The organism is Microvirga sp. BSC39 (genome assembly GCF_000739015.1).
Lineage (GTDB): Bacteria > Pseudomonadota > Alphaproteobacteria > Rhizobiales > Beijerinckiaceae > Microvirga.
This window is the reverse complement of record NZ_JPUG01000067.1, coordinates 1-57,671: the sequence shown is the minus strand read 5'-3', so window position 1 is coordinate 57,671 and position 57,671 is coordinate 1. Positions and strand designations below refer to the sequence as shown.

46 protein-coding genes (1 of these 46 running past the window's edge) are annotated in these 57,671 nt (G+C 61.8%); 20 read left to right on the top strand and 26 right to left on the bottom strand.

Annotated features, from left to right (window positions below):
- From MA07_RS15920 to MA07_RS15910, 3 genes are all read left to right on the top strand, one after another.
- The coding region annotated (locus tag MA07_RS15920; protein WP_036352912.1) for an AMP-binding protein crosses the window boundary (this coding region is incomplete at its 5' end): on the top strand, nt 1-161 show 161 of its 1,431 nt. Its footprint begins 1,270 nt before the window's first position.
- Nucleotides 162-214: 53 nt separating this feature from the next.
- Nucleotides 215-1,303, top strand: coding sequence for a polysaccharide deacetylase family protein (locus MA07_RS15915; RefSeq protein WP_036352909.1), 1,089 nt, complete (start codon nt 215-217; stop codon nt 1,301-1,303).
- A gap of 218 nt (nt 1,304-1,521) precedes the next feature.
- Nucleotides 1,522-2,790 (top strand): hypothetical protein, encoded by a 1,269-nt coding sequence (locus MA07_RS15910; protein WP_036352906.1) that lies wholly within the window; start codon nt 1,522-1,524, stop codon nt 2,788-2,790.
- A 336-nt stretch (nt 2,791-3,126) separates the two neighbouring features.
- On the opposite strand, the gene MA07_RS27890 is transcribed toward MA07_RS15910, so the two are convergent.
- From MA07_RS27890 to MA07_RS15895, 3 genes are all read right to left on the bottom strand, one after another.
- Complete coding sequence (locus tag MA07_RS27890) at nt 3,127-4,341, bottom strand: calcium-binding protein (RefSeq protein WP_052003222.1); 1,215 nt, start codon at nt 4,339-4,341, stop codon at nt 3,127-3,129.
- 318 nt (nt 4,342-4,659) lie between these two features.
- On the bottom strand, nt 4,660-5,889 hold the full coding sequence (locus MA07_RS15900; protein ID WP_052003221.1) for an acyltransferase family protein: 1,230 nt from the start codon (nt 5,887-5,889) through the stop codon (nt 4,660-4,662).
- 207 nt (nt 5,890-6,096) lie between these two features.
- Complete coding sequence (locus MA07_RS15895; protein ID WP_036352903.1) at nt 6,097-7,146, bottom strand: glycosyltransferase family 4 protein; 1,050 nt, start codon at nt 7,144-7,146, stop codon at nt 6,097-6,099.
- A gap of 204 nt (nt 7,147-7,350) precedes the next feature.
- Here MA07_RS15895 and wecB point away from each other — a divergent pair, with 204 nt between their 5' ends.
- Nucleotides 7,351-8,505: a UDP-N-acetylglucosamine 2-epimerase (non-hydrolyzing) gene (gene wecB / locus MA07_RS15890; protein WP_052003220.1), complete on the top strand. Its 1,155-nt coding sequence runs from the start codon at nt 7,351-7,353 to the stop codon at nt 8,503-8,505.
- The gene (locus MA07_RS15885) at nt 8,502-9,821 is read left to right on the top strand and encodes a glycosyltransferase family 4 protein (protein WP_348270407.1); all 1,320 of its coding nucleotides are present in this window, start codon (nt 8,502-8,504) and stop codon (nt 9,819-9,821) included. Before wecB ends, MA07_RS15885 begins: the two co-directional genes overlap by 4 nt.
- A 519-nt stretch (nt 9,822-10,340) precedes the next feature.
- Here the strand turns inward: MA07_RS15885 and glmS are convergent.
- Both glmS and glmU read right to left on the bottom strand, forming a co-directional pair.
- On the bottom strand, nt 10,341-12,167 hold the full coding sequence (glmS, locus tag MA07_RS15880) for a glutamine--fructose-6-phosphate transaminase (isomerizing) (RefSeq protein WP_036352897.1): 1,827 nt from the start codon (nt 12,165-12,167) through the stop codon (nt 10,341-10,343).
- Between the two features lie 111 nt (nt 12,168-12,278).
- Nucleotides 12,279-13,652: a bifunctional UDP-N-acetylglucosamine diphosphorylase/glucosamine-1-phosphate N-acetyltransferase GlmU gene (glmU, locus tag MA07_RS15875; RefSeq protein WP_036352894.1), complete on the bottom strand. Its 1,374-nt coding sequence runs from the start codon at nt 13,650-13,652 to the stop codon at nt 12,279-12,281.
- 325 nt (nt 13,653-13,977) lie between these two features.
- On the opposite strand from glmU, the gene MA07_RS15870 reads away from it, so the two are divergent.
- Together MA07_RS15870 and mdoH are read left to right on the top strand one after the other, a co-directional pair.
- Complete coding sequence (locus MA07_RS15870) at nt 13,978-15,408, top strand: glucan biosynthesis protein (protein ID WP_036352891.1); 1,431 nt, start codon at nt 13,978-13,980, stop codon at nt 15,406-15,408.
- Entirely contained in the window at nt 15,384-17,579 is a 2,196-nt protein-coding gene (gene mdoH, locus MA07_RS15865) for a glucans biosynthesis glucosyltransferase MdoH (RefSeq protein ID WP_152568886.1), read from the top strand. Before MA07_RS15870 ends, mdoH begins: the two co-directional genes overlap by 25 nt.
- A 16-nt stretch (nt 17,580-17,595) precedes the next feature.
- Here mdoH and gcvA read toward each other — a convergent pair whose 3' ends face one another.
- Entirely contained in the window at nt 17,596-18,531 is a 936-nt protein-coding gene (gene gcvA / locus MA07_RS15860) for a transcriptional regulator GcvA (RefSeq protein WP_052003219.1), read from the bottom strand.
- A 155-nt stretch (nt 18,532-18,686) separates the two neighbouring features.
- Here gcvA and MA07_RS30155 point away from each other — a divergent pair, with 155 nt between their 5' ends.
- The gene (locus MA07_RS30155) at nt 18,687-18,863 is read left to right on the top strand and encodes a hypothetical protein (protein WP_160195445.1); all 177 of its coding nucleotides are present in this window, start codon (nt 18,687-18,689) and stop codon (nt 18,861-18,863) included.
- Nucleotides 18,864-18,870: 7 nt separating this feature from the next.
- Here the strand turns inward: MA07_RS30155 and MA07_RS15855 are convergent, their stop codons facing one another.
- Nucleotides 18,871-20,514: a Na/Pi cotransporter family protein gene (locus tag MA07_RS15855; protein WP_036352884.1), complete on the bottom strand. Its 1,644-nt coding sequence runs from the start codon at nt 20,512-20,514 to the stop codon at nt 18,871-18,873.
- A 395-nt stretch (nt 20,515-20,909) separates the two neighbouring features.
- Here MA07_RS15855 and MA07_RS15850 point away from each other — a divergent pair, with 395 nt between their 5' ends.
- Nucleotides 20,910-21,251: a hypothetical protein gene (locus tag MA07_RS15850; protein WP_152568885.1), complete on the top strand. Its 342-nt coding sequence runs from the start codon at nt 20,910-20,912 to the stop codon at nt 21,249-21,251.
- 227 nt (nt 21,252-21,478) lie between these two features.
- Entirely contained in the window at nt 21,479-23,950 is a 2,472-nt protein-coding gene (locus tag MA07_RS15845; protein WP_036352878.1) for an SdrD B-like domain-containing protein, read from the top strand.
- Between the two features lie 72 nt (nt 23,951-24,022).
- Here the strand turns inward: MA07_RS15845 and MA07_RS15840 are convergent, their stop codons facing one another.
- Genes MA07_RS15840 through MA07_RS27885 form a run of 3 tightly spaced genes read right to left on the bottom strand, consistent with a single transcriptional unit; the run spans nt 24,023 to nt 27,581 of the window.
- A complete protein-coding gene (locus tag MA07_RS15840) occupies nt 24,023-25,075 on the bottom strand; it encodes a histidine kinase dimerization/phosphoacceptor domain -containing protein (RefSeq protein ID WP_036352875.1) in 1,053 nt (350 codons plus the stop codon).
- On the bottom strand, nt 25,072-25,503 hold the full coding sequence (locus MA07_RS15835; RefSeq protein WP_036352872.1) for a response regulator: 432 nt from the start codon (nt 25,501-25,503) through the stop codon (nt 25,072-25,074). Before MA07_RS15835 ends, MA07_RS15840 begins: the two co-directional genes overlap by 4 nt.
- A complete protein-coding gene (locus tag MA07_RS27885; RefSeq protein WP_052003218.1) occupies nt 25,503-27,581 on the bottom strand; it encodes a PAS domain-containing protein in 2,079 nt (692 codons plus the stop codon). Before MA07_RS27885 ends, MA07_RS15835 begins: the two co-directional genes overlap by 1 nt.
- 312 nt (nt 27,582-27,893) lie before the next feature.
- On the opposite strand from MA07_RS27885, the gene MA07_RS15825 reads away from it, so the two are divergent.
- Complete coding sequence (locus MA07_RS15825) at nt 27,894-29,339, top strand: peptide ligase PGM1-related protein (RefSeq protein WP_244445265.1); 1,446 nt, start codon at nt 27,894-27,896, stop codon at nt 29,337-29,339.
- Between the two features lie 9 nt (nt 29,340-29,348).
- Here MA07_RS15825 and purT read toward each other — a convergent pair whose 3' ends face one another.
- Nucleotides 29,349-30,521, bottom strand: coding sequence for a formate-dependent phosphoribosylglycinamide formyltransferase (gene purT, locus MA07_RS15820; protein WP_036352869.1), 1,173 nt, complete (start codon nt 30,519-30,521; stop codon nt 29,349-29,351).
- A gap of 314 nt (nt 30,522-30,835) precedes the next feature.
- Between purT and MA07_RS15815 the strand changes: the two genes are divergently transcribed.
- The 6 genes from MA07_RS15815 (at nt 30,836) to MA07_RS15790 (ending at nt 36,093) form a co-directional block, all read left to right on the top strand.
- Nucleotides 30,836-31,147 carry a hypothetical protein gene (locus tag MA07_RS15815; RefSeq protein WP_036352866.1) on the top strand — a complete coding sequence of 104 codons (312 nt, stop codon included), beginning with the start codon at nt 30,836-30,838 and terminating at the stop codon, nt 31,145-31,147.
- Nucleotides 31,148-31,240: 93 nt separating this feature from the next.
- Complete coding sequence (locus MA07_RS15810; RefSeq protein WP_036352860.1) at nt 31,241-32,161, top strand: DMT family transporter; 921 nt, start codon at nt 31,241-31,243, stop codon at nt 32,159-32,161.
- Nucleotides 32,162-32,286: 125 nt separating this feature from the next.
- A complete protein-coding gene (locus tag MA07_RS15805) occupies nt 32,287-33,378 on the top strand; it encodes a type III polyketide synthase (protein WP_036352858.1) in 1,092 nt (363 codons plus the stop codon).
- An 8-nt stretch (nt 33,379-33,386) separates the two neighbouring features.
- Nucleotides 33,387-34,100, top strand: coding sequence for a methyltransferase domain-containing protein (locus tag MA07_RS15800; RefSeq protein ID WP_036352855.1), 714 nt, complete (start codon nt 33,387-33,389; stop codon nt 34,098-34,100).
- Nucleotides 34,097-35,251: an NAD(P)-binding protein gene (locus tag MA07_RS15795; RefSeq protein ID WP_036352853.1), complete on the top strand. Its 1,155-nt coding sequence runs from the start codon at nt 34,097-34,099 to the stop codon at nt 35,249-35,251. Before MA07_RS15800 ends, MA07_RS15795 begins: the two co-directional genes overlap by 4 nt.
- Nucleotides 35,248-36,093, top strand: a complete 846-nt coding sequence (locus MA07_RS15790; protein WP_036352850.1) for a class I SAM-dependent methyltransferase — start codon at nt 35,248-35,250, stop codon at nt 36,091-36,093. Before MA07_RS15795 ends, MA07_RS15790 begins: the two co-directional genes overlap by 4 nt.
- A gap of 17 nt (nt 36,094-36,110) precedes the next feature.
- On the opposite strand, the gene MA07_RS15785 is transcribed toward MA07_RS15790, so the two are convergent.
- The gene (locus tag MA07_RS15785) at nt 36,111-36,641 is read right to left on the bottom strand and encodes an ankyrin repeat domain-containing protein (RefSeq protein WP_244445264.1); all 531 of its coding nucleotides are present in this window, start codon (nt 36,639-36,641) and stop codon (nt 36,111-36,113) included.
- A gap of 10 nt (nt 36,642-36,651) precedes the next feature.
- Nucleotides 36,652-37,596 carry a nucleoside hydrolase gene (locus MA07_RS15780; RefSeq protein ID WP_036352847.1) on the bottom strand — a complete coding sequence of 315 codons (945 nt, stop codon included), beginning with the start codon at nt 37,594-37,596 and terminating at the stop codon, nt 36,652-36,654.
- 80 nt (nt 37,597-37,676) lie between these two features.
- Between MA07_RS15780 and MA07_RS15775 the strand changes: the two genes are divergently transcribed.
- Nucleotides 37,677-39,551 (top strand): adenine deaminase C-terminal domain-containing protein, encoded by a 1,875-nt coding sequence (locus MA07_RS15775; protein WP_036352844.1) that lies wholly within the window; start codon nt 37,677-37,679, stop codon nt 39,549-39,551.
- A 3-nt stretch (nt 39,552-39,554) separates the two neighbouring features.
- Here the strand turns inward: MA07_RS15775 and MA07_RS15770 are convergent, their stop codons facing one another.
- The 6 genes from MA07_RS15770 to MA07_RS15745 form a co-directional block, all read right to left on the bottom strand.
- Nucleotides 39,555-40,880 (bottom strand): amidohydrolase, encoded by a 1,326-nt coding sequence (locus tag MA07_RS15770; protein ID WP_036352842.1) that lies wholly within the window; start codon nt 40,878-40,880, stop codon nt 39,555-39,557.
- Nucleotides 40,880-41,947 carry an ABC transporter ATP-binding protein gene (locus MA07_RS15765; protein WP_036352839.1) on the bottom strand — a complete coding sequence of 356 codons (1,068 nt, stop codon included), beginning with the start codon at nt 41,945-41,947 and terminating at the stop codon, nt 40,880-40,882. Before MA07_RS15765 ends, MA07_RS15770 begins: the two co-directional genes overlap by 1 nt.
- Nucleotides 41,948-41,953: 6 nt before the next feature.
- A complete protein-coding gene (locus MA07_RS15760; protein ID WP_036352836.1) occupies nt 41,954-42,745 on the bottom strand; it encodes an ABC transporter permease in 792 nt (263 codons plus the stop codon).
- On the bottom strand, nt 42,742-43,590 hold the full coding sequence (locus MA07_RS15755; RefSeq protein ID WP_036352833.1) for an ABC transporter permease: 849 nt from the start codon (nt 43,588-43,590) through the stop codon (nt 42,742-42,744). The genes MA07_RS15760 and MA07_RS15755 overlap by 4 nt, the downstream gene beginning before the upstream one ends.
- A gap of 10 nt (nt 43,591-43,600) precedes the next feature.
- Nucleotides 43,601-44,641: an ABC transporter substrate-binding protein gene (locus MA07_RS15750; protein WP_036352828.1), complete on the bottom strand. Its 1,041-nt coding sequence runs from the start codon at nt 44,639-44,641 to the stop codon at nt 43,601-43,603.
- A gap of 136 nt (nt 44,642-44,777) precedes the next feature.
- Nucleotides 44,778-45,482, bottom strand: coding sequence for a phosphoribosyltransferase (locus MA07_RS15745; protein ID WP_036352827.1), 705 nt, complete (start codon nt 45,480-45,482; stop codon nt 44,778-44,780).
- 99 nt (nt 45,483-45,581) lie between these two features.
- Between MA07_RS15745 and MA07_RS15740 the strand changes: the two genes are divergently transcribed.
- Nucleotides 45,582-46,751, top strand: a complete 1,170-nt coding sequence (locus tag MA07_RS15740) for a M20 aminoacylase family protein (protein ID WP_036352825.1) — start codon at nt 45,582-45,584, stop codon at nt 46,749-46,751.
- Here the strand turns inward: MA07_RS15740 and MA07_RS27880 are convergent.
- Both MA07_RS27880 and MA07_RS15730 read right to left on the bottom strand, forming a co-directional pair.
- Nucleotides 46,748-49,189, bottom strand: coding sequence for a helicase-related protein (locus tag MA07_RS27880; protein ID WP_052003216.1), 2,442 nt, complete (start codon nt 49,187-49,189; stop codon nt 46,748-46,750). The two genes, MA07_RS15740 and MA07_RS27880, sit on opposite strands and share 4 nt — an antisense overlap.
- 293 nt (nt 49,190-49,482) lie before the next feature.
- Nucleotides 49,483-51,516, bottom strand: a complete 2,034-nt coding sequence (locus tag MA07_RS15730; RefSeq protein WP_036352822.1) for a prolyl oligopeptidase family serine peptidase — start codon at nt 51,514-51,516, stop codon at nt 49,483-49,485.
- A gap of 155 nt (nt 51,517-51,671) precedes the next feature.
- On the opposite strand from MA07_RS15730, the gene MA07_RS15725 reads away from it, so the two are divergent.
- Entirely contained in the window at nt 51,672-52,049 is a 378-nt protein-coding gene (locus MA07_RS15725) for a hypothetical protein (protein WP_036352819.1), read from the top strand.
- A gap of 14 nt (nt 52,050-52,063) precedes the next feature.
- On the opposite strand, the gene MA07_RS15720 is transcribed toward MA07_RS15725, so the two are convergent.
- The 5 genes from MA07_RS15720 to MA07_RS15695 form a co-directional block, all read right to left on the bottom strand.
- Nucleotides 52,064-52,837 carry a DUF2243 domain-containing protein gene (locus tag MA07_RS15720; protein ID WP_036352917.1) on the bottom strand — a complete coding sequence of 258 codons (774 nt, stop codon included), beginning with the start codon at nt 52,835-52,837 and terminating at the stop codon, nt 52,064-52,066.
- A gap of 497 nt (nt 52,838-53,334) precedes the next feature.
- The gene (locus MA07_RS15710) at nt 53,335-54,432 is read right to left on the bottom strand and encodes a spore photoproduct lyase family protein (RefSeq protein ID WP_052003215.1); all 1,098 of its coding nucleotides are present in this window, start codon (nt 54,430-54,432) and stop codon (nt 53,335-53,337) included.
- A gap of 94 nt (nt 54,433-54,526) precedes the next feature.
- Nucleotides 54,527-55,276, bottom strand: a complete 750-nt coding sequence (locus MA07_RS15705) for an SDR family NAD(P)-dependent oxidoreductase (protein WP_036352813.1) — start codon at nt 55,274-55,276, stop codon at nt 54,527-54,529.
- A gap of 112 nt (nt 55,277-55,388) precedes the next feature.
- The gene (locus tag MA07_RS15700; protein WP_036352810.1) at nt 55,389-56,624 is read right to left on the bottom strand and encodes an FAD-binding oxidoreductase; all 1,236 of its coding nucleotides are present in this window, start codon (nt 56,622-56,624) and stop codon (nt 55,389-55,391) included.
- 27 nt (nt 56,625-56,651) lie between these two features.
- Nucleotides 56,652-57,668 (bottom strand): 4-hydroxyproline epimerase, encoded by a 1,017-nt coding sequence (locus MA07_RS15695; protein ID WP_036347006.1) that lies wholly within the window; start codon nt 57,666-57,668, stop codon nt 56,652-56,654.
- Nucleotides 57,669-57,671: the final 3 nt, after the last annotated feature.

The window sequence follows — 57,671 nt, the reverse complement described above, 5'->3', positions numbered from 1 at the left end:
AGGTGGTGTTCGAGCCCGTGCAGCAGATCCCCCGATCCGCAAACGGAAAATTCCGTTTCATGGTCTGCGCGCTTCCGCCAGATCAGAAACCTCCTCGAGAAGTAGAGCTGGTACCGTCGCCGCGTGAGTCGCGCGAGCTTGCGGGATCCGTCGAACGCTGACGCCAAGGACGCGTGTTGGCCGGGGGCGGATATGCTATGAAACGAAAGAAGGGATGATGCGGAGCAAAGGATCACGCCTGCGCGAGTTTCTCGGTCGCCTGGACTACGGAGGAACGTTCGACCTTCTGCAGGGTAAGAGTCTTACAGTGCTCTGCTATCACAGGATCGGCGCGCCGGATAATCGGTTCCACGGCTTCCGCCCCAACTTCAGTGCATCCCCCAGGCAGTTCACGCTGCAGATGAGGTTCCTGAGGAAATTTTTTTCCCCGGTTTCCTTGCAGGACGTCTTAAATTGGTTCGAAACAGGACGTCCTCTCCCTCGTCGTGCCGTGCTTGTCACGTTCGACGATGGCTACCGGGACAATGGGGATGTCGCCTGGCCGATCATGCGCAGCTTGCAGATTCCAGGTGTCATCTTCCTTGCAACTGACCATATAGGAACAAATAAACCGTTCCTCTGGGACTATGCTGCCTATTGCTTCGAAGTAACAAAGCAGAAGCGCGCCGTGCTCCCTCTCCTGGGCGAGATGGACCTGGAAACATCCTCTTGTCGTTATCGGGCAGCCTCGGCCTGGGTTGAAGCCTCCAAGCGCTTGCCTGCCGGCAACCGTCGCCTGCTCCTCGACGCACTGGCGGTCACGCTCCGTGTCTCCCCTCCCCCGCAAGCATTTGCCGACCTTCAACTCGACTGGCCGACAGTCCGGCGCCTGAAGGAAGAGGGGTTGGAATTTGGAGGGCATACCCATACGCACCCCATACTCACTCAGCTTGCGTTGCCAGAGGCCCGGCACGAGATCATAACGAGCCAACAAGTTCTATGTGCCCAGCTGGGAATGCCTGCTCGCGCATTCGCTTATCCCAACGGGTCTGCCGCCGACTTCTTTGCCGGGCATGAAGATGCCATTAGAGAGGCTGGATTCTCGATCGGGTTCTCGCTTGAACATGGGCCCGCAAAACTCGACGAGATCCGCCAGCGGCCAACAGCCATTCGGAGGCTGTACGTCGGTAGGAGGGACACAATCCCCCGCCTTTTCCTGAAGTGCCTCGGCGCCGCCCGGGTCGCCTCAGGTTCAGGACGTGGTCGACAGTTCATATCCGCAGCCCGAGAGAGCTCTAAACAATCGGAAAGCAAAGCATGCTAGGAAGCTAGAAGCTAGATGAGAGGGGCTGAACCTAGGCTGCCTCCAGAACGAGCAAGGGTTCCGCTGTGCAGATGCGTCGTCGAATTCCTGACACCCAGATTTGGAGCGACACGGAGCGATGCCAAGACTAGCCCTCTGAGCAGTTGATGCCAAATGTCGGAGGTGACAGCTTCATGATCAACCATGTCGGAGTAAGACTCTGACCTCGAAAGCTTGAGATGATGAAATCTGCTACAGAGTCACTTCCGGATGCGGCATTGTCTCCCGGGCGAGCACCGACGCGCAGGTCCCGCTTTCTTCTTGAGGCTGGCGACCAGTCTTTCGCATTTGCCTCCCAGATCGTGCTGAATGGCTCATTCTTCCTAATCATGCTCACAGCATCTATGAGGTTCGAGCCATCAGAGTTCCTGAAGCTGACCTTCGCCAATTCTCTGATTCCCCTGATTGCAGCCGCCCTCGATTTCGGTTTGAGCCAGAGCTGCCTTGCGCTTTCGTTCGAGCACAAGAAGCAGGATTACGTCACTCTCAACCTCGTCATAAAGGGGGCCATCGTAACTGTCGCCATTTCATGCTTCGCGGCGAGCCTCCTTGTGTTCGGTCTCGTACCTGAATTGGTTCTAGTTCTTGCCGCCGCATCCTTGTCATTTTGGACGGCCACGAGAGTTGTCGAACAATATGCTAAGCGCTTCAGGCAGTATGCGAAACTCAACGTCGCCCTCGCGGTAAGCAGGATAGTTCTTGGATTCATTGCGATTACTTACGACAGCTCGGTAACACTGATTATTGCCGTCTACATCTTGGCACAGGTACCTATTCAGATTGCGACCCTCCGGAAAAACGCCGATCTACGGTTGAAGTCCGTCGACCTTCATGCACTTCGCGCGATGGTGCGCATGGCCCCGATGACATTCCTGTCTTTGAACCTGTACAGCTCATTGCCCCTGATGACGCTGTGGATTCTGAAGATCAAGGATGACACTGTTTCTGCCGCTGCATTCGGCGTGGTACTGATTTTCCTAGCGCCAGTCGACCTGCTCTACGGAACTTTGAAAGTGTACATCTTCCCGAAGATGATAGAGGCAAACTTCAGCTCGATCGATCTATTCGGAATGGGGAACCGATCGATGTACCTCCTAATGGGCGGCGTCTGTGCGCTGCTCGCGCTTAGCATCGTCCCTGGGAGCATCCTCATCGACTTCATGTACAACACGCGATTTCCGGAAGCTGATGTGTTTTTCATGACTTACTTCAGTTGCCACGCGTCGGCGAGCGTCATCGGACTCTACACTCTTCATTCCCAGCGGCCGGGCCTCATTCATCTGTCCCTTGTCACAAACGCCCTAAGGGCCGGAGGTACAGCCCTGTTCTTCCTTGTTCCGGGCATGAGTTCCTACAGCATTGTGCTGGGGTCGGGTATCATCATTGTCCTTGGTGAGTTCCTCTTGGCGATGATGCTGCGGAGAGCCGCGCGACACATGCACCTGTAATCGCTGCAGACAGCAGCATCCGCTGGAACAGGGCGTTCTCCCGCCTTCAGTATAGCTTTCATCTCATCGCATGAATTTGCCGACGGTACGGTGCGTTGCAGGGTTCTTGGTTGCGTTTTCCGATAACTGTGCTCCCTGTCACTCAAACAGGATGTCGCTCCGCCCACGGCCGATCCCGAGAATGGCGGTGTGCCGGGGATCGATGGTCAGGACGGGCTCGCGCGGAGCGCCACGGCTTCATAGGACCGTCGATTTGGCCCTGATGTAAAAAGCGCCGGGCATCTCTTGGATGCCTGGCGCCATGTCGTTCTACCTTGTGCTGATTTCAGGATGGGATCAGATAACGAAGAAGTCGCGATAGGTTACTTTGAGGTTCTTTTGGATCTGGGCGAACTCAATAGCCGCCTTGGATCCTGATCCGTCAGGGTCGTAAGACAGGACCCCTGTCTTCTTGTTATAGATCACGTGATCGTTCGAATCCTGCGCCTTGTCGCCGACTTTGAAGAAGCTGTTTTTCAGCTGCGCAGGATTGGCCTCAGAGCCCTTTTTCCCGAGCTTGACGAAGATCTTATTGTCAAGCCACATGGAGTCGTCCCTGACGTTGAAGTCACTGATCTTGTCGAAGTTCACTTTACGGTCGGTTTTGGATGTACCGAGCTTTGCATTGAATACGAATGCGTCGCGGCCCGACCCACCGGAAAGCCAGTCGTTGTCCGCTCCACCGAACAGCCGGTCGTGGCCAGCCTCTCCATAGAGACGATCTTTCCCGGCTTCTCCATGAAGCCAGTCATAGCCGTCACCGCCGAAGAGCCGATCATGCCCTTTCCCGGTATAGATCATATCATGGCCCGCCATGCCGAAGACGATATCGTTTCCGGCGCCGACGTGCGTGTTGAAGCCTCTGCCGAATGCGATGGTTTCGCTCCGCTCGTCCCCAACAAGGGTAAGTCCCACGTGAGAAGCGATCTCCAACGGATTGGCAGTTTTCTGATCTGAAAGGATGACGCGGAGCCCATCCAGATCTCGCACCTGGCTGCCATACTCTCCGAAGTACAGATAGCGTTTCGCGGATCCGCCAGCGCCGGTTGGTTCAGCGGAATTGAGAAGAAGGTTTAGCTGGCCCCCTTCGCCCAGGGAGAGAGTGCCAGTGCTGGCGTCATTCGCGCCGTCGGCCACACCAAGGGTAGAGCGCGCCGCGTTATAGACATGGCCGGAAGTGGTTCCGAACAGGCTTGACGTGTTCCATAGTGTCGAATCCCCTTGATGCCACTCGGTCATGTAACCCGGGCGGTAGACAACCTCTGCCGATAGGGAGTTCGCCTGAGTGACGGATGGGTCTAGCGCTGATGCTGAAGCGAAGTACTCGCTGGAAAAGGATACGAAGTCGATATCCGCGCCCGATGCGCCGGCGGAGCCCCCCGTGCGCACGCCGTCATCGATAAAGGAGATTGTCTGCAGAACGCTGAGGGGAATCTGGCTGAGGTCGATTCTGTAAATGCCACGGCCTGCATGGAAACCAAGAAACTCGGGCTGTACAACAACACTGGTCACGGGCGTTTCCTCAAGAAGTCTTCTTCAAATATATTTGTCCGACAGGAATTTTTACTATAATGATTAAGACGTAATTATATTTTGCTGCACTTGCTCTGGCGTGTCATGCAAAAGAGTTTTTGACATTGCAGAGTTCCTTCCACCCACGTGCGTACGCCGACGTTGTTAGGGTGTCTGATGTTCCGGGTGACTTGTTCTGACATTCAGCCGACAGCCCCGCGTCGGCTGAACAAGGGTAATTGAGCTCCCGACGACACGTAAAGTTCTGTCGGGCCGGGAGTCGCGCCCTCAAGGGCTAGCAGGTCGGTCCGTGTTCGCTCAGGTGGAGGATGCTGGGCTAACGCCCTGTTGTGGCTTCATGAGCAGATGCTGTGCGGTGACGACCTCTGGCTGCGTTTCACTCGATGCTGCTTGCACTTTCGAGAAGCGGGCGCTCAATGCCTCGGATCTGCCTCCGCTCAGGTGGTTGAAAACTGCTGGCACGTACGAGTTCAAGAGCCTCGCTACCACGACGGCGAGAAGAACGGTCAAGCAAGTGGTGGCGAAGTAATTGACCAATAGAAACACTTCGCTTCGACTAGGAAGAATGCCGTCAACGCCTGCCTTGAGAAGTTGGTTCAAGGGCCAGTGGATGGCATGCAGGAAGAACGCGATCGTTCCGAACTTGGCGATCCTTGCCCCAAGGGGAGTCCTTACGAGATAGGGAGCTAGGCTCCACAAAGCTATGACGCCGTAGAGACGAACTGCGCGGGTTCCAACTCCACTGACGATACGTGCTATAGAGGCATCATCCGGAACGATCGTCGGGATGACCGCTCTGAGACCTACCAGAACGGCGTAGGTTACCACGAGGACAATCGCAGTGCGCAGGGATGCGATGTTGGCGATCGGCCAATGGTGAATACGAGCGGCTGCGCCGATGCTGAAGAAGAACAGGACATCCGTTCGGAAAAACACGATCAGGTTCACATTCACAGCCCAAATGCCAGCAAGGAACGCGAGGCTGATCAAAGGTAAGCGCCGGATGCTGAACGCCAACAAAGGTGAAATAAGAACGGTCAGCAGAAGGTCGTGAAGAAACCAGAACTGGAAGTCTGCTGGTCGCTGCGTGACACCGACGAGCGCGTTTATAAGATCCATCGCGCTGAGGTTGAACACATCGTACGCGATGAGTCTCTCCGACGTCGGCAGCGCAAGAGCGACTAAGGCCGAAAGCAGAAGTGCCAGCGCGTTCCATGAGACCATGGGCAGGAAAATTGACCGTATGCGGCTTCGATATCGTCTCTTGTAGAATTTTAGCGAGAAGTCTGCTTCCTTGAAGAACAGGTACCCAGATACAGCACTCAGCAGGGGCACGGCGCTGTAGAAGAAGAACACCAAGTAGGAGTTCACGAACAGCGCGAAGCCTCCATGCGCTGGGTGGAAGCCCTGGAAGGGGTCATAGGATGTTCCCGGGAATGCCCCATAGTGCAAGAACACGAGACCCACGACGACCGAAATACGCATGAAGTCGATCTGATCGGAAAGTAGTTCCCCATCGCGAGGCATCTCACAAACTCCACTCAGTGCAACGTCCTGAGATTGGGCTTCCGGTCAGGTGCCATGCAATAGCCAAGCATGGGTGCAGGGCAGCTGCATGGTCGCCGAGCATCAAGAACATTCATCGATACTCCACAAAGACGCGCCGGCGCTGATCGGAGCCGGCGGCGCACATTTGCTGTCTATTCTGACGACCACCGCGTCAACGTCTACCGGTTAAGAGGCGTACCTATCTCGAGAAGACCTCAGGATGTCGATCCAGCGCGGAAGCACACTGCCCCAGTCGGATCCAGTCGCGGTGCTATGCGCGTCGCACGAAATGCCAGCTGTGTCGATGCTCCCGGACAGAAGGTCGTCGATGGCACGCGCCATCGCATCGACGTTGCCGCGAGGGACCAGAAGTGCGTTCTTCCGATGCGTGAGCATGTCGGGAATGCCGCCCACATCGGTGCTCACGACGCACAATCCGCACGCCAGCGCCTCATAGACGGTCACTGGCGCATTATCGATGTTGGTTGTGTTCAGGAAAATATCGGCCTGATCCAGCATTGAAGGAAGTTGCGACTTCTCCACCCCTGGGACGACGGTGACGCATCGGCCAAGGCCAAGGTGCTCGATCCGTCCAAGCGTTCTCTGCAGACATCCATCGCCCCGGTCGGCCCCGATCATAGTGAGCTGTATGTCTCTGTAGCGGTCAACCAGTGCGGCAACCGTATCTACGGCCATGATTGGATTATACATTTCGTGAAAGCTGCGTACCCAGATCAGGCGCGGGGACACGCTAGATCGAAGCCTGAAGGGGTATCCCTCCAAACGCATTCCGTTCGGAACCAGCTGCAGGTCGGGTCGTAATGGTAGAAGCTCACGGACGAGATAGTTCGATGGTGCTGTGACGACCGCAGCATGCTTCATGACCCATTGCAGTGGCCGTCGCCATCTACGGGCGAACTTCGGTAGATTCCCACCGTGCAGCGTGAGTACGTACGGCCGAGAAAGCAGGCGGAGGAGGATGCAGGTCGCAAGGACCCAAACGAAGGCCTTCCCGCTGAACACATCGACCTGCGCCACACTGTAGGAGTGTCGCTGAGACCAGACAGTTTTCAGAATATGCTTCAGCTTGGGTAGAGGTTTCGTACGATCAGACGCGCAGGTCGTCCGCCAGCCTTGGCCTTGCAACTCATGGGCAAGATCCTCGCACACCGATCGTTTTCCGCCTGTCGCCGACAGGAAGTTTCCGATCAGGAGTACCCCGTCCTGTGCTCCCATGCTGGCCTCGTCGCTTGTGGCCAATGGAACCGAAAGCAATCTGTTTCGATTCACGCGGCAAACCTGCTTCAATCTCCAATCCATTCTGGGGCCTCTCCCTGAACCTGTCGCTTACTCTGAAGGATTACCGATCAATCGACGGTTGCCCGCCGGGGCGTATCCTCATTCGCTTCTCACGCGCGACACCCGGCCTGATACCTTCAGATGCGTCCTGCTGAGGACAACTTCAGTTTTTTGGAGACGGCCATCTTGAATTTCAGGAAGCGAATAGTTTGCATCGTCGGAACGCGTCCTGAAGCCATCAAGATGGCGCCGGTGATCCTGAAGCTGCAGGAAACATCCTGGGCGGAGACGATCGTTGTCGCCACGGGCCAACACCGCGAGCTGCTCGATCAATCCCTCGCAGTCTTCGGCATCAAGGTTCACCAGAACCTGGATGTCATGGTCGAGGGACAGTCGCTCCCGCGCCTGACCGCGCGCCTTTTTGAGAGGCTGGAGCCTTGTCTGTCCGAGCTCGCACCTGATATGCTGCTGGCGCAGGGCGATACCACGTCAGTCATGGTAGCCGCTGTTTCGTGTTTCTATCAGAATATACCGTTCGGGCATGTCGAGGCAGGTCTGAGGACGGCGGATATTCATCTTCCGTTTCCTGAAGAGTTCAATCGGCGGGTAGCTGGCCTCCTGAGCACCCTGCATTTCGCGCCTACACGAGGAGCTCAGGCGAACTTGTACCGCGCCGGCGTCCAGGAGGCCGATGTCTTCGTTACTGGCAATACCTGCATCGATGCGCTTTATTGGATGAGGGAGCGCGCTCCGCCCCTGCCTTTCTCCATCAAAGACTCTTCGCGAATTGCACTCGTGACGGCTCATCGCCGTGAAAACATGGGCGAACCGATGCGTCAGATGTTCCAGTCGATACTGGATCTGAGACGTCATTATCCGGACCTGGAGTTCATCTATCCCGTGCACCCGAACCCGAGTGTCAGCCACCTCGCCCGGGATATGCTCAGCCGCGAGGAAGGCATTCATATGTGCCCGCCGTTGGACTATCCGGCACTGGTGAGTGTTCTTGCCAGGTGCACCTTCGTGCTGACCGACAGTGGTGGGTTGCAGGAAGAGGCACCGGCCTTCGGGAAGCCGGTTTTGGTGATGCGGAGCGAAACAGAGCGCCCTGAAGCCGTTGAAATGGGAGTTGCTCGCCTGGTCGGCTCAGATCGTGGCACGATCGTCGCCGAGGCATCCCGCTTGTTGGACGATCAGGAGGCCTACCGGTCCATGGCAAAGGGTGTCTCCCCCTATGGCGACGGCAGAGCCGCTGAGCGGATCCGCGACCATATCGAGGCCTACCTGGGTGCGTGATCGGAAGCGCCTCAGATCGGGCGCAATGGAACGGAAGGGTCAACAGCGTGCATATACTCTGCGTTAGTCATTATTACCCTCCGGAGAACGGGGCGCTGGCGGTCAGAATGTCAGAGAATGCTCGCGCCTGGGTCACTTCGGGAGCGACCGTGACTGTGGTTACCTGCGCACCCAACTACCCGAGGGGCAAGGTATTTCCCGGTTATCGAAACCGCCTCTTCCAGAGAGAGGTCATCGATGGAGTTAACGTCATCCGTTTGTGGACTTTAGTTTCCGCGAACGAAGGCTTGTTCTTAAGAACGCTCAATTACCTCTCGCTTCTCCTCTCCGTTGTCATCGCCAGCCCATGGCTGCCGCGGCCGGATGTGGTCATGTCGACGTCGCCTAACCTGTTCTGCGGCATCGCCGGTGGATTGCTGTCGTGGATCAAGCGCAGACCATGGGTCTTGGAGATTCGGGACCTCTGGCCAGAAAGCATTGTAGCCGTTGGGGCGATCAGGAGCCGGGCGATTATCGCTCCGTTCGAGCACCTTGAACGGTGGGCATATCGTAAAGCGGACGCTGTCGTTTCCGTGACAGACACCTTCGTCAGACATATCGTGACTAACGGAGCCAAGCGCGAGAAAGTCCATGTCATCAAAAATGGAGTCGATCTTAGGAAGTTCGCGGCCGGGGATGGCGCGAACTTCAGAGCCAAGCATGAACTGACCAGCAAGATCATGGTGTCCTACATTGGCACTCATGGCATGGCACATAAGCTGGAAACGGTGCTAATGGCCGCGGCGAAGCTCGAACATCGTCCGGAGATCGTCTTCGCCATGGTTGGCGACGGCGCAGAGCGCACTAAGCTGACTGCAATGCGGGATAAGATGGGCCTCTCCAATGTCATGTTCCTGGGCGAGCTTCCACGCAGCGACATGCCTGACGTAATGGCAGCTACGGATATCTCCCTGGTCGTCTTGTCCAACAGCCCCCTCTTTCGCGCCGTAATCCCATCGAAGATCTTCGAAGCGATGGCGGCATCTAAGCCTATCGTACTTGGCGTCGACGGCGAGTCCGCAGAGATCATCCTGGAGGCGAAATCGGGCCTTGTCGTCACTCCGGAGAACGCTGAGGAGCTAAGTGCCGCCATTCAAACGCTGGCCGACGACGCGTCTCTACGAGACGAACTCGGGAGAAACGGCTTGAACTGCGTTCGTATGCGGTTTAGTCGTCAAGTTCTGAGCAAGACCTACCTCGATCTTCTTCGACGCGTTGCAGCCTATTCGCGTCGTTCACCAGCTTCGCATCCTCTCCCGCAAGACGTTAAGAGATAACAGATTGTACGTACAAAGAACCCGGGGCCATCTTTCGATGGCCCCGGGTTCTTTGCGTCTGTCGGCGTCGGTGACTTACTTTGAAGCAAGATCCTGCCCGCGCCCTGACTTCCGGCAAATCGCCTGTTGCATGCAGGCGTATAGGCAGGTCTCCTCGGCCGTCATCAGGGTTTTCTCTGGGAGGCCGGCAACTTCACAGTCGCCGCAAGATTTCTTTCTGCTGGCCTATCGACGCTTTGCCCCGTGGTCCGTGGGGGATGCGGATACATTCGGTAGAGTTGGGTCGAATTGACCGTGTCCCAATCGCTCTCGCTCTGCCGTATCCAGTTAGGGCTGTAGGTGGACATCTTAGGCATGATCCCTCGCGTCGCGCTCCAGTCCCGGGTGCCCGGGACCACCGGCATGGAGAGAGTAACTGGACGGGCGAGCACGTTCATTCACTAAGATGATGTACCCCTGTCGGGCCCCGCAACGATCGACGCGGTTTAGGGCTATTGCCCCGGCGAGAGCGGCGCCTTCTCACTCCACCGTGACTGACTTCGCAAGATTACGCGGCTGGTCCACATCCTTCCCCATAAAGACAGCAGTGTGGTAGGCCAGCAACTGGATCGGAACCGCATTGATGATCGGCGCCACGATGGGATGCACGGATGGCAGCACGATGGTGGCCATGGTGTCGAGGCCTGTTTCCAGGGCACCCTTCTCGTCCGTGATCAGGATGATGCGGCCGCCGCGGGCGGCGACTTCCTGCATGTTCGATACGGTCTTTTCGAAAATGTTGTCGTGCGGCGCGATCACGATGACCGGCATCGTCTCGTCGATGAGCGCGATGGGTCCGTGCTTCAGCTCGCCGGCCGCATAGCCTTCCGCATGGATGTAGGAGATTTCCTTGAGCTTCAGGGCGCCTTCCATCGCAAGCGGATAGGAGGTGCCGCGTCCGAGATAGAGCACATCCTTGGCTTTCGATAGCTCACGGGAGAGAACCTCGATCTGATGCTCACGCTTGATCGCCTCGGTCATCTGGCCCGGCACGGCGATGAGCGCGTTCACCAGTTCCTTCTCGTCTTCTATGCTCAGCGTGCCGCGCGCGCGGCCGGCTGCGATAGCAAGTGAGAGGAGCACGGTGAGCTGGCAGGTAAAGGCCTTGGTCGACGCGACACCCACCTCGACTCCAGCGAGCGTCTGCGCAACCACGTTGCTCTCGCGCGCCATGGTGGAGGTCGGCACGTTCACCACGGAGAGCGTATGCTGCTTCTCGGCGGTGGCATAGCGAAGGGATGCTAGTGTGTCCGCCGTCTCGCCCGATTGCGAGACGAAGAGTGCCAGGCCGCCCGGCTCCAGGGGAGCCTCCCGATAGCGGAACTCGGACGCGACATCGATCTCGACAGGAATGCGCGCCAAGCGTTCGAACCAGTACTTCGAGATCAAACCCGCCAGATAGGCAGTGCCGCAGGCGGAGATCGAAATGCGATTGAGGTCCTTGAAGTCGAAGGGCAGTTCGAACGGCAGCTCAACCCGTTCACCCGAGAAGTTGACGTAGTGCGCCAGTGTGCGCCCCACCACCTCGGCCTGCTCGTGGATTTCCTTGGCCATGAAGTGGCGGTAGTTGCCCTTGTCGGCCATGAAGGAGCCGGCCGGGATCTTATGGCGGATCCGCTGCACCGACTTGCCGTTCTCATCACGAATGTCGGCGCCCCTGTTCGTCAGGATCACCCAGTCGCCATCATCGAGATAAGCAACCTCGTCCGTGAACGGGGCCAATGCCAGGGCGTCGGAACCGAGATACATCTCGCCCTGACCGTAACCGATTGCGAGAGGAGCGCCGTGGCGTGCTCCGATCAGCAGATCGTCCTCACCGGAGAACAGGAACCCGAGCGCGAAGGCACCGCGCAGACGCGGCAGGGTCACGGCCACCGCCTCGATGGGTCCACGTCCCTGGCGGATCTCGTAGGTGACGAGTTGGGCCACCACTTCAGTGTCGGTCTCGGTTTCGAAACGAATGCCCTTGGCTTCGAGCCCGGTCTTCAGTTCGCGGAAATTCTCGATGATGCCGTTATGGACCACTGCCAGCTTGTCGGTGGCGTGGGGATGCGCGTTGGTCTCATTGGGCTTGCCGTGGGTCGCCCAGCGGGTATGGCCGATGCCGATGACACCGGAGAGCGGAGACTGGGAGAGCTTGGTCTCGAGATTGCGCAGCTTGCCCTCGGCGCGCCGACGGTCGAGGCGCCCCTCCTCCAGGGTCGCCACGCCGGCGGAGTCGTAACCACGGTATTCAAGCCGCTTGAGCGCCTCCACGATCTGTGGCGCCACAGGCGTTTTCCCAATGATTCCAACAATTCCGCACATGATAAAGAACTTCCTTTTGCAACGCGACCAACGCTACGCTTGAGGTCTCTCTTACATAAGGGAGGCCCCAAGGGCAGAATCAACTTGCGTAACCTATTGTGACAAACAGTCTTATTTCTTCCTGGCGGCCTGAGCCTTTTCCCGGAATTCGATGGCCCAACCTTCTTTGATAGTCAGACGTCCGCGGCCAAGACCTAAGGCGTTATCAGGGATGTTGTCCGTAATAACTGAGCCGGAGCCGACGAATGCGCCCCGGCCTATGGAAACAGGAGCCACGAGCGAGGAATTGGAGCCGATGAAGGCGCCCTCGCCGATCTCGGTCCGGTACTTGTTGAAGCCATCGTAATTGCACGTGATGGTGCCGGCGCCGATATTCGCCTCGGCACCGACGCTGGCGTCGCCGAGATAGGTCAGATGGCTGACCTTGGCCCCTGCCCCGAGATCCGTGTTCTTGATCTCGACGAAGTTGCCGACCTTGGCCTTGGGGCCAATCATTGCGCCGGGCCGCAGGCGTGCGAAGGGACCGACACCGGCCCCGGAAGCGATCCGTGCCCCCTCCAAATGGCTGAAGCTGTGGATGATGGCTCCCTCCTCCACCACCACGCCCGGACCGAAGACCACATGCGGCTCGACCACGACATCCTGTCCCAGCCGGGTGTCGTGGCTGAGGAAGACCGTCTCCGGCGCTACCAGCGTAACGCCCGACGCCATGGCGGCCTGGCGCAGACGGTCCTGGATCATGCGCTCGGCGGCTGCGAGCTGCGCCCGATCGTTGACCCCATGCACCTCCTCCTCCGATACGACGGCGATCGCCGTCCTGTGGCCGAGGCTGCGGGCGATCTCGACGATGTCGGTGAGATAGTACTCCCCTTTGGCGTTCTCGTTCTGCACCCGATCGAGGAGCGGCAAGGCCAGATCGCCCCGGATCGCCATCAGCCCGCCGTTGCACAGGGTGATCGCCCGCTCGGCGTCGCTGGCATCCCGGTGCTCGCGAATGGCCAGGAGTTCGTCGCCCGATGTGATGAAGCGGCCGTAGCCAGTCGGGTCCTTGGCCTCGAACCCCATGGCGACCACGGCTGTACCTTCAGCCAGAGGAGCCCTCAACTTGGTGAAGGTCCCAGGCAGGATCAGGGGCGTATCGCCGAAAGCGATAATCACATCGTCGGCCGGCTGCGCCAAGGACTCCCGGGCGCTCAGAACCGCATGCGCTGTCCCGAGGCGGTCCGTCTGAACGAAGATCCTGGCCTGGCCTGAGATTTTCTGAACCTCCCTGGCAACGTCCTCACGATCCGGACCGATCACGACGGCGGTGCTGGTGGCGCCCGCCTGGGTCAAGGTCGCCAGCACGTGACCCAACATGGAGCGGTTGGCGACCTGATGCAGAACCTTGGGTTTCCCGGATTTCATCCGGGTGCCCTCACCTGCCGCGAGCACAATGGCCAGGCAGGTCCGAGACGACGCTTGGGGGGTGTGGGACAGGGTCATACAGTTTCAATCCGGTGGGGCACTGCCGTGCAGCTAGATCAGAAGGGGTAAATCGGCAATCGTTTCATGAGCAATCCGGCAGTTTCCCCAATGGCTGCGTTTACTTCACGCTCACGATTGACGATATGTATAGGACATTCCACTTGTCTGGCTGAAGAGCCTTCGTACACGCAAGAGTATAACTGTGCCGGTACCGCCAAGGGGTCGATCCCCCTTCCATCCTCGCCGGCGCGACATGCTGGCTTACATCGGTGCCTCCGTCGCCGGGCTGACATTCGCGCCGACTCTCAGGGCGCAGTCCCTCCAGGAAACGATTTCCGCAAGAATGGGAGAGAATCAGCGCTTCGATCCGGCGGTGGTCGTCGACATCGCGCGCCAGCTCGCCAAGAAACCGTTCGCAGCGCCTGCCAACGACCTGCCGGACGTCTTCGCGAATCTGAATCCAGAGCAGTATGGGGCGATCCGCTACACGCAGCCGCCCCTCTGGAGTTCGGAAGCCCGCGGGATTGCGGTCGAGCCCCTCCATCGCGGCTTCGTATTCCGGGATGCGGTCGAGCTTTTCGTGGTCGAGGACGGGGCTGTCCGCCGCGTTGGCTACCAGCCCTCCCAGTTCGACTTCGGCCGGGTCAACCTGCCGAACAACCTCGGAGACATCCGCTATTCAGGGTTCAGGCTCATCGCCCAGGTCGGCAACGGCAGGCCGTTCGACTTTGCCGTCGTGCAGGGCGGCACCTTCTTCCGCGCCCTCGCCCGGGGACAGAACTATGGGGCCATCGCCCGAGCGCTGACGTTGCGTCCGGCCGAGGCTCGGGGCGAGGAGTTTCCCGCATTCCGGGCCTTCTGGCTCGAGCGTCCGGCGGTTGGCAGCAACAGCATCACGGTTCATGGCGTGCTCGACTCCGAATCGACCACCGGCGCGGTTCGCATGACGTTCCGTCCCGGCGACATGACCATCGTCGATGTGGAGACCACCCTGTTCCCTCGCGTCAATCTCGAACACGTAGGGCTGGGCGGCCTTGCCTCGACCTATCTCTACGGGCCGAACGATCTCCTCAACACGGACGATATCAGGCCTGCCGTCTACGAATCCTCGGGCCTTCAGATGCTGAACGGTTCCGGAGAATGGCTCTGGCGTCCGCTGCAGAATCCGGAGACCCTCCAGATCTCCGCCTTCGTCGACAGTTCTCCGCGCGGCTTTGGCCTGCTTCAGCGGGAGCGGTCCTATGAGGCTTTCCAAGACGACGATCAGCGCTTCGAGCGGCGGCCGAGCGTCTGGATCGAGCCTCTCGGCGACTGGGGCCAGGGCAGCGTGCAGCTCTTGGAAATCCCGACCGATGCCGAGATCAACGACAATATTCTGACCTACTGGCGCCCGAGGGGGCCGATGGCCGCCGGTTCCGAGGTTGCTCTCGCCTATCGACAGTCCTGGGGCTGGAATGCGCCGGAGCGGCCACCGCTGGCCACCGTGACCCAGACGCGCTCGGGCCGGGGCAGCGGAGCCCGACGGCGCCGGTTCACGGTCGATTTCGCTGGCGACATGCTTGGCGAGAACCTGCCGGCGGACCTAAAATCCGTCTTAACCGTTGGCCCTGGAACGTTCCAGAACCTCAAACTTTTGCCATATCCTGAGAGAAAGACAGTACGTGTCGCATTCGAGCTTGACCCGGGCAACGAAAACGCGTGTGAGATGCGCCTGATCCTAGAAGCAGGCGGGAAACCGATTAGCGAGACATGGCTGTATCGTTGGACACCGTAAGTCACGATTCGAACCCGAATGTAGCTGCTCTCGAGCGGCCCGCAGCCGCTATGCCTCCCGAAAAGCACCTCGACATGCCGACCCAGTCGCTTCGGCGCTGGTCGGGCTCGCAGGAGCGCAAACCCGTTCTGCAGCATCCGAAGCTGGGAACCTGGCTCGCGCGCCTCTTCGTGTTCGGTGGCGGCCTCCTGCTCACGGCTTACGGCACCTGGGAGATGTACCAGGTCGTGTCGGTCAGCCGTACCACGGCGCTCCAGTGGGTGCTCGTCGGCCTGTTTACCGTCAATTTCTCGTGGATCGCTGTAGCCTTCACCAGTGCCCTCCTGGGCTTCCTCGCCCTGCTTCGTCGTCCCGGACATGGCGGGCCGCTGCCTTCGACGCTGCAGCACAAGACCGCCATCGTCATGCCGGTCTACAACGAGCAGACCGACCGCACCTTCGCGGCCCTGGAGGCGATCTATGAGTCCGTCTACGCAACTGGCCTAGGCGACAGCTTCGACTATTTCATTCTCTCCGACACCACCAATCCGGATGCCTGGATTGCGGAAGAGCGTGCCTTCCTCGCCCTGAGGGAGCGCCTGGGACCCGGGGCGCGGTTCTATTACCGGCACCGCCAGAAGAACTATCACCGCAAGGCCGGCAACATCGCCGATTTCGTCTCCCGCTGGGGCGGCCACTACGAGCACATGCTGGTGCTCGATGCCGACAGTCTCATGACGGGTGAGTGCATCGTCCGCCTGGCCGCTGCCATGGAAGCCGATCCGGACGCGGGCATCATCCAGTCGCTGCCGCTCATCATCAACCGCAACACCCTCTTCGCCCGCCTCCAGCAATATGCCGCCCGCGTTACCGGGCCGGTGATCGCCATGGGGCTTGCGGTCTGGATGGGACGCGACGGCAACTACTGGGGCCACAACGCCATCATCCGCACCAGGGCTTTTGCGGATCACGGCGGATTGCCGGACCTGAAGGGCAAGCCGCCCTTCGGCGGTCACATCCTCAGCCACGATTTCGTAGAGGCGGCCCTGCTCCGCCGCGCCGGCTGGTCGGTCTACATGCTGGCGGATCTGCAGGGTTCCTACGAGGAAAGCCCGCCCTCCCTCATCGACCTCTCGGCGCGCGACCGACGTTGGTGCCAGGGCAATCTTCAGCACATGCGGGTGGTTACTGCAAAGGGCCTGAAGCTGCCGACACGGCAGCACTTCGCTACCGGCATCATGTCCTATCTCGCTTCGCCGTTCTGGCTGTTCCAGCTGATCGTCGGTATCGCCCTCGTCCTGCAGACCACCTATATCCGGCCGGAATATTTCGCCCGCGACTTCCGCCTTTACCCGATCTGGCCCCGGTTCGACCCCGAGCGAGCCCTGACGCTGTTCGCCGTCACCATGGGCATCCTGCTTGCACCGAAGCTCTTCGGCCTGGTCCTGATGCTCATCCGCGGCAGTGATCGGCGGGCATCCGGTGGCGGCATCCGGCTGATCATCTCCTCGACCATCGAGATCATCCTGTCGGCCCTCCTGGCGCCGATCCTCATGCTTATCCAGTCGGGTTCGGTGTTCCAGATCCTCCTCGGGCGCGACACGGGCTGGCAGCCGCAGCGTCGCGACGACGGCTCGATTCCTTTCAAAGACATCGTTCGCCGCCACCGGGCCCATACGGTGCTCGGAGCGCTCGCTGGTCTCTCGGCCTTCATGATCGCCACGTCCCTCTTCCTCTGGATGTCGCCGACGATCATCGGCCTGCTGCTGGCGATCCCTCTCTCCTGGCTCAGCGGCCAGCTGGGGGCAGGTCTTGCCCTGAAGCGTCTCGGGCTCCTTAGAACACCCGAAGAGTTTCAGCCTCCAGCTATCGCCACCCGCGCCAACGAACTCCAGGCGCGCAACATCACCTTCGGCTTTGACGATGCGGACGGCTTGAAGGCCATCTACGAGGACCCGAACCTGAGGGAGCGTCATATCGAGATGCTTCCGCCTGCCCCGCCGCGTAAACGCGGCATCATCGAGACGGAACGTGCTCTCGCGGAGGCCAAGCTCGTCGATGCCGAGACCATCGAGGATGCGGTGAGCTGGCTTCACAACAAGGAGCGCATGGTCGTCCTTCACGACCGCGCCCTCATCGACATGCTGGTGCATCTGAAGCCTAAGCCGGTCGAAGCCCAGGCTGCGGAGTAATCAGATCCGGGGCCTGTCAGGCCTCGGTTTCCATGGGGCTGAGCGCGGACGTCTTCTCTGCGTCCCCTGCGACCTCGCTCAGGACCCAGTCACGGAACGCTTCGATCTTGGGCGAGCGACGGCGGGCTTTCGGGTAGACCAGCCAATACCCCCGCTCGGACGTGGCGAGCAGGTCGAAAGGCTGAACGAGGCGACCTGCCGCGAGGTCGGCCGGGAAGAAATAGGGGTTGATCAGGGCAAATCCCTGTCCCGCCATGGCGGCCATGCCCTCGAATTGCTGGGCACCAAGATAGTTGTCGGGGCGCTGCGACGGATCGAAGTCCTGCACCCCTGCCGCAGTAAACCAGTCCTGCCACCACGGATCATTCGGCGAGATGATCGGGAATTTGAGGATGTCGGACGGCTCTTTGAGCGTGATCCCCCTGATGAGCTCGGGGCTGCAGACCGGCGTGAACAGGTTCGGAAACAGGAGATGCGCCTCCAAGCCCGGCCAGTTCCCATTGCCGCTCCTGATGCCTAAGTCGAAGTCGCTTTGGCCGAAATCCACCACCTGCCCTGAGATATTGATCTGAACGGCAATGTTCGGATGAAGCTGCTGGAAACGCCCCAGTCGCGGAACCAGCCAGTTGGCCGCGAAGGTGGTGAGCGTCGAGATCGAGAGAACCGTTTGGGCCGTCGCTTCAATGCCTGCGAACGCCGTGCGCAATGCTTCGAACGCCTCCGTCACGGCAGGAGCAAGTTGCCGCCCCTTGGCCGTCAGGGTGACCTGGCGCGGCAAGCGGACAAACAGAGGAGCGCCGATCCGGTCCTCGAGAATCTTGATCTGGTAGCTCACGGCCGCCTGGGTCATGCCCAGCTCCTCGGCTGCCCGGGTGAAGCTTTGGTGCCGCGCGGCTGCTTCGAAGACCCTGACGGCACTCATGGGAGGCAATTTCGACGGCATCTTGGGCATAGGTTATCCATAAGGCAACCTTATGCCAGCCTATTGGCATTCGCTTTGTCAAGTTCCTGAAACAGGAGCACCTTACGGATGCTCAACGAGGGCGCCGGAAGCCCTCTGACGAAACAAATCGGTAGGCTGTCATGAGATATGAAGAGACTCGCCGCTTGCGCGGTATCGAGAGCGTTTGGCTGCGCCTGAAGCTCTGGCTACGCCCCGCTCTGCTGCGAAATGATTCTGTCATCTCGGATCTGAGCCACCTGTCCGATCATGAGCGGCGCGACATCGGTCTGCCCGATCCGGTCCGCTACATGGATTGGCGAACCCTGAAGGATCAGAAGTAGCCCGCGGTCAGGATGTCAGGCGGCTCGGCTTGAGCTCTCCGCTCTGCTCCAGCAGGGAGTGGCCGGTGGAGGCGATGTGAGCCTCGATGCGCTTCAGGTCACGGACGATGTCGAGCTGAAGCGTGCCGGTGTCGCCTGCCGTCCGGCCGGACCGGAGCTGATCGAGATGCTTCTGCGCCACCGTCCGCTCAAGATCCCGGAATCGCTCCTTCTCGGAGACGAGCCTGCGGGCCGAGCCGATGTCCTGGAACATGAGAACGGATGCTGCGAGCTGCAGGTGCTCCAGCAGCTTGGCATGCATGCTGGTGATATCCTCCAGGCTGTCCTTCGGCAGGCGCAGGTGGTTCCTGATGCGCTTGGCAGCCAACTCCATCAGGTTTTTGTCGATGATGTCGCCCACATGCTCCAGGTTGATGGCGAAGGCCAGGATGTCCGAGAGGCGCTTCGCCTCGGCCTCGTTCAATGCTTCGTGGTTGATGGAGCTGAGATAGCGTCTGATGGCGCTGAACAGCCTGTCCAGCACGTCGTCGGTACGACTGACCTGGTCGACACGGCTGATGTCATCCTCCCGGAAGAGATCCTGGGAACTGCGCAGCATCGCGTCGACCGTGTCGACCATCCGCAGAACCTCGCGGGCTGCGTTGGACAGGGCGACCGATGGCGTATCGAGGGCATCCTTGTCCAGATATTGCGGCACTCCCGGATCGGAGGCTTGGAGCTTTTCCGGGAACACCCTGACGAGCAGCCTTGCGATCCAAGGCAGCGGCAGGATGAAGATGGCAGCCAGTACCACATTGAAGATCGTGTGGAAGTTCGCCGCAAGACGCGCCGGGTCCGGGTCGATCATGTTCATGGCGGACAGGATCGGATCGATCAGCGGCAGCGCCAGGGCACAGCCGACGACTCGCGTGGCCAGGTTGCCGACCGGCACCCGGATCTTGGCCGGGTCGCCTCCCATGGCCTCCAGAAACGGGTTGAGGGCGCTGCCGAGATTGGCGCCAAGCACCATCACAAGAGCGGCAGACGGTCCGATCACGCCGGCTGCGGCCAGGGACATGATCAGCAGCATAGCGGCCACACTGGAGTGGGCGATCCAGGCGAAGAACGCCGACAGGAACACCAGAATCAACGGGTCGGAGGCGATGGAGGCCAGGAGCTCCTTCAGCACTGCCGAGTTCTCTATCAGGTGGATCGTCTCGCTCAGCAGGTGGAGCGACAGCAGCATCAATCCAAGGCCGATGGCAACGCGCCCCAGGTCTTTCGTCCGGCTCGTCTTTCCGCGCCGGAAGGCCATGAAGCCGCCGAAGACAAGCACCGGGAAAATCAATGATACGTCGAAGGACAGCACCTGCACGATCAAGGTCGTGCCGACATTCGCGCCCAGCATCACGGCAAGGGCAGGAACGATGTCCACCGCTCCTCCGGCCGTGAAGGACGCCACCATCAGGGCCGTGGCCGTACTGCTCTGAAGAACGGTGGTGACGCCGACACCCGCCAGAAAGGCCTGCAGGCGGGTTCTCAACGCCGTCCCAAGGATCCAGCGCAGATCGCTGCCGAAAGCGCGCTGTACCCCGCTGTTGACCATGGTGATGCCCCAGAGAAGCAGGGCAATCTCACCGAACAGGTGGATCAAGACGGATGTAGCAGACATTCAGCCCTCGAAAACCCAAAGACATGGCACAATCGATCTGCTTATCCCTCAAGAGCCCCGACCGCAATCAGGTTGCCGGCTAATCATGGTGGTTCTCCGCACGGAGCCACGAGATCCCGCAGAACAAGGCGGATCGATCCGCATCGAGGCATTCCGTCGGTATCTACCCCTATTTACCTAATCGGTTCAAAGATTTGAGCGCGCCTACCCTCCCAGGGACGACCGGATGTAGATCTGGAACAATTTGGCTACTCCCAACGCATGCCATCATCCCCGAAATGACGTCTGCTCTTTTCCACAATTAGCCGATACGCATGAGTATCCGACACGGCCAAGTCTTGAGGGTCGCATTCTTGATGGACACTATCCCACTGGTGAGTATGCGAGGGTGTGAGATGGGTTTGGACGATCCATTTCCGATCGACAAATGCTCCGGACGCGTCCGGGGAGCCATTCTGGCAGAATTCCAGGGGCGGTGTCCTACGATCCGTGAGGTAGCCAGCATTTCCGATGCCCAGTGGCTGACGGTGCCCAATATCGGTCCGACGACCCTGGAAGAGCTACGCAGCATGACGCAGCAGCTTCCCAACGGGGAGGATCGGCTCGCCATCACCCACATGCCCGATCACGAAATCTTGTCCCGCTTGGGCCGGTTGCAGCGGGAGCTGAACGTCCTTGTCGGCGAAATCCGGACAAGACTGAACATGACTTCCTCCAGAAGAAACCCGCATAGATGAGGAGACCCTCGGATTAGCCTGCTTTTCTGACGGATCATTCGAGGAAGAAACGTAACCAAATACCAGGAAGCGACATAGAGACTTGCTGCTAAGCTTGTGTTGACTGCTTTGCAGAAACTTAAGCAGTGATTGACTTTACGTCATGAAGAGAGTTGATAGGTCCCAAAATATGGAGTGGCTCGCTCTGACCTCACTGCGTCGGCTCACTCTGGTCTGGGGCAAGTTGCATGTCTGGCGTGGTTCGGGCGCTCGAGTTCGTCATCAACAAGGATGAACCGATCGATAATAGCGGTTCCGTATATAAAGTCGGCAATCCTGCGGTTAAGTTTCTCGTTGAGCAGCTGGCAGACGGCACCCTGAGGTTGACCGCAACCGTCTTCGACAACGACGGGAACGGGAATGCGGATACTGCCGATCTTCGTGGCATCTTCTTCCATCTTGCAGGCATCGAGAATGATCCCGCGGACGAGACCTGGCTGAAGGGCCTCTCGGTTGCCGGAGCAGCCGGTTTCGAATCCCTGATCGAAGGACGCTTGTTCGACGCGAACGGCGTCGCATCTGTGCCGGGCAGCGGCAACAGCGACACCATGAACGGTCGCCCCCTCACCCCCTACGACGTGGGAATTGGCATCGGAACGTCGGGCATTGGACGCGATGACATCAAGACGGTCTCTCTCATCCTGGACCACGCTACCGATCCCCTGACGCTCGAGCATCTGGCACAGCAGGGCTTCGGCGCGCGTCTCACGAGTGTCGGCACGGATGGAGCCAAGCGCGAGGACAGTCTCAAGCTCTGGGGACTGGCGCCCATAGCACCAACCATTGCGAATCCGGCAGCACCGACCGGCTCCCTCTCTGGGAGGGTTTGGCTCGACCTTAACCAGGATGGCGTTCGGGACGACAGCGGCAAAGAGACCGGCCTGCCTGGCATTCAGGTCAACCTCATCGACTCCGTCGGCAAGGTCGTGTCGACTGTGCTGACGGACAGCCAGGGCGAGTATCGGTTCAGTGAATTGTCCTTTGGGAGCTACGCCGTTCAGTTCGGCAAGGGTCCTGATGGAACATACCGGTTCACCGGGCCGAATGGCGGTGCTGACGACACGCGGGACAGCGACGCCGATGTGAACACCGGCCGCACGGGCTCTTACACGATCGATGAGACGACGAGGCACGTCACGGCCGTAGACGCTGGGCTGTCCAAGGTAGAAGTCCAACCTCCCGTCGTAACGCCGCCGCAGGAGATCGGAAACGACGACCTCATCGAGGCTGGCGACCATGATGACTTCATCCATGGCGGCAGCGGCAATGACGAGATGCAGGGTGAAGGCGGAAACGACACGATCTACGGCGGCACGGATCGCGGCGAGATTGCCCTAAATCCGGGCAATGGAAAGCTGAACAAGGTTCTCATTGGCGACAATCTCTACGGCAACGACGGCCACGATACGTACCGCTATGCCAAGGGCGACGGCGTCGACATGATCTGGGACTTCAGACCCGGCGACGATGTTATCGAGCTGTCAGGCTACTCACTCAAGGATATCAAGGCGACTTGGGTCGGCAAGGTTGCGAACTGGATCGATACGCCGAAGCACAACAAGCTCACGCTGGTGTTCAGCGACGGCGGCGCCATCGTCTTCAACGACTACTCGGGATTGGACAGCAGTTCGGCTGTTGCCCTCAAGCTTGGGGACGGCACGGTCGTCAAATTCGCGGATCTGATCGCAATAGCCGGACGCAAGCCGGTGGACGCTGAAATCAACGACGAGCGGCAGGTCTCCCTCCGCAAATACGAGTGGCGGGATGTCGGCAAGGGCCAGAACGGCTATGGCGGCAATGACCGGGACAAGCTGATCGGCGCAGCCGGTGACGACAATCTCTACGGCAATGAAGGTGTCAACGGCCTGAACGGCAAAGGTGGCAACGATCAGCTGTATGGCGGCAACAGCCGAGATGTGATGATCGGCGGAAGCGGCGACGACATCGGCTATGGCAATGGCGGCGACGATCTCATCGTTGGGGGCGCGGGTTCCGACAGGCTCTATGGCACCGGCGGAGCGGACTATATCTTCGGCGACGAGATCCCCGAAGGTTTTGTCATGCCGGCCAACTTCGCCAGCGATCTCGTTTGGCTGCAGGAGGAGAAGACGCTCGTCACCTCCTCCAGCATGACGCTCGCGGCCGATGTCAGCAACATCACTGCCTCAGGCACAACTTACCTCAGCCTCACCGGCAACAGGTTGAACAACGTCATGATCGGCAATGCCGGCAAGAACGTGATCGATGCTGCCGAGGGCGACGACACAATCTCCGGTGGTTACGGCAACGACATTCTTGCCGGGGGAACCGGCAAGGACAAGTTCGTGTTCGATCAGAAGCTGGGAAGCTCTACGACCGACAGGAAGGTGAACTTCGATGCGATCACCGACTACAAGGTGAGAGACGATGTATTCTACCTCGATGATGCGGTGTTCAAGAAGCTCGGCAAAGGGTCGCCTGATAAACCGTCTCAGTTGAACAAGAACTTCTTCACTGTGGGCGCGCAGGCCAAGGATACGAACGACTACCTGATCTACAACAAGAAGACGGGCGTTCTTTCCTACGATGCAGACGGCGTCGACACGAAAATCAAGGCCATCGAGTTCGCCAAGATCGACGCGGGCATCAATCTGAAATACAGCCACTTCTATCTGATTTGACGTTAACGACCGGAGGCGCGCGGTGAATGCGCACCTGTTGGCGTATGAACACACAACCAGCAGAAAGGCTGGTCAGATCGTAAATGGCAGCATCGCACGTGTTCCCGCGTGCTGCTGGTCGAACTCGATGGCGGATTGCAGGTTGGACGCCATGGCGTTCACGATCCTTGTGCCGAGCCCGCTCCCCTGCACTTCTCCATCGCCCGTCCACCCGATGCCGTCATCCTCGACGACGAGAACGGCCTGTTCGCCGGAAGACGACAGAGCCACGCGGATGTCACCGGACGCTCCTTCCGGGTAGGCATACTTGAAGGCATTGGTGACGAGCTCCGTCACGATGACACCGATCGAGACCGCTTTATCTGTCGGAACGGCGATCGGCTCCGCCAGAACCGTGATCGTGTGCACACGACCGGCGGCTCTCATGGCGCCTTCCAGTTCCTCGATAAGACCTTGCAGATAGGTGTCCATTTCGACGAAACGAACATCGTTCGACGTATAGAGACGCCGATGAATCTGCGATATGGCCGTGATCCGGCTCTGGGTTTCGGTCAACGTGTCTCTTGCGACCGTGTCATTCCCCAGCGCCCTCTGCTGCATGGCCACGAGGGACGCGACGAGCTGAAGGCTGTTGGCGACACGGTGATTGACCTCGCGAAGGAGCATCTCGGCTCGCTCCCGCGCCTCGCGCATTTCCCGCTCGGCCGCTTCCTTCTCGCGCCGGAGGCGGGCGGCGGCAAGCGCCTGCTCGGCAGCCGTCCGGAGGAGATCGAGAAAGACCCCGCCGACGTCTTTGATGACGTAATCGGCTGCACCTGCCTTCAGGGCGGCAACGGCGATCCGGCCTTCATCGGTGCCGGTCACGTAGACCACGGGCGGAGGGTCAGGGAGTGTGTGGATCTCCGCGAGGACTTCCAGCCCCTCCTTGCCCGGCATGAAGTGATCCAGGGCGATCACGTCGAATCTCTCTGCAGCGAGCAGGCTCAGTCCCTCTTCGCCGCTCAGAGCGTGCCTGACATGGAAGCCTTGGCGTGCGAGAGTGCGCTCGACAAGCCGGCCGAGGCCGTGGTCGTCATCGATGTACAGGAGCCTGATCGGTGGGCCGTCTGTATCGCGTCCAGTCATAGCGTCTCGGGAACCTGGATGACGGACAGGAACAGTCCCAACTGGCGAATTGCCTGGGAGAAGGATTCGTACTCCACCGGCTTGGTGATGTAGACGTTGGCGCCGAGATCATAGCAGCGTTGGATCTCGCGCTGGTCGTCGGTGGTCGTGAGCACAACCACCGGTGCGCGCTTCAACTTCTCGTCCGCCTTCAGCTTGATGAGAATGTCGACCCCGTTCATGTCCGGCAGGTTCAGATCCAGCAGAACGAGGAATGGTCCTGCATTGCGGACATCTTCGCTGAAGAGATGCTCCAGGGCCCCCGTCCCGCTCGCAAAGGTCCGGATCTCGTTGCAGACGCCTGCGCGGCGAATGTTCTTTTCGATCAGGCGGGCATGCCCCTCATCGTCCTCGACCATGATGATGGTGACAGGCTGTTGGCTAGGCATCAGGCGGCTTCCGAATTCATGCTGATGTATTTTGGCAGAACGACCGTGAAGGTCGAGCCCTCACCCAGTCGCGACGACACGGTAATCGTGCCGCCAAGCCTTCGCACAAGCGCGCGGACGTGCGCAAGTCCGATGCCCTCTCCCTGCTGGTCCTGCACACCGGAGCGCCGGAACAGGTCGAAGATCCGTTCGAAGTCCTTAGGATTGATCCCCCGGCCGTTATCCTCGATCTCGAACTGAACGCTCGCGCCAAGTTCCCTGCCTTTGACCGCTATCCGCCCAGGGCGTTTAGGGTCCAGATACTTGACAGCATTATCGATCAGATTCCCGAAGATCTGCTCGATGGCGAGCCGATCGCTCGTGAGGTCTGGGACGGCCTCGACGACCAGCTCCGCTCCACGCTCCTGGAGCTGATGTGCGACGCTTTGGCACTGGGCCTCCAGCAGCTGGCGCATGCTGAGCGGCTCCGGCATCAGCACACGCCTCCCTTCACGGGAGAGCTTCAGAATGGCGTTGATCAGCTTGTCCATCTTAACGGTCGAGGAGCGGATGAACCCGATTGCCTCCGGCAGGTCTGTCTCCAGAGCCATGCGAGCCTCCGGTGTGACCAGCTGAGGATCCTTCTCATAGACATGCCGGTAGAAGCGCTCCACCTCTGCCTGCGCGGCCTCGAGCTCGCTTGTAAAGCCCATGACATTGACGAGGGGCGCTCTGAGATCATGGCTCACGATATAGGCAAAGCGCTGGATTTCCTCATTCGCCTCATCCAGTTCGGCCACCCGCTCAGCCAGGACCGAGGCAAGCCGACGGGTCTCCTCCTGGGCCTGCTTAAGGTCGTGAATGTCCGTGCAGCTGCCGTACCAGCGAACAATGCGCCCGGTGCTGTCGCGAAGTGGCTGGGCCCGGCCAAGAACCCAGCGATACTCGCCCGACCGATGCCGGAGCCGGTATTCGATGTGGTAGGGCTCGCCTGTCTCCAGGCATCGACGCCAGACACCCCACGCTTTGTCCTGATCTTCCGGATGGAACATGCCGTTCCAACCTTCGCCGTCGGTAGTCCCCTCCGGCACCCCGGTAAACTCGTACCAACGCTGGTTGTAGTAGTCGTGGAAACCATCTGGCTGCGTTGCCCAGATCATCTGGTCGATGGAGTTCGCTATGACCCGGAACCGTTCTTCACTCTCACGCAGAGCCTCCTCGTTCCGCTTCTGCTCGGTCACATCGTGGCCCTGGACGAAGATCCCAGACACCTTCCCATCCGGGTCAAAGATCGGCTGGTAGACGAAATCGAGAAAGCGCTCTTCAGGGGCACCGCCGGAGCTTGGCTCCAGGACGATCCTGATGCTCCGGCCGACGAAGGGTTGTCCGCTTTGACGCACCCGGTCGAGCAGAGTCAGGAAGCCCTGCTCGACGACCTCGGGCAACGCCTCCCGGAGACTTTTTCCGATGATGTTCTCACGGCGGATCAGCCGCAAATAGGCGTCGTTCGCCATCGTGAAAACGTGGTCCGGTCCGCTGAGTGCCGCCATGAAGCCGGGAGCCTGCTCGAACAGGCCGCGCAGGTGCTGGCGCTCCTCAGTCAGGGCCTGATTGGCCTCCTGCACCGCCTGGGCCCTGCGGAGCATGTCCGTCTCCATCAGAACGGACGCCCCTGATGAAAAGCCGGAGCTCTTCGCGAGAACCCGCAAACGCTGCAACTCAGTCACATCGACCGTATGCTGGAGGATGAAGGTCATCTCGCCAGCATGATTGAAGAGCGGCGTGTGGGTCGCGCTCCAGAAGCGCTCCTCGAAACCCTGGCCGTTGGGCAGAGGAATGGCGTACTCGATGATGGGGAGATGGTCGGCCACCCTCTCGCGGATCACCTTCTCGAAGGAATTCCGCAGCTGGCGATGGCTCGGCGAATCCGGGTCGCTGGGAAAGGCCTCGAACATGTTGCGCCCGATAAGATCCTCCCGCTCACGCATGGTGACTGCCAGATAAGCGTCGTTCATGCCGGCGATGTTCAGGGAGAGGTCCAGCAGCACGTAAGGATTGGGGGATGCGCTGAAGAGGGCTTCAAAGTTGATTGTCTTCAATAGGTTGTGCTGGACAGCAGCCAGCCTCCCTGTCTGATGCCGGGCGGAGCTTATCCGTATTTAGGCATCGTTCGACCGAGAGCTATGGGATGCGCCAAAGACAACCGGATCTGTGACCGATCCGACACTCCTGGCGTCCAGCTTCCCGCCCGCGTCCGCGCAACAAAACCTTGGCCACAAGCGTTCCGCTGCAAGGCGAGTTCCGCTGCATCTATAGAAGAGGACGCAGGGTTGATGATGGATGGAGCAGGCAGCTCAGCGCCTTCCCCCGAAAAGGGGGATTTCTCCCGGCTGCAGGCTCGCCTGACATCGATGTTCCGTGGCTTCTCGGATCAGGACACTCCCCGGACGGTCGTGATCGTTCCGAGCCTGACCATGGACCGGGAGGTGCTGGCCAACATCTCGGGTGTTCATCATTACGAAGAGCGGATGCTCTGTTACCTGATGCTCCTGCGGCTGCCCCGGACGCAGATCATCTATGTGACGAGCCACCCGGTTCCCGAGTCCATCATCGACTACTACCTGCATCTGCTGCCGGGCATTCCAGCGCAGCACGCCAGGAAGCGCCTGACCCTTCTCTCCTGCCACGATGGCTCGCGGACCTCGCTGACCGAAAAGATCATTGAGCGCCCTCGCCTGCAGCAGCGCATTCGGGATGCCATCCCCGATCCGTCCGCTGCCTACATGATCTGCTTCAACGTCACGGAACTGGAGCGCGACCTTGCGCTTGGCCTCGACCTGCCAATCTATGGCTGTGACCCGGACCTGTTGTCCCTAGGCTCCAAGAGTGGCTCGCGGAAGATCTTCCGCGACGCCGGCATCGCGATGCCGGAAGGCTTCGAGGATCTCTCCACGCCGGATCAGATCGTGGACGCGCTGTTGGAGCTGAAGCAACGCCGACCTGCCATCAGGCGGGCGGTCGTGAAGCTCAACGAGGGATTCTCCGGCGAGGGCAATGCGGTCTTCGCCTATGAGGGCGCCCCTGAAGAGCCCGAACTGCGGAATTGGCTTCGCGGCCGCCTTCCGCACCTCGCTTTCGAGGCCAGGGACATGACCTGGGAGCTGTTCGAGGAGAAGCTCTCCGCCATGGGCGGCATCGTGGAGGAGTTCATCGAAGGCGAGGTGAAGCGCTCCCCCTCGGCTCAGTTCCGCATCGACCCTCTCGGCCAGCTGGAGCCCGTCTCGACCCACGACCAGGTCCTCGGCGGAGAGAGCGGACAGGTCTTTCTCGGCTGCACCTTTCCGGCCGACGAGCATTACCGTCTCGACATCCAAGAGGATGGTCTCAAGGCAGCCAGGGCACTCGCCGAGAAAGGTGTCTGCGGGCGCTTCGCCATCGACTTCCTGTCCGTTCTGGAAGGCAACGAGTGGCGTCATTACGCCATCGAGATCAACCTGAGGCGCGGGGGCACCACGCATCCCTTCATGATGCTCGAGTTCCTCACGGACGGCTGCTACGATCCGGCGACCGGCAACTTTCTCACCCCAGCCGGCCACCCCCGTTGCTACTACGCCTCCGACAATCTCGAATCCGCAATCTATCGGGGCCTCACCCCGGGTGATCTGATCGACATCGCGGCTCTCAACAGGCTCCACTTCGATGGAGCCTGCCAGAAGGGTGTCGTCTTCCACCTGATCGGCGCCCTGTCGGAGTTCGGCAAGCTAGGCGTCCTGTGCATCGCGCCCTCCCACGAGGAAGCGAACGCGCTCTACCGGCGCACGACCGAAGTGCTTGATCGGGAGAGCACAACGGTCTGACCCGCACGCTCAGCTCTCGTAGGTAATCTGCACCCGATCGGCGGCCTGACGCGCCCGCTCGCGGGCTTCCTCCACTGTCGTTCCGGACGCCAAGGCGACACCCATGCGGCGATGCTTGCGGGTCGTCGGCTTGCCGAACAGGCGGACTTCCACGTCCGCATCCTCGGAAGCAAGCTCCAATGCCTGTCGCAGCCCCTGAATCGAGAACCGTTCGGCCTCGCGGTCCGCCAGGATCACGGCCGATGCGGTCGGTCTGTTGAGGCGGACCTGCGGGATCGGCAGCCCCAGGACAGCACGGGCATGGAGATCGAACTCGGAGAGGTTCTGGGACAGGAGCGTGACGAGCCCGGTGTCATGGGGGCGGGGCGAAAGCTCCGAGAAGATCACCTCGTCCCTGGTGACGAAGAACTCGACCCCGAAGATCCCATGGCCACCCAGATTGTCGACCACCTTCGTGGCCATCTCCTTGGCATCGGCGAGCAGCTTCTCGGTCATCGGAGTCGGCTGCCAGGACTCCTGGTAGTCCCCCCGCTCCTGCCGGTGTCCGATGGGCTCGCAGAAGGACACGCCTTCGCGGGAGCGGATCGTCAGCAGGGTGATCTCGTACTCGAAGGCAACGAACTCCTCGACGATAACCTTCTTGCGGTCACCCCGCATGTTCGCCACGGCATCGTTCCAGGCCTGCTCCAGCTGATCAGCTGTCCGCACGGTGCTCTGGCCTTTTCCCGAGGAGGACATGACCGGCTTGATGACGCAGGGCAGCCCGGTGTGCTCGGCTCCGGCCCGGACCTCATCCAGGCTCTCCGCGTAGCGATACTTGGACGTGCGCAGCCCAAGCTCGGTGGCGGCAAGCTCGCGGATCCGGTCCCGATTCATGGTCAGCGAGGCTGCACGGGCGGAGGGCACGACCGTAAAGCCCTTGTCCTCGAACTCCTGCAGCACCTCGGTGCGGATCGCCTCGATTTCGGGCACGATGAAATCGGGCCGATGCTTCTCGATGGCGTGTCGGAGGGCATCGGCATCCAGCATGGAGAACACCTCGGCCTCGTCCGACACCTGCATGGCCGGCGCATTCGCATAGCTGTCGCAGGCCACCACATGGCACCCATACCGCTTGGCCGAAATCACGAACTCCTTGCCGAGTTCACCAGACCCGAGGAGGAGAATTTTGGCAGTGAACACGGGACGATCCTTTGGTTGTTTCCGGGTTGCGATGACGCTGGATGCCTCAGCCGACCGATATGGTCGAGTCGGTTCCGGCCGAAAAGAGCAATCGTGAACGCGAACCTAAAGCTGGGCTGGTTCTTGAACTCCTGAAAAAGCGTTGCTCCTGGCCATTTTTCCCGGGTTTCCCATGGATCTCGCTTCCTCCAGCCGCGTTCAAGAGCATCGAGCGGATTTCGGCCTCGCTTGCGCGCAGTGCAGCCCTGCCGTCTCAACCATGCATTACGCAAACCTGAGTGTCGTGAGTTAAGGGTCTGCCCAGGAGAAGCCCTATGCTAGCCAATAAGAAATCTTCGGAAACCCACAACCGGCGCGTGACCCGCGTCGACCCTCCGGCCCTCGAGGAAGCGATTGTAGCGGCCCAGGGGCTGACGGACGATGTCGAGAGCCAGATCGAGATTGCAGCGCAACTCATGGGAATGCCCGAGGACGAGGTCAGACCCGCCGTCCTGAAGGCTGCAGTTCCGCCGCCGGTTCGTCGTCCCATGCCCCTGGCAGACCGTTTCTCCATGGCGGATCGCAACGAAGGTCCTAAGGTGGTCGTGGTCGAACGCAAGCGCCCTCGCCTCGTCATGCCACGATAACCCTGTTATCCTGTTCTCCCGCCCGGTGGCGCTGGCCTGATCGGCTGGCGCCTTTGCGTTTTCTAACTACCCTCCTGCGCGATCACCCGAACAATGGTCAAAGGTATCATTCTCGCCTTCCTCGCCTTCGCGGTCTTCGCCTGGGGCGACGCCATCGTGAAGGCGATCGGCCATGGTCTCGATCCGTTCGAGGTGACCTTCTTCGGCTATCTCATCCCGCTGATCCTCTCCCCCGTCTTCATGAAGGCAGGCGACAGTGGGCTCGATATGGTGCGCTGGAACAGGCCTTGGCTCATGGGGCTCAGGGTTTTCCTGATTGCGGCTACGACGCCACTGAGCGTCATGGCGTTCCGAAGCCTGCCCTTTGCGGAGGCCTTCGCGCTCCTGTTCCTCATGCCGAGCCTGGTGACGGTTCTTTCCATCTTCGTCCTGAAGGAACATGTGCGCTGGCGACGGGGCCTTGCCGTCTGCGCCGCCTTCGTCGGAGTGCTGGTCATCGTGCGTCCGGGTTTCAGGGAGCTTCTGCCCGGCCATCTTGCAGCCCTCGCGGCCGCTTTATGCGCGGCCGGAGGGGTCATAACCGGCCGCATGATAGGCCACACGGAGAAGCGGTTCACCCTGATCAGCACGGTGTTCCTGGCGACGACCCTCTTGGCTGGCGTGCTGATGATCCCAGGCTTCGCCTGGCCTACAATGCATCAGTGGATCCTGCTCCTCGCCTTCGCCGCCACGGCATTCGCTGCGCAGGCCCTGTTCATCGTGGCGACCATGTACGCTCCGGCCGACCGCCTCGGGGCAGCCCAGTACAGTCAGATTCTGTGGGCTCTTGCCATCGGCGCCCTCTTCTTCGACGAGTGGCCTGACGTCCTCGCGCTTTTCGGCATCCTCATCGTGGTCGCAGCCGGCCTGTTCATCTTTGCCCGTGAGCAGACTCTCAAGCGAGGCCGGCCGGAGGCAGACCCATTGCCCGAAACCGTACCTGCCGCCTCGGCAGCGGCATCCACACCGCACTGAAGCTGCGCTGCTATCACAGAGGTGCGACTTCTGCTGCACCCGCGTTCACTCGCCTGCACCGTGCCCTATGTCCCTGATCCGGCAATCTTTGAGGCATGGGTCACAGCCCAGGCCCGTGAGGCAGGATGGAACTCGTGACAGGCGCGTATATCAACCGGATCGGCACGGCTGTGCCGGAGCATGACGTCCATCAGACCTTCATCGGCTTCGTCGACCGTTTCCTGCCCGAGCGAAAGGAAAAGCTCCTTTTCAGGCGCATGGTGCAGCGTTCCGGCATCGAGCATCGCTACTCGACCCTGGCGCCCAGTGAGAACCTGGACATCGCGGCCGATCAGGAAGGCTTCTTCCAGCCAGGGCAGTTTGCCGGGACTGCGGCCCGGATGGACCGTTTCGAAACCCATGCAGTCGACCTTGCGGAGAGGGCCGTCGAGGCCCTCGATCTGGGCGAGGAACTCTCCTCTCTCACCCATCTCGTCGTGGCATCCTGTACGGGCTTCACCGCCCCGGGGCTTGATCAGCAGTTGATGGAGCGGCTCGGCCTCAACCCATCCATCGAGCGCACCTTGGTCGGATTCATGGGCTGCGCGGCGGCCGTCAATGCCTTGAAGCTGGCGCACCACATCGTCCGGTCGGAACCCGCCGCGAAGGTGCTGGTCGTCAACCTGGAGCTCTGCACGCTTCATCTCCAGGAGACCTCCGACCTTGAGGTCATTCTCGGCGCCCTGCTGTTCGGCGACGGATGTGCCGCGAGCCTGGTGACGGCCGAACCGCGAGGCATTGCCCTCAAGGACTTCCGAGTCGCGACCATTCCGGAGACGCAGGATCTCATCACATGGCGCATCGGCGATGCCGGCTTTCAGATGAGCCTGTCCGGTGAAGTGCCGCAGCAGATCGCGAAATCGCTCCGTCATGAGGCGACCCGCAACGACGATAGGGGCATCCTGCGTGGCCAGCATAAGGACGACTTCGATCTCTGGGCCGTTCATGCAGGCGGGCGTACGATCCTCGATGCTGTCGAACAGGGCCTCGAACTCGCGCCGGATGCCCTGCGCTGGTCTCGCGGTGTTCTGCGGGATTTCGGCAATATGTCGTCGGCTACCCTGATGTTCGTGCTCGATCGCATGATGCAGCAGGCGCCACCGGATTCGAGAGGCTTCGGCATGGCCTTTGGGCCTGGACTGGTCGCCGAAACCTTCCGGTTCGACATCGCAGGATAACCGTCGCCATGGGCCGGAGCTTCGCCGAGCGCAGCCACGAGACGGAGCTGATGGACACCGAGGCCGTCAGCGTCGAGGACTACCGGGCCTGCCTCAAGGACCTCGCCACGGTCAATGCGTTGACTCTGACCCACCGCCCAATCCTGGCCTGGCTCGATCGCGCTACCCGTCGCCTGGCACCGAATGAACGCGTGACGGTTCTCGATGTCGGCTACGGCTATGGCGATCTCCTGCGCAAGATCCATGCCTGGAGCGGGCGTAAGGGCCGTGCCGTCGATCTGGTGGGGGTCGACCTCAATCCCATGAGCGAACCCATTGCCCAAGCCGCCACCCCTTCCGGGGTTCCCATCGAGTACCGGACAGGCGATGTCTTCGACTACAAGCCCGAACGGCCCATCGATTTCGTCATCAGCTCCCAGACGACGCATCATATGTCGAATGAAGAGCTGGCGACCTTCATCCGCTGGATGGAGCAGATCACGGCACGCGGGTGGTACATTGCCGACCTGCACCGCCATCCCGTCCCGTTCCACGTCTTCGGCACCCTCGCGCGCGTCGCCCGCTGGCATCGCTTCGTACAGCACGACGGACCTGTCTCCATCGCCCGCAGCTTCCGGAAGGCGGATTGGGACAGCGTCCTGAAGGCGGCGGGGCTGGAGCCCAAAGCGGCGGAGATCCGCTGGCATGTCCCGTTCCGCCTCTGCGTGAGCCGGCTCAAATGAGCGGCCACCGTTCCGAAGAGGTCGTGATCGTAGGCGGAGGACTCGCTGGCGCCTCGACCGCCTGCGTTCTTGGTAGGAAAGGACGGTCGCCGCTTCTCCTGGAGCGAGACTCCGGGCCTCGGCACAAGGTTTGCGGCGAGTTCCTCAGCATCGAGGCTCAGACGTATCTCGCCCGGCTCAGCATCGATCTCGACGCCTTGGGTGCGAGCCGGATTTCGCGCTTGCGGTTGTATCATCGTGAGATGCAGACCGAAGTCGATTTACCCTTCCTGGCGCGTGGCCTCTCCCGAAAGGTTCTGGATGAGGCGCTGCTGGAAAAGGCCATATCGCATGGTGTTCGGGTGATGCGTGGAGTGACCGCGCGATCCATCACCGCCGAGGAAAACGCTAATTGGATTGATGCGGGTCCATTTGGCAACGTTCGAGCGGAGACGCTCTTCCTGGCCAGCGGCAAGCATGATCTCAGGGGCGTCAAGCGTTCGGCATCGGGATCCATCAACGATCTCATCGGCTTCAAGATGCATTACCGGCTCTCGACGCAGCAGCGAGCCGCCCTTGATGGCGCTATCGAGGTCATCCTGTTCAGCGAAGGTTATGCGGGTCTGCAGCTGATCGAGGACGGCGTTGCCAATCTTTGTCTGGTCGTAAGCCAGGAGCGTTTTGAGCAGGCTGGCAAGAACTGGAGCAGCCTCATCGAGCGGATCACTCGCGAATGTCCGCTCCTGGCAGATCGGCTGCGGGATGCGCAGGCGATCTTCGACAAGCCCTTATCGATCTTCCAAATCCCTTATGGCTTCGTTCATGACCCAACCTTGGTCGAGCCCCAGGGCCTCTTCCGCCTCGGGGATCAGATGGGCGTGATCCCCTCCTTCACCGGTGAGGGCATGTCGATGGCCCTGCACAGCGGGCATCTCGCCGCCTCGATGTTTCTTCGCCATGGCTGCACCAGCGCCGATTTTCATCGGAAGATGGCATCCGACATCCAGCGACAGGTTCGGCTCGCCTTTCTGCTCAACAAGGCTGCGCGCTTCGGACCCGGTCAGGCAGCCCTCTTTCACCTCTGCCAGACATGGCCTTCTCTCATGCGGCAGGTTGCAGCCTTCACCCGAATCCGGGAGGGCTCAATGCAGAGCGCGCTGGTTCTCCCATGATCGTGCCGCGGGAGATTCAGACAACGGACGCCGTGGCGGAGCACTACGACGAACTCGACCCGTTCTATCGCGAGATCTGGGGTGAGCATGTCCATCACGGTCTCTGGACAAGCGGCCGGGAGGCCCCTGACGAGGCGGTCGAAGCCCTTGTCGCCCATCTGGCCGATACACTGGATCTCCGACCGGGCCAGCATGTCTGCGATGTCGGCTGCGGCTATGGTGCGACGGCCGAGTGGCTCGCGCGCCACTACGATGTTCGCGTGACCGGCGTCACGGTCTCGTCCGCGCAGCTTCGGCAGGCGCGGACACGCAGCACCGCGTCGCCCCTGCTGCACTTCATCCGGCAAGACTGGCTCGAGAACACCTTCGCGGACGAGACCTTCGACCATGTGATCGCCATCGAGAGTTCTGAGCACATGTCGGACAAGCAGCGGTTTTTCGACGAGGTGTTTCGCACCCTGCGCCCCGGTGGGCGGTTAGCCATTTATGCCTGGCTTGCTCGTGACGGCGCCCGCCGGTGGGAGGAGCGCTACCTGCTGGAGCCGATCTGCCGCGAGGGGCGTTTGCCTAGCATGGGCAGTGAAGCGGAGTATCGCGCATGGGCCAGCAATGCAGGCCTCGTGGTCGACGGCTTTGAAGATCTCAGCGCCAGGGTGAGACGTACGTGGGCGCTCTGCACGAGGCGGGTTGCGACAAAACTTCTAACCCATTCCCGATATCGACGTTACCTGCTGGACGCCCGCGCCAAGAACCGGATCTTCGCCCTGAGCGTTCCTCGCATCTGGATCGCTTATCTCACCGGCTCGATGCGCTATGGTCTCCTAAGGGCGCACAAGCCCTGATAGCTCCCGGAAGTTCTCTACGACTGTGCCGAACGAGCGAGCAATTCCGCCGTGTCGTATGCACCCATTGCGCTCGCCAGGGCTTCAGCGGTGAGCCCGCCGGCATCACGCGCCTGAGGATCCGCACCGCGAGAAAGCAACATCTCGACGATCTCGACCCGGTTGAACATGGCTGCGACCATGAGCGGGGTCTTGCCACCGTCACCCCGGCCGTTCACGTCAGCGCCGCCGTCGAGAAGGCTCTCCACCGATGCCATGTCGCCCTTGAAGGCTGCTCCGGCGAGAGGCGTCTGGCCGCGATCATTGGCGAGTTCCGGGTCAGCCCCATGCTCGAGCAGAAGCCGAACGGCCTCAGCATGACCGTGATAGCTCGCCAGCATCAGAAGCGAGTCGCCCTTCTCGTTGCGCAGGTTCGGCGGCAATCCCATGCGGAGAAGGTCGCCCAGCTCCTGCACCTGCCCCGCCCTTGCATGCTGGAAGACACGCTGCGCGAAGGCGATGGTCTCCTCGTCCAGCTCCGGAGCTGGTTTCGGCATCTCGTCCGTCATCGCGGTTTCCCTATCCAATGGATGCACTTGTCGAGCCGGCGCTGAGGCATCGAGCGAGAAGATGGAGCGCTCCGGAGCCGTCGACACCCAGGGCCACCTGCACAGGGCTTCCTTCTGGATCGATCGCAAGCGCTCCAGCCGCGTCAGAACCTCCTGTGTCAACGCAAAGCCGAAGCTCCTCGATCCGGAAAAGCTCGGGCGCGAGGGCGTACAACATCACGCAGGGATCATGGAGCGGACGGCTCTCCCGGTTCGTCGCAGCCTCGAAATAGGATTCGATGAGGCTGGCTACCATGGAGGCCATGGGCTTTTCGCTCGCAGCAAGCGTCTCGACGAAGTCACGGGTAGCGCGTACGCGGCGGGTGACGTCGAGGGGAATGAGCACGAGGGGCAGGCCGGATTCGACGACAACCGCGGCCGCCTCTGGATCGGCCCACAGGTTGAACTCGGAGCACGGTCCGACGTTGCCGTGCTCGTGAATCGCGCCGCCCATGGCGATGATCCTGCCGATACGCCTTGCAGCCTCGGGCTGCTCAAGAACCAGACGGGCCAGATTCGTCAGCGGTCCGAGAGCGAGTACGTCGACAGTGCCCGCCGGCTCACCGAGCAGGAAGTCCGCCAGCCACTCCACGGCGTGCTGGCTCTCAGGGAGCCGTGCGGGGTCAGGCAAGGCGACACCGCCGATGCCGTCTTCACCATGCAGGTTCAGCGGCTCGGGTCCCACCCGCGACAGCGGCGCGGCTGCTCCCTGAAACACCGGAATGTCTCCCCGGCCGGCAAAGGCAAGAAGGCGGCCGGCATTGCGCGTCGTGGTTTCGAGGCCGATGTTGCCCGCCACGGTCATGATCCCGGCGATGGTGAAGTCAGGCGAAGCGAGTGCCATGAGAATGCCGATAGCATCGTCGATGCCGGGATCGGTGTCGATGACGGTCAGGCGGGGTTTTGCGGGGGTCATGATCGGGGTAGAAACCTTCCAGGTCCGTGTGGTGTCTTATCCGACAGCGGACCGCTTTTGACCATAGCCGCAGGTGCGCCGTGACCCATTCCGCTTCGCTTCCCGACGACCTTCTGGTGAATGCTGCGGATGAAGTGGCAATCCGTCAGGATCTCATGCTGGTCGCACTTGGCAAGCGTCCGGCGGATCTGCTCCTGCGCGTCGGACGGCTGCTCGATGTCCACACCCGCACGTGGCTCGATGATCAGGAGATCGCAATCCGCGGTCGGCGCATCGCCTGGACCGGACCCGCGGGTACGTTCCCGGGAACCGCCGTCGCGCAGGAGGACCGCTCGAACCTCGCCGCCGTTCCCGGCTTCGGCGAGGTGCACAAGCACATCGAAAGCTCCCACATCACACCCGAATACGAGGCAGCGTTGGTCCTCCCGCGTGGCAATACCTGGACCTGCGAGGCAAGCCACGAGTTCTCGAACGTGGATGGTCCGCACAATCTGGAATTCTGGCTGACCGCGCGCCGGCATGGCTCGCCTATGAAGATCTTCCCGCTCCCGGGATCGGCCGTGCCGCCCACGGCCTATGAATGGGGTGGCGGCTATTACGGCTACGACGAGCAGGCGGAGTTCCTGAAGCAGAGCCTGATGGTGGCCGGCCTCGACGAGGTGATGGACTGGCCTGCGGTCTGGAACCCTGAGAACCCGTCCCACAAGCGGCTGTGGGGCATGATCCAGGCTACATTCGAGAAGCGCGGCGTCGTCGAAGGCCATGGCGCCGGCCTGCGGGACCTCGACTCCATCAACGCCTTCGCGGCGGCAGGCCTCGCGTCGGATCATGAAGGTTGGACCGCCGAGGAGGTGTGGGACAAGCTGCGCCACGGTATCTTCATCGAGATTAGGCCGCATTCCATGCCGGAGATCATTCAGGGCCTGCTTGAACGCGGCCTCTCGGACTGGTCCCAAGTCGCCTTCGCCACCGATGATCGCAGCGCTTCCGACACCCTGAAAATAGGAGCAACGGACTACAACGTGCGCCTTGCCATCCAGTCCGGTCTCTCGCCGGAGGTCGCAATCCAGTGCGTCACCATCAACCCGGCGCGTCACATGCGGCTCACGCCCTGGGTCGGCAGCATTGCGCCGGGCCGCTTCGCCGACCTCGTGCTGCTCGACGATGTGGAAACCCTCTCCATTGCCGAGGTGTGGGCCGATGGCCGCCAAGCCTCCCGGGGTACGGATTATCTCGGTCCCCTGCCCGCCATCGACTGGCCCGAATGGGCGTCAAAGACGGTCAATATCCGGCGCAGGATCGAGCCGTCGGATTTCGCCATAGCGGCCGAGCCCGGCCGTGCCATGATGAAGGCGGCGCTACTGCGGCCCTTCCATTGGCATGACGAGTTCATCACGATGGAATTGCCTGTCGTAAACGGCGAAGTCCACCGAGACCTATCCCGAAACGTCACCAAGTTCGCCATCGTCGACCGCTTCTCAGGCGAGGCGAAAATCTCGCGCATGTTCTGGCTCGGCTGTGGACCGAAGACGCCCGACACGGCTGTCGGCTGCACGGTCGCGCACGACAAACACAATCTCTGGATTGTCGGATCATCTGACGATGCCATGGCGATGGTGGCCAATCGCGTGGCGGAGATCGGCGGCGGCTGGGTTCTCGTCAGCGGCGGCAAGGTACTGGCCGAGATGCGCTACGAGATCGGCGGGCTAATGACCCAGCGTCCGGCGGAGGAACTCGATGGCGACATGCAGCAGCTTTACGCACAGGCCGAAACCATCGAGTGGCTCTACGAGCCGACCTTCTCACCCCGGTGGTATCCGGGTTTCCCCGAGCGGCTGCAATTCGCGACGCTGACCTGCGCGCCATGGCGCTGGGTCCTGGTCGCGCCCTGCGAAGCCGCGCCTCAGGGCTTCGTGAATGTGGCGACCGGGCAAACGCACCCGGTCGTCTGGTGAGGCTCAACCGGCAGCATCGATCCGGGCCATCTCGGCCTTGAACGCTGTCGCGATCTGGCCGGCATCGCGCAGGATTTTCTTGCGCTCCAGGCTTTCCACATTTCGGTCGCGCATCACCCACCGGCCGCCGACCATTACGTCCTGCACGTCCACCGGCATGGCGGAGAACACGAGCGTCGCGTAGATGTCGTAGACCGGCTGCAGGCGCGGCGCGGAGAGGTCGATCCGGATGAGGTCCGCCTGCTTGCCGGGCTCGAGCGATCCGATGCGGTTGTCGAGGCCAAGCACCTGCGCGCCTTCCAGCGTCGCCATACGGATTACCTGGGCGGCCGGCATGGGCTTGCGGCTGTGGCCGAGCAGCTTCTGGAACATGGAGACCGGTCCGAACTGGCTGAACAGGTCCAGCGTGTTGCCGCTCATCGGACCATCGGTAGCGATGCCGACCTTGATGCCGGCCGCCCGCATGGCCTCGATGGGCGCGATGCCGCGTCCGGCCTTGGCGTTGGAGCGTGCGTTGTGGGCGACACGCACATCCGATTTCGCCATGCGCTCGATCTCGAACGGATCGACGTGCAGGCAATGGGCGGCGATCAAGCCAGGAAGCAGCAGGCCTGCCTTCTCGACCACCGCGACGGGCCGCAATCCATGGTTCTTGCGGCACCATTCCATCTCGCTGTCCATTTCGGCGAGATGGAGCTGCACCGGGACATCGCGATGCGCCTCGGCCCAGTGAGCGACGCGGGTCATCACCGCGATATCGGTCGAGTAAGGCGCGTGAGGGGCGATGGAGGGGGTAATCCGGTCGTGACCCGAAAACTCGGATACGAGTTCCTCGACCAGGGCAAAGCCCTCATCGATGGTCTTGTGATCCGGCGGGTCGAATGTCGCCAGCGTCTGGCCGACGACGCCGCGCAAGCCGGCCTGATCGAGAGCCCGCCCGACCTCGGCCTCGTAATAATACATGTCGGCGATGGTGGTGACGCCGGCTTCAATCGATTCGAGCGCCCCCAGGAGCGTGCCTACGCGCACCATCTCGGGCGTCACGAACTTGCGCTCCATCGGCAGCACATAGCGGAACAGCCGGTCGTCCACGTCCTCACCGAGCCCACGGAACAGGGTCATCGCCAGATGGGCATGGGGGTTGACCATGCCGGGCATGACCACGTCGCCGTCGACATCGACGATCTCGGCGCCTTCCATCTGCGGCGGTTCGCCGGAACCAAGGGCCTGGATCGTGCTGCCCTCGATGTGGATCCACCCGTTCTCAATAACGCTCATGCTCCCGTCGATGGGGAGCAGGCAGGCATTCCTGATGAGGATCGATGCCATCACCGGGCCCCCTCGTTGGCCAGAATGGTGCACTGCTCCGGCATGGGCACGAGCTTCGAGCTGGTGCCGGCCTCAAGCGGTGTCGTGAGGCTGCCGTTGGCGACGAGGTGACCGGCCGGAGTCTCGCACTGATACTGGTAGGCGCGCCCCAGATAGGTTCGCAGGCCCAACTGGGCAGGGAGGCCTTCTGCGGCGGGATCGGTCGACACCACCAACCCGTCAGGCCGCGTCGCCAACAGGAAGGTGTCGGGAATCGCGCCATAGGCAGCTTGCGACAGCCTGAGAGTCATCCCGGCTGTGTCCGCCGTGACCACGTCGCCGTCGCGTGCAACGACCTTGAACGGGATGATGTTCTCGAAGCCGACAAAGCGGGCCACGAAGGTGTTGGCGGGACGCCGATAAAGCACTTCCGGCCGGTCGAACTGCATGAGCCGTCCGGCATTCATGATGGCGACGCGGTCAGAGATCGAGAAGGCCTCCTCCTGGTCGTGGGTGACATAGACCGAGGTGGTGCCGTTCGACCGCTGCAGCTGGCGGATCTCCACGCGCATGTCGACCCGGAGCTTGGCATCGAGATTCGAGAGCGGCTCGTCGAACATCAGCAGTGGCGGCTCGATGACTAGCGCCCGTGCCAGGGCAACGCGCTGCTTCTGTCCGCCCGAGAGCGCACCGGGCGCACGATCAGCTAAGGCCGCCAACCCGACACGCTCCAGCATGGCCATCGCCCGCTTGCGGCGCTCCGCCGACCCGACGCCGCGCTGCTTGAGCCCGAAGGCAACATTGTCGAGCACGGAGAGATGCGGGAACAGGGCGTAGTTCTGGAAGACGAGGCCGATATCCCGCTTATGGGTTGGCAGTCGCGTCAGGTCGCGGCCTCCGAGCTGGATCGATCCGGTGGTTGGCGTGAGGAAGCCCGCAATCAGGCGCAGGGTCGTGGTCTTGCCGCAGCCGCTGGCACCGAGAAGCGAGACGAGTTCACCGGCCTGGACCGAGAGCGAGAGGTCTTCGAGGACCTTGGTCGTCCCGTAATGGGCGGAGACTGCGTGGAGATCGAGGGGCTGTGTCACGGAAAACTACTTCGCAAGAAAGGTGAGGCCGAGGGTTCGCTCCACCACGGCCATGACGGCCACGGTGAGGAACATCAGGAGCACGGAAACGGACGCCACGGTGGGATCGAAGAACTGTTCCACGTGGGCGAGGATCTGGATCGGCAGGGTGCTGATCCCCGGCCCCGTCAGGAAGAGCGACACCGACACGTCGTTGAGCGAGGTGATGAACGCGAGGATGAAGGCTGCGATCACTCCAGCCCTCACATTCGGCAGCACGATGGTGAAGAAGGTCTTGGCCGGCGCGCTGCCCAGGCTGATCGCCGCCTCCTCGATGGAGAAGTCGAAGGAGGCGAGGCTCGCGCTGATCACGCGAACCACGTAGGGCAGCACGATAAGCGTGTGGCCGATGAGGAGAGACAGGAAGATGGGCGCACCAGTGCCGACCGTGAACGACTTGAGCAAGGCGAAGCCAAACACGATCTCGGGCACGAGGATCGGCAGAACGAACAATGTCCCGAGCCATTTCGGCAGTTCGATCCGGAAGCGGTTGAGCGCATAGGCTGCCGGAATGCCGATCAGGAGCGCGATAAGCGTCCCCATGAGGGCGATCTGGAGGCTTGTCACGATGGTTCGCCGGAAGGCGCTGATCTCGAAGATGTTCTCGAACCAGCGCAGGGACAGCCCCTGCGGCGGGAAGGTGAGATACGTCGTGTCACTGAGCGCCGCGCCGACTACAATGACCAGCGGCAGCATCAGAAACAGGTAGACCAGCGCGGCGACGCCGATGAGGATGGGATGAGGTCTATCGGGCATCACGTAGCCATGGGATTGATGCGGCGGGCGATATGGCTCATCGCGAGGACGATGGTGATGGTGATCACCGTCATGATGGCCGCGATGGTCGACGCGCCGACCCAGTCGAAGGACACCATGGCGCGCTGGTGAAGCAGTGTCGCGAGCACTGTCTGGCGTTCGCCGCCGAGCAGCTGCGGAGTGGCATAGGCCGTGAAACTGCCTGTAAAGACCAGCACGGCGCCGACGATCAAGCCCGGAACGGCCAGGGGCAGGAGCACCTGCCAGAAGGTGGCAAGCGGCGAGGCGCCGAGAGACGAGGAAGCCTGCAGAACATCCCTGGGGATATTCTCCAGCACACCGACGAGAGAGAGAACCATCAGCGGCACGAAGAGATAGACCATGCCGACAATGACGGCTCCTTGCGTATAGAGCATCTCGAGCGGCTCGCTGGTGATGCCGAGCGCCAGCAGGGTCTGGTTCAGGATGCCGTTCCGGCCCAGGATGATGAGCCAAGCGAAGGCACGAACCACGACGCCGGTCAGAAGCGGAAACACGGCCGCCACGATGAGCAGGCTCTTCAGCTTCCCCGGCGCGCGGGAGACCACATAGGCGGTCATGAAGCCGAAGATCAGGGAGATGATCGTCGTGATGGCTGCGATCTGCAGCGTCCGAAACAGGACGGTCGTGCGGAAGCCGCTGTTGAAATAGGAAATGTAGGGAGCAAAGACCCCGCGCGGATCTATGAAGGTGCCGGCGATCACGGCTCCAATGGGTATGAGCAGGAAGCCGATGACGGCGAGTGTGGCGGGCGCGGAGAGCGCCCACCCGGTTGCGCCGTTGCGGCGCCAGAAACGTCTTGCGGTCATGATGGCTGGATTACTTCCCGAAGACCTCGCTCCAGGCATCGATCCAGTCGTTCTTGGCCGCATTGAGCTTTTCATAATCGAGGCGCTTGAGCGACGAGATCATCTGAGGCCCATAGGTCCAGCGGGCTGCCTCCTCGGGCTTCAGCTGCACGGCAGTCGCGACGGGAGCATCCACGCCTCGCTCGGCCAGCGTCTGCTGAATCTTGGGATCGAGGATGAAGTTGATGAACTGGTGTGCGAGGTCCGGGTTCGCCGCGCCCTTGGCGATGTTCACCGTGTTCAGGGTGGCGTAGTCACCGTCCTTCAACTCGGCCCAGCGCACGGTCGGCACGGCCGCCTGGATCTGGGCCAGGGTGAAGTCCTGCGCCATGGCAACCGACACCTCGCCGGTGGAGAACAGGTTCACGAGCTCGGAACCAGTGTTGTAGTTCTTCACCACGTTGGGCTTCAGCTGCTCGATGGCCTTGAAGGCGGCTTTCTCGTCCTTGTAGGGGTCGACGCCAGCCTTGTTGGCTGCAACCAGAACGGTCATCGGACCGGCCGTGGTGGTGATACCCGGCAGAGAGACACGGCGCTTGAGATCCTCACGCCACAGATCATTCCAGGAGGTGATCGGCGGGTTGACCTTGGCGCTGTCATAAATGATGCCGACGCGGCCGATGGTGTAGGCCGGGCCAAACTGGCCCTGAGGTGCGCGGGCCAGCTCATAGATGCCGTTCAGGTTGGGAAGCTTGGAGCGGTCGACCGGCTGGAACAGGCCTTCCTGGATGCCGATCTGGGAGTAGCTGTCGGTGAGATAGACCACGTCGACGCCGCTGCCGCCGCGGATCTTGATCTTGTTCAGGCGGTCGGCGTTGTTGCCGGTCTCGAACACCAGCTCGCAGCCGCATTGCGCACGGAATGGCTTGAGAACGATCTCTTCCAGCTTGTCGCCATTAAAGCCCCACCAGGAGATCGTGAGGGTCTTGTTCTGAGCCATAGCCGGAGCTGAAGACAGCGCCGTCAGAAGAAAGGCCGTGCTTACAAGCGGTTTGTACCAACGCCCTACCATCTCCGGATCTCCTAGGTTTCGATGTTTCGCTGCGACGGGGCCGTTACCCGGTCGAGGTGCCATAGGCATTAACACAATCATGGCCATGGAAAAGCCCTGCCCACCACGGACATTGCCCACGTTACAGACATTCTGCTCAAAAAGCTCGCAAATCAAAAAGAGGCGCCCAGCCACCGGCGGATGTCCGCTTGAGCCGTGGCGTGCGCAGCACGCCGACGACCCGTCCCGGCCATTCGGGGCTGATGGTCGCGAGCTTGTCGCGCCAGAAATCCGTCTGGAGCATCGCCGCACCGATGGCGACGGGCCTGATCCCGCATGAGGCGAGGAGCTCCAGAGCAGCGGCGATGGAACGTCCGCTGCTGATCACATCGTCCACCAGCAGGACACGCCTGTCCTCGATCAAGGGCAACATGCGTGGGTCGAGATAGAGCCGCTTCACCTGCTCTGGGCTGGTGATGGACGTCATCGGCACCGATAGATCCTCGCGATACCAGAACTTGCGGGAGGTCCCGAGGGGAACATAGCGGCTGTGCCCCAGCTTCCTGGCCGTGCCGCTCGCCAGGGTGAGCCCCAATGTCGGAAGCCCGACCACGACCTCCGGAGCGAAGGCGCGGACCTTCTCGGCAAGGCTGGCGCAGAGCGCATCCTCCACGGCAAAACTGGCCTGGTTGATGATGAGCGATGCCAGAGCGTGCTCCCCATCCGCCAGCTCCCGGATCGGCAGACGCAGCTGGCGTCCATCCTCGAACTCTGCCGGATAGAAGAAGCGATGTCCCTCTGTCGGCTGCCGTTCGAAGGTCGACGGCAGGTGGATTTCCTGCCAGAAATCGTGGGGCTGCATCGCTCGCTCCTGTCGGTCAGCCGTGCGAAGGATGATTGTGGGCTGTCCTCTGCCGGGTTATCGAACGATTCGAGCCGGCATATCCAGGACGACAGCACAATGCCCCTTCAGGACCTCATCCAGGCGGACCTATCATTCCTGCGCAGCCTTCGCCAAGATCTTCATGCCCACCCGGAGCTGGGTTTCGAGGAGGAGCGGACGAGCGGGATTGTCGCTTCCCTCCTGGAAGAGGCCGGCCTTCAGGTACATCGGGGACTGGGCAGGACAGGTGTCGTCGGCACCCTGCAGATCGACAACGGCACGCGCACTATCGGCCTTCGTGCCGACATGGACGCACTGGCCATGCCGGAGCAGGCGGAGCGTCCGTACAAGTCGAAATTTTCCGGCAAGATGCATGCCTGCGGTCATGACGGGCACACCACGCTTCTGCTGGGAGCAGCTCGCTACCTGGCCAAGACCCGCAACCTCTCCGGTACAGTCCATTTCATCTTCCAGCCGGCTGAGGAAGGCCGGGGCGGCGCGAAGAAGATGGTGGAAGATGGGCTCTTCGACCTCTTTTCCTGCGATGCTGTCTACGGTCTGCACAACATGCCGGGACTGGCCGTGAACGAGATGGCCGTCACCCCTGGCCCGCAGCTTGCCTCGTCGGACAGTTGGTTCGTGACCTTCAAGGGCGTCGGTACTCATGGCGCCAAGCCCCATCTCGGCAAGGATCCGATTACGGCGAGCGGCCACTTCCTCTCCGCCTTGCAGACCATCGTGGGGCGCGTGGTCAACCCGTTGCAGCCTGCGGTGGTGAGCGCCTGCTCCGTACAGGCCGGGGACCCACGGGCTCTCAACGTTATCCCGGATGTGGTCGAGATCGGCGGCACGGCGCGGGCCTATTCCGCCGAAATACGCAACCAGCTTGAAGTGGAAATCGGGCGTCTCGCCCGAGGCATTGCGGCCATGTTCGACATCGACGTATCGTACGAGTTTCGCAGGCGTATCCCACCGGTGATCAACCATGCCGATGCCACGGCCCGCGCCCTCAAGGCCGCGCAGGTCGTCTGCGGATCCAAGGTCGTGACGAACTTCGAGCCCTCGACCGCGGGAGACGACTTCGCGTTCTTCGGTGAGGCCGCGCCAGGCGCCTATGTGTGGCTCGGAAACGGCCCTGCCGTCGACGGGGCGCTTCACCACAACACGGCCTACGACTTCAACGACGATGCCATCCCGACGGGTGTCGCCTTTTGGGTCGCGCTCGTCGAGCAGGAGCTTGCAGCCTAGCGCCTCCTGGCGCGGTGCTGCTCCAGTTCGCCTGTATCGGCCTCGGATCGGCGGCGCCGGTTCTTTCTTTGCTTCTGAGGGGCCTTGCCTCTGTCCCGCCGCGCCTTGTCCTCGGGCTTCCGACGATGCGAAACGGACGTCGAGACAAGCTTCTCCTCGATCTTGGCGTTGAGGCTTGCGCGCAGATCGACGACGGCCTCCACCTCCTCGAAGACATCCGGATAGCGCTGGGCGAGCCAGAGCCAGGAGGTGGCGATCTTCACCCGGGCCTCCAGCTTCAGGAGATCCGTGTTGACGCCGAAATCGGGCGCCTGCACACGCCCGTCGCGGGCATGCTGCCGGGCCCAGTCGACAAGCAGTTCAACGGCCAGCTGCTCGCGTCCATCGACCGGGGCCATGGAGTAGGACAACCGATGGAGGATCGGCATGTCCACGGTATCGAGAAGCGTTGCCAGCGCGATCATCTCGTCCATGTCGGCCATGCGCAGATCCGGGTGGCCCGCGACAAGCGTGTCGTTCAGATGTTGCAGCACGCGGCCGAGCCGATCCGTCTGCAGCACCTCGCTTGCCGACAGCACGGTCTCCTGGTTCGGGCGGACATAGGCCTTGCCCCGCAGCTTGCCGGCATCGCCGGTCAGCGCATTGCCGATGATCTTCTCCACCTGCGCGTAGCCGCCGACCTCCGGCAGAGCCGTCACGAGGCCTTCGTCGTGGTGGCCGAAGCGCCCTGCCCGGCCGGCAATCTGCTTGATCTCCATGGCCGTGAGCTGGCGATCGCGGATGCCGTCAAACTTCCGCAAGGTGGAGAACACGACCCGCCGGAGCGGCCCGATGTTCAGGCCCATGCCGATGGCGTCGGTCGCGACCAGTATCTCGGCCTCGCCATTGCGGAAGCGCGCAGCCTCGGCCCGGCGAACCTCGGGACCCAGCGCGCCATAGACGGTCGCCACCGTGCGCCCGGACTGGACGAGGCGCGTGCGCAGGTCGTGCACATCCCGGCGGGTGAAGGCCACCACCGCATCGCCGCGAGTCAGTTTGGCGAGGTTGGCCGGAACGCCTTCCACGCGCAGCCTGCCCTTGCGCTTGAGGATCTTCACCTCCAGCGGCTCGCCGGTCATGGCAAGCAGGTGCTCGACGAGAGGGATCGCCTCCGGCGCTCCCGTCAGCACCACGAGCTTTGCGGGGGCGCCGACCATCGCCTGGGTCCAGGCCCAGCCGCGGCTCGGATCCCCCAGCATCTGCACCTCGTCGATGACGCAGACATCGACCACACGATGCAGATCGAGCGTCTCGATGGTCCGGGCGATGTGCGTCGCGCCTTCCGGCAGCACCCGCTCCTCGCCTGTCACCATGCCGGCTGGAAGCCCCTCCTCGCTCATGCGCTCGAAATGCTCGAGCGCCAGGAGCCGCAGAGGTGAAAGGATTTCGGCGGTCTCGGCTTCGCGCGCGAGCTTCAGCGCTTCATAGGTTTTGCCCGAGTTGGTCGGCCCGGCGAGGAACAGGAAGCGGCGGTCGAGGGAACGGGCGACCGGGAAGATCGCCGCGTAGCGCTCATAGCCGGACGCCTCGCGGATCTGGGCTTCGCGCAGGTGCCGGAGCCTCCGGGCTGCGGCCTTCGAGCGATAGTCGTCGAGCTTCTGGCGCAGTTTGCGCGCAGCACCGGCAGGACCGCCCTTGTCGGAGGCATGGACCCGGTCGAGCTTGTCGAGAGCGGCACGAATGCCGCTTAGGATCGCCTGCCGCTCGTCCGCATCCTCGAAGGCGTCGAGGTAGGTCTCCAGCTCGTCGCGCCAGCCAGCCAGCTCCTGCTCGCAGACCTCGAAGGTGGCGTCGCGCAGCTCGATCAGCCGGGCTTCCAGTGTCTCGGAAGCAGCCGCAAGCTCGGCACGCTCGACGCGAGCCGGCGCGAGCGTCACCGCGGCGACCTCCACCGGTTCTGCGAAAGCAAACTCGATGGCGATCTCGATCGGCTCACTGTCCGGCAGAACCTGCATGGGCTGGCTGAACACGGCACGGTAGCCGGCGAAAACGCGCTCGGGCTTCCAGCGTCCGCTCTCGATCCGCCGGATGTCCTCCGCGACGTATATGCCCGTGTTCCTGCGAACAGGAGCCAGGATGCTTTGACGCCGCCGATGCGCCGCATCGTCGTGAGGTTGGTCGGCAGACCTGTCCCCCTCTTTTCGACGCGCAGGGGCACGGAGTTCCAAGCCGCTCTCGTCGCCATGCTCCCGCCACGCAGGAACCTCGGCGGCGAGCGGGGCCACGACCTCGGGGTCGAACATCGGTTCCTCAACGTTGCGCCCGCGTCTTTGGACTGTACGGCGCTCCGCCACCGGGATCAGCCCAGCGTCGATCCAACGCTCGCATTCGGCTTGGCTGGCGAGCAGGATCCCCGGCAGGTGGTTGAGGCTGACAAGGTTCTTTGATTTCTTGGACATTCAGATTTCCGAAAGGCGGCTCCCGCCTCGTTCATGGACAGCCTGTCGTCGCAGCTTGCGCCGCGTGTCCGGGTAAACTCCAGAAGGCTGCAGATGTTTTCGAGTGTCGCTGTGAAGCGATGACGACCCCGCTGCTCCGGCCATGCTCTTGGAGTCGTTGCAGGGGTTAAGATATTGAGGTGCCGCGCCTTTCCTATGTGATCACTGCAGAGTGCAATATCAAGGGAGCCGCTGGCTATGGGCGGCTCCCCTCCGCAAAGCCTTATCCCCTGCCGAATAGAGCCTGTTCCGGCTCATGCGGTACCGTCGCCCTTCAACGTCCTTCGCAGGAAGGAAAGGCCCAACGCGGAGAGGAAAGCCGCCTGCTCCTTGTTGGCGGCGCCATGGCCGCCGTCGTCGGGCTCGTAGAAGAAGACCGGTTGCTCCATGGCCTCCAGCTTGGCCGCCATCTTGCGGGCATGGCCGGGGTGAACTCGGTCATCCCGCCGGGACGTCACGAGCAGCACGGGGGGATAGGCGCGGCCCTGCTCCAGATTCTGGTAGGCGGAAAATCCCGCCATGTAGGACCAATCTTCAGGCCTGTCCGGATCGCCATATTCCGCCACCCAGCTCGGCCCCGCCAACAGGCGCGTATAGCGCTGCATGTCGAGGAGCGGTACGGTGCACCAGACCGCCCCGAAGCGCTCCGGATACCGGGTGAGCATGTTGCCCACGAGCAGACCGCCATTGGACCCGCCATAGGCCGCAAGCTGCTCCGGTGTCGTCACTCCCCGTTTGGCGAGATCCTGAGCGACGGCGGCGAAATCGTCGTGGGACAGGCGCTTGCCCTCGCGCATGCCGGCCTTGTGCCAGGCGGCTCCGAACTCGCCGCCGCCACGGATGTTGGCCACCACCCAGACATTGCCCCGCTCCAGCCAAGTCTTGCCGATGCCGCCGAGATAACCCGGCGTCATCGACACCGAGAACCCGCCATAGCCGTAGAGCACCGTCGGGCGCGGCCCATTCTGATCCTTCGGTCCAATCTGGTAATAAGGAATCCGCTCTCCATCCACCGACACGGCCTCGTGGCGCGTCACCTCCAGGCCGGAGGCGTCAAAGGCGGCGGGTGCTTCCTTCAGCACCTCGATCCGCCGGTCTTCCGTCACCAGGGCAAGCTTCGTCGGCTCGACAAAGCTCGAGATCATCAGGAGAAACTCGTCGGTGCGCTCGAGCTGGCTCGCATCCAGCGACATGGCGTGGACGGAGGCCGTGTCGGGTAGCCCCTCCAGTTGCTCCAGGCTCCATGATGAGCCCGGTGCGGCGAGCCAGATCTGGCTGGAAAGGTTGTCGAGAACCGTGAGCACCAGCCGAGACCTGGTCCACCAGAACCCGGAGAGAACGCGCCGTGGACCCGGTTCGAACAGCACCTCGAACCGGCGGGCTCCTTCAAGGAAGCGCGAGAAGCTGATCGCCAGGAGCGCATCGGCCGGATAGGTGCGGCCCGGCAAGGCCCAGTCGCTTTTCAGCTTCACGACGAGCCAATCCTTCTCCACGTCGAAACGGGCATCGAGCGGCAGATCGATCAGCAGGGGTTCGCCATCCTCGCGTGCGAGATAGCTGAGCCCCTCCTCGAAGGTGATCTGCCGCCGGTAGAAGGTGCGCTCGTATCCGGGCTCCTGATCCACCGAGGCCGAGATGTAGATGTCGCTGGCCTCGCCCTCGAAGAGCACAGGAGCCTGCATGAAATCCGAGCCGCGCCGCCACAGGCGCACAGTTCGCGGATAGCCGGAAGCGGTGGCGGCGTTCGCCCCCAGGGTGGTCGAGACAAGGAGCGTGTCCGCGTCGAGCCAGGCTCCTCCGCCTTTGGCCTCCTCCAGGGCGAACCCGCCCTCGACAAACCTTTTCTCGACGAGATCGAACTCCCGCACCACCACGGCATCGGCGCCGCCCCGGGACAAGCTCACCAGGCCGTAGCGCTGTTCCGGCTGAAGCGTTCCGCAGCCCTTCCAGACCCAGTCCTCCCCCTCGGCACTGGCCAGGGCGTCGATATCGAGCACCGTCTCCCACGTAGGCTCCGTCTGGCGGTAGTCCTCCATGGTGGTGCGCCGCCACAGGCCGCGCACGTGGGAAGCGTCCTGCCAGAAGTTGTAGAGCTGCCCCCGCCGCCGGGTGATGAACGGGATGTTGTCGGGCCGGGTCGAGATCTCGTAGAGCGCCTTCTTGTCGGCCTCGAATGCGGGATCGCACAGGGCCTCCTTGGTGGTTTCGTTATGGGTCCGCACCCAGGTCAACGCCTCCTGGCCCTCCACATCTTCCAGCCAGAGATAGGGATCCGTACGTTCCTGCATCTGTTCGACCTTGGTGTGGAGTTCGCCCGGGGGCGATGGGAGCGGAGGACAATCGGAAACAGAGATTATTGGTCAACTCGAGCCTTCGACAACATCTTGGTGGAGAACCGATCGGATCACCATCCGTTGAAGGTCAAACCATTCAGAAAGGGGCCATGATGGATCCGTTCGTTTCAGCGCTGGAGGAACTCGCAGAAGCCCTGCTCGCGGGCGAGGACGCGGAAGGAGCCCTGCAGGATATCGCCCAGGAGCACGAACTTCCGGCTCCGGCCCTGCGCAACCGTGCCCTCCGGGCATTCGGACCGCTGGAGACCTATAAGCAGCGGCAGGCGGAGATGAAGAAGGAGCGCGACCAGACTGCGCGCCGCCGCGACCCGGTTTTTGCCGGCGCGTCGTTTCTGGCTGCGGTCGCCAGTCTAAACCCCCGGCTCAGCATTGAAGACAGGCGTGCGGAGATCGAACGACTCGCGGCCGAGTACGACGTCGATCCCGCCGCACACAAGGAGGCCATCGACCGGCTGCGCAGGCGCTGAAACGCGGCGGAAAGTCAGGTTCGCAGGTAGTTGAGGCAGCCTGCGGGAAGTCCGGCTCCGGTCACGAGAATCGCGCCGTGCCGAAACAGCCCCCACGCCGATTGCCCATCGGCCATCCTGACCACCGCGAGTTCCCCGGTCACATCCGTCCAGACCAGCTGCGCATCGACTGCTGCGAGCGATCTGACGACGCGGTCCTGTCCGGTGCCCGGGGCGAACAGCACCGTGGTGAATTCGCTGCCCCGCAGAGGCCACACTCCCAAAGCGCCTGCCCCGATCACTAGGAGAGCCGCCAATGTGCGAGCCTGTACCGCCGGTCTGCCGATCTGAGACTCGCCGTCTCTCGGCCCGCCCATGATCCATCCGAGGATCACCGGCACAAGACCGAAGAGACCCAGCCAGAGGAGATCCCAGAAGATCGGGCTGCTGCTGTCCATCCGGATGCGGTGGATCCCGAGCAGCCAATGCGACAGGGCCGCATCCACGATGTGCCAAGCACCGAAGCCGATCAGGATCCCTGCGAACAGCAATCGGCCTGACATCCCTCCGGGCGTGCGCCGCGGCGCCCACAGCTTCCAGAGCCCGACGGCGGCGATTATGTACATCAGAGCGTGGAAGTATCCATCCGCAGCGACCTGAAATCGGATGTCATCCCCGTTGATGGCACTCAGGAGATGGTGCCACTGCAGGATCTGGTGCAGCAGAATGCCATCGAAAAAGCCGCCAAGGGCAAAGCCGAGGACATAGCCTGGCCATGGGTGATAGCGTCGGGATGCAGTGGTAGCCACGATGCGCCCTGGGTTCGTGAGGATTTCCAATTCTCTCAACAGTCGGCGTTGATCTGAGGTTTCACAGGTTACTCTGCGTTAACGAATATCGCGCCTATGTCGGGTTCCTGACAGACGAACCAATGCGGCCTCAGGTACGATTCGAATCAACAATACATCGAACGAACTGCAGGGGGCACAAGCATGGCCATCCGAGCGCCGATCGTCTTCCTCAGCAGGGGGAACGACGTCTGCTTTTCGGACCATGAGGTGCTAGATGAAGAGCAGGAAAAGAAAGCCCTTCGCAGCCAACGCGCGCCGGTCTGCAAAGCTTGAGCGGGAGCTCAGGATCATCGAGGCACAGATTGCCCGTCTGGAAAAGGACGCCGGCCTGAAGCTTGCTGCGCAGGACCATTTTGTGCTTTGGAGACGCCCCAGCCTCTTTGCGCCCTGGCCGCTCGGAGTTCAGCACTGAGGAAGTCTGCTATGGCCAGCGTGTTCCGTGCTGGTCGCGGTTATCAGGTCCAGTACAGGATTCGAGCGGACGGGAGAATGCTTCCGGTCGCACTCTCGAAGAACCTGCGCATCTCCTTCATGATCTCTGAGGTGTAGACATACTTGATCGAGTTGAACTTGGTCATCTTCCGGGCTCGTGTCTCCTCGTCCATGTCGAGGTCCGATCCCGGATACCACCCGTTCAGGACGGTCTTGGATCCTGGCGTGAACCGGTGGGTGATGAGCTCCACCGACAGGTCGAGATCCGGCACATCCCGCATTGCGGCAGCGGCATCCTGGAGCAGGGCACCATAGGCCTCACGCCAGTCCTCGACCGGCATGATCGGCGCAATCGTCAGGCCTACCCGATAGCCGGCCAGGGCTGCCGATCGCATCGCGTTCAGCCGCGCCGCGACGGATGCAGTGCCGCCCTCGAAGCGCGCTGCGGGCTTGGCATTGACCGAAAAGCGGATCCGGGTGCGACGGCCGTGCGCAATGCCGAGCAGAGGCTGCACTGCATCAAACTTCGTGGTGAAGCGAAGCTGCACGGGAGCTTGCCATGACCCGAAATGTGCGATTATTGCCGCTAGCGAGCCGGTGAGGTGCTCGATCCCCAAAGGATCGGTGTAGCAGGATGCCTCGAATGTAGTGCCCTCATGCATCCGGTCGGTGGAGCGGGAGGTCACCGCACCCTTGCCGACATAATCCGCCAGGCTGTCGAGGATCTCGGGAAGATTGGCGTAAACCCTCGTCACCGGAGGGCCGGAGAGCGAGCCTGCCAGGTAGCAGTACTGGCAATGGGCCGGGCAGCCTTCTGCCAGATCGACCCGCCAGTCCGCGCTCGGCGGGATTGGCTGCAGACGGCGCTTGCCGGGAGGCGCCACCACAACGGCGAGCGTGGTTTTGGCATTGACATAGCTCTGCCGATCATTATCGCCGCCCAGACCCGCGAGCCGATTGCTTTTCAGCTCGACGATCTCGGACCCCAGCGAGGCTGCCCGCTCAAGGATGGCACGACCATGCTCCCACTCCAGCGCAGCCGGCGTCACAAGCACGCGCCGTGGCCGCCAGAGCTTTGGCGTAGCCTCCCTCTTCCCATCCAGGGCCAGTCCGGGATCCATTGGGGCGCCTCCTTCAGCGAGGGAACGCCGACCGTGAACGTGAGGTCCTTCGCGGGCAATCTGCCACAGCTTCAGGTCTGCTCGGAGGCTAATCTCAGAACGGAATGTGCTGTCCATCCCAGGCGAAGAACCCGCCGCTGTCCGCAGCCGTGAGGCCATTCAGAACCGTGAGCAGCCGCTCGGCCGCATAAGCAGGGGTGAAAAGCTTTCCGCTTTCGACCCCGGTCCGGAAAGGTTGACTCAAAGCCGTGTCGACGGTGCCGGGATGGAGGGCGACACAAATCGCGTCGGGCTTCTGGCGCCGGAGTTCTACCGCCAGAGTCCGCATGAGCTGATTGAGGGCAGCCTTCGAGGCACGATAGCCGTACCATCCGCCGAGCCGATTGTCCTCGATGCTGCCCACACGGGCCGAGATCACGGCGAAGATGCTCTTCCCGCTCCTGGGGAGCAAAGGGAGCATGTGCTTGGCGACCAGCGCGGGGCCGATGGAATTGACGCGAAAGCTCCTGGCCAGGAGTTCCGGATCGAGGCTCCGAAAAGTTTTCTCCGGCTGATGGTCCGCCGCGTGGAGCAACCCGGTCGCCACAAGAACAAGACGCAAAGGCGCCCCATCCCTGAGCCCCTCAGCCGCCGTGGCGATGCCGGCCTCGTGCTCGATATCGACGACGCCTGTTCGCGCGCCTTGATGCTCGCTACCGAAGCCGCTTCGCGACAGGGCATGGACAGCCTCGAAACCCTCATTCGCCAGCAACTCCGTGACGGCCCTTCCGATCCCTCCCGAGGCGCCGATGACAGCGGCTCGCGAAGGCCGCTCAAGACTGGCCAGCAAGTTCACGGAAGACATTAGCAACCCGATAGGAGTGACGCTCGATTATGCGCGGCCTTTCTCGTTCAGCAAAAGACCTTTCATCCTGATTCGGGCTGAAGCTCCAGAACTTGTGAGCAAGGCAGCCGGATCAGAAGCGCTGGGCGGAGAACGGGCTCCCATCGACCGGGCCGGATTGACCCTCAAGCATTCCCGCCACCATCTGGGCCGTGATCGCAGCCTGCGTGAGGCCATAATGACCGTGGCCGAAGGCATAAATCACGCGCCGGTCCCGCCCGGCAGGCCCGATCACCGGGAGCGAGTCTGGAATCGAAGGCCGAAATCCCATCCATTGCTTGGCAGCCGGCTCGGACTGGAGATGAGGCAGGAAGCGCGTCAGACGCTGCACCATGGCATCGGTCCGGCTGTGGTTGGGCGGCGCCTCAAGTCCGGCGAACTCGACCGCGCCACCAACCCGGTCGCCCGTATCGAGAGGCGTCGTGACGAAGCCCTCGCCTTCGAACATGATGGGCCGACCAATACCGAACGTGCCCTTCGGATACGTCGCATTGTAGCCTCTCTCAGTATCGAGCGGGATTCGGTCGCCAAGTTGAGCGGCTAAGGCGCGCGACCAGATGCCGGCCGCGATCACAATGTGGTCGGCGGCAACTGCCGGGCCGGATCCATCCGTGTGCACGTGAATGGCCCCGTCCTGCATCTTGATTCTGGAGGCATGCGCCGCCACAAGCACCACACCGCGCTCCAGAGCCAGACGCAGAAGGTCAGCGGCCAGAACAGCCGGATCGGACACATGGCAAGCGTCCGGATAAAGCACGGCGGCTTCGACGTTGCGGAGCGCAGGCTCCAGTTCTGCGAGTTCTTCAGGGCGCAGAGCTTTTGCCTCGATCCCGAAACTGCGCTGATGTTCGATGATGTCCTGCGACCGCAGGAAGTCGCCCTGATGCCTCCACACGGAGAGGATGCCGTTCTCCCTGAGGTGGCCATTCAGATCGAGAGACGACAGAAGGCTCTTCCAGGCTGGCAGCGACTCCGCATTGATCGAGCGGATCGCCCCGATGCTGGCCTTGATGCGTGAGGGCGACGAGGCCATCAGGAAACGCGCCAACCAGGGCGCCAGATGCGGCAGGTAGCCTGGCCGGATGGTCAGTGGCCCGAGCGGGTCCATCAGCCAGCGCGGCAGGTTCCGCCACGCCTTCGGCGAGGCGAGCGGCATCACGTCGGTATGGGCGATCCAGCCCGCATTGCCATCCGTCGGGCGCCCCTGCTTGGCCCCCGGCTCGATCAGAACCACCTCATGGCCCCTGTCGAGCAAGGCGTGCGCGGTGGCAAGCCCCACGACGCCGGCTCCTATGATCGCAACCCGCATGGTTTGCCCCTGAAACAGGCTTCAGGCCTAGCGGCTCTGGTCGACGACCTGGAAGCCGTTGGCGAAGGGATCCCGGTCGTCGATGAAGATGGTGTTGAACCCGGTCACCCTGGCCCAGCCTTCGATGGACGGGATGATCGCGTCCCGGTCGCCGACCGTGGTACGGCCTTCGATGCGCCCGGTGAAGGTCGAGCCGATGATGCTCTCGTGAACGAAGGCATCGCCCTCGTTCAGGGCGCCGCGGGCAGCGAGATGCGCCATACGGGCGGAGGTGCCCGTGCCGCAGGGCGAGCGGTCGATGGCCTTGTCGCCATAGAACACCGCGTTGCGTGCCGTGCTGCCCGGATTCTGGGCTTTCCCGGTCCAGAGAACGTGCGTCAAACGGTCGATGGCCGGGTTTTCGGGGTGCGCGATCTGGTAGCGTGCATTGAACGCCTCGCGCAGCTTCGGGCTCCAGCGCAGGATGTCGGACGGATTGACGTCTGCAACATCCGAAAAGAGCGTCTGCGGCTCCACGATGGCATAGAAGTTGCCGCCATAGGCAACGTCGACCGTGAGGTGGCCAAGCCCCTCGACCTCGACCTCATAGCCGGTGCCATAGAGGAACGACGGAATGTTGGTGATGCGCACCCGCTCCACGAAGGGACCGTTCTGCTCGTAGCGTGCCTCAACGACGCCTGCCGGCGTATCGAGCCGCAGCAGTCCCGGTGTCTTCGGGTGAATGAGGCCGTTCTCAAGCGCGATGGTCACGGTGCCGATGGTGCCGTGACCGCACATGGGAAGGCAGCCCGAGGTCTCTATGAACAGGATTCCCACGTCGCAATCCGGCCGCGTCGGCGGGTAGAGGATCGAGCCCGACATCATATCGTGGCCGCGGGGCTCGAACATCAGGCCGGTCCGGATCCAGTCGTATTCCGCCAGGAAGTGCTGGCGTCGGTCGAACATCGTGTCCCCTTTGAGCTGGGGAATGCTGCCGCCGCCGACCACGCGGACCGGGTTGCCGCAGGTATGACCGTCGATGCAGAAGAAGGTGTGGCGCGCCATGGC

Coding starts and splice junctions, on each gene's coding strand:
- MA07_RS15915 (WP_036352909.1), top strand. CDS start 215: ATGATGCGGAGCAAAGGATCACGCCTGCGCGAGTTTCTCGGTCGCCTG.
- MA07_RS15910 (WP_036352906.1), top strand. CDS start 1,522: ATGATGAAATCTGCTACAGAGTCACTTCCGGATGCGGCATTGTCTCCC.
- MA07_RS15900 (WP_052003221.1), bottom strand. CDS start 5,889: ATGCCTCGCGATGGGGAACTACTTTCCGATCAGATCGACTTCATGCGT.
- MA07_RS15895 (WP_036352903.1), bottom strand. CDS start 7,146: ATGGGAGCACAGGACGGGGTACTCCTGATCGGAAACTTCCTGTCGGCG.
- wecB (WP_052003220.1), top strand. CDS start 7,351: ATGCGTCCTGCTGAGGACAACTTCAGTTTTTTGGAGACGGCCATCTTG.
- glmS (WP_036352897.1), bottom strand. CDS start 12,167: ATGTGCGGAATTGTTGGAATCATTGGGAAAACGCCTGTGGCGCCACAG.
- glmU (WP_036352894.1), bottom strand. CDS start 13,652: ATGACCCTGTCCCACACCCCCCAAGCGTCGTCTCGGACCTGCCTGGCC.
- MA07_RS15870 (WP_036352891.1), top strand. CDS start 13,978: ATGGGAGAGAATCAGCGCTTCGATCCGGCGGTGGTCGTCGACATCGCG.
- mdoH (WP_152568886.1), top strand. CDS start 15,384: ATGGCTGTATCGTTGGACACCGTAAGTCACGATTCGAACCCGAATGTA.
- gcvA (WP_052003219.1), bottom strand. CDS start 18,531: ATGCCCAAGATGCCGTCGAAATTGCCTCCCATGAGTGCCGTCAGGGTC.
- MA07_RS15855 (WP_036352884.1), bottom strand. CDS start 20,514: ATGTCTGCTACATCCGTCTTGATCCACCTGTTCGGTGAGATTGCCCTG.
- MA07_RS15850 (WP_152568885.1), top strand. CDS start 20,910: ATGGGTTTGGACGATCCATTTCCGATCGACAAATGCTCCGGACGCGTC.
- MA07_RS15845 (WP_036352878.1), top strand. CDS start 21,479: ATGTCTGGCGTGGTTCGGGCGCTCGAGTTCGTCATCAACAAGGATGAA.
- MA07_RS15840 (WP_036352875.1), bottom strand. CDS start 25,075: ATGACTGGACGCGATACAGACGGCCCACCGATCAGGCTCCTGTACATC.
- MA07_RS15835 (WP_036352872.1), bottom strand. CDS start 25,503: ATGCCTAGCCAACAGCCTGTCACCATCATCATGGTCGAGGACGATGAG.
- MA07_RS15825 (WP_244445265.1), top strand. CDS start 27,894: ATGTTCCGTGGCTTCTCGGATCAGGACACTCCCCGGACGGTCGTGATC.
- MA07_RS15815 (WP_036352866.1), top strand. CDS start 30,836: ATGCTAGCCAATAAGAAATCTTCGGAAACCCACAACCGGCGCGTGACC.
- MA07_RS15810 (WP_036352860.1), top strand. CDS start 31,241: ATGGTCAAAGGTATCATTCTCGCCTTCCTCGCCTTCGCGGTCTTCGCC.
- MA07_RS15805 (WP_036352858.1), top strand. CDS start 32,287: ATGGAACTCGTGACAGGCGCGTATATCAACCGGATCGGCACGGCTGTG.
- MA07_RS15800 (WP_036352855.1), top strand. CDS start 33,387: ATGGGCCGGAGCTTCGCCGAGCGCAGCCACGAGACGGAGCTGATGGAC.
- MA07_RS15795 (WP_036352853.1), top strand. CDS start 34,097: ATGAGCGGCCACCGTTCCGAAGAGGTCGTGATCGTAGGCGGAGGACTC.
- MA07_RS15790 (WP_036352850.1), top strand. CDS start 35,248: ATGATCGTGCCGCGGGAGATTCAGACAACGGACGCCGTGGCGGAGCAC.
- MA07_RS15785 (WP_244445264.1), bottom strand. CDS start 36,641: ATGACGGACGAGATGCCGAAACCAGCTCCGGAGCTGGACGAGGAGACC.
- MA07_RS15780 (WP_036352847.1), bottom strand. CDS start 37,596: ATGACCCCCGCAAAACCCCGCCTGACCGTCATCGACACCGATCCCGGC.
- MA07_RS15770 (WP_036352842.1), bottom strand. CDS start 40,880: ATGGCATCGATCCTCATCAGGAATGCCTGCCTGCTCCCCATCGACGGG.
- MA07_RS15755 (WP_036352833.1), bottom strand. CDS start 43,590: ATGACCGCAAGACGTTTCTGGCGCCGCAACGGCGCAACCGGGTGGGCG.
- MA07_RS15750 (WP_036352828.1), bottom strand. CDS start 44,641: ATGGTAGGGCGTTGGTACAAACCGCTTGTAAGCACGGCCTTTCTTCTG.
- MA07_RS15745 (WP_036352827.1), bottom strand. CDS start 45,482: ATGCAGCCCCACGATTTCTGGCAGGAAATCCACCTGCCGTCGACCTTC.
- MA07_RS15740 (WP_036352825.1), top strand. CDS start 45,582: ATGCCCCTTCAGGACCTCATCCAGGCGGACCTATCATTCCTGCGCAGC.
- MA07_RS27880 (WP_052003216.1), bottom strand. CDS start 49,189: ATGTCCAAGAAATCAAAGAACCTTGTCAGCCTCAACCACCTGCCGGGG.
- MA07_RS15730 (WP_036352822.1), bottom strand. CDS start 51,516: ATGCAGGAACGTACGGATCCCTATCTCTGGCTGGAAGATGTGGAGGGC.
- MA07_RS15725 (WP_036352819.1), top strand. CDS start 51,672: ATGATGGATCCGTTCGTTTCAGCGCTGGAGGAACTCGCAGAAGCCCTG.
- MA07_RS15710 (WP_052003215.1), bottom strand. CDS start 54,432: ATGGATCCCGGACTGGCCCTGGATGGGAAGAGGGAGGCTACGCCAAAG.
- MA07_RS15705 (WP_036352813.1), bottom strand. CDS start 55,276: ATGTCTTCCGTGAACTTGCTGGCCAGTCTTGAGCGGCCTTCGCGAGCC.
- MA07_RS15700 (WP_036352810.1), bottom strand. CDS start 56,624: ATGCGGGTTGCGATCATAGGAGCCGGCGTCGTGGGGCTTGCCACCGCG.
- MA07_RS15695 (WP_036347006.1), bottom strand. CDS start 57,668: ATGGCGCGCCACACCTTCTTCTGCATCGACGGTCATACCTGCGGCAAC.